Here is a 57,671-nt window from a genome sequence, read left to right on the forward strand (position 1 = left end):
CATTGCTGTCATATCCCTTGTCGGCCAGCAGGATATCTCCTTCACCCAGTTCGTCCGTCAACGCGTCGGCCTGGGTACAGTCGGCGACCTGCCCACCGGTCAGACGAAGGTTGACGGGGCGACCTTCGGCATCGACGAGCGCGTGGATTTTGCTCGTAAGTCCGCCGCGGGAACGTCCCATGCCGCCATCATCTCCATCCCCTTTTTTCCCGTGGCCGCATGCTGATGAACGCGGACACAGGTCGAGTCGATCATGACGATGTCACCATCGTAGGCGGCCGAGACTGCTTCGAGAAGCCGATCCCATACTCCGGCTTTGCGCCAGCGCATGAAGCGGTTGTAGCAGGTGGTCGGCGGGCCATAGCGCTCCGGGACTTCCGCCCAGGGCGAACCTGTCCGGAACCGCCAAAGGATACCGTTCAGCACCCGCCGGTCATCCACGCGGGGAACACCGCGGGGCTTGTTGGGCAACAACGGCGATATGATCGACCATTCATGCTCGGTAAGTTCGTAGCGGCGACGCGTCATCAAAGGCCTCCGTAGTTGGAGGCCTTGAATCAGAGCCGACCATAAACGACAAGCAATTTTATGAGTTTACGCCGTAAGAGAAGCTATCCGGCTACAACGGACGTTTCACCGCAAATTCTATCATCTGGCTACTACGCATTCGGCGCCAATCGCCTCAGATTATTCACGCATTGAATGAAGTCCTCGAATTTTTAGAAGAACACAAAGGTCTGAAAGTTTAACTTTGGAAGAGCATCGATGGCTTTTGTAGAGCTGCAGCATCTCATCCTCAAAAAGGAGTCTCCAGAGAAGAGACTGTCTAAAGCCGACGGCAGCACAGAGCGACATATGAGCGAAGCGGCGGTCATGCTCGCCTTTGCAATGCTCTATTCTCTCGCGGCGCTAAGAACGTATACGTTCGTCCAGACGGTGAGCACGGCAAGCGGTTCGAGATTCAAGCTTGGTTGATGATGCACGGCTTCACCTGGCACAAGGGCTGGGGAACGACGAGCCATGCTGGTCGGTATATGAACGGCGACCTAACTCTTGAGGTTCATGTAAGTCCTGGAAAGGGTGACGTCGTCGCGACGATCGGAGGCTGCCCAGTTATTGCAGAATGCAAGGGCGGCATCATAAACTCACGTCACGCCGGGCAGGTGTCTCGTCTGCGGAAGGGACTGCACGAGGCAGCCGGACAACTCCTTGCGAGGGCAGGAGAAGGTGAGATTAACATCGCGGTGGTCCCATACACGACTACAACGCGCAATCTCGCAAGCAAGATGGCACCACGAGCGAATCAGGCGGGTATTGCCATAGCGCTTGTCTCGGCGACCGGAGCCGTTGAATACTACGGCGCAGACCCGTTTAGTGCCGGGGTCGTGGCTCTCTGATGAAAAATGCCGACACTTCGCTCAAAAGTCGCCTGAACCAAGCTAGTAGTCATGCCACAATAGCTTGATCCTAAAGGAAAAACGTGGCGGAGAGGGTGGGATTTGAACCCACGATACCCTTGCAGGTATGCCGCATTTCGAGTGCGGTGCATTCGACCACTCTGCCACCTCTCCGGTTATGCTGGTCGGCGCGTTTTTCAGCGCGGGCTGTCTCATAGCGACAGAAGAGGAGGATGGCAAGGGCGAATATGAAAGCTTTTCATCCTTTCGCCTTGACAGATCAGGGGCGCTTATATATCCCGTGCGACGCAATAGGTGTGGATAAGTCCGCACCTTGCCCACCCTGCTTCGCGCAGGGTTTCACCGGCAGAATTTTTTGAGGGCTCAAGCCTTTGGAATCCCTGCTAAGTTTCGACTGATAAAAAGACGGCCGCTCGTCCTCTGGTCGAGAGAGCCGGAACGAACATGAAAGGATAAAAAATGTTCGCAGTCATCAAGACCGGCGGTAAGCAGTACCGTGTGGCAGCCAACGACGTGCTGACCATCGAGAAGCTCGAAGTCACGGCCGGCGACACCGTAGAATTCACCGAAGTCCTCGTTATCGGCGAAGGCGCCGACGCTGCGATTGGTGCTCCCTTCGTCAAGGGCGCTTCCGTCAAGGCCGAAGTGGTCGAGCACAACCGCGGCAAGAAGGTTATCGCCTTCAAGAAGCGCCGTCGTCAGAACTCGAAGCGTTCGCGCGGCCATCGCCAGCATCACACGGTTGTCCGCATCACGGACATCGTGGCTGCCAAGTAAGTAACGGGATCAAGGTTTAAAGGAGAACTCCAATGGCACACAAAAAAGCTGGCGGTTCCTCGCGCAACGGTCGCGATTCCGAATCCAAGCGCCTTGGCGTGAAGAAGTTCGGCGGCGAAGCCGTCATCGCAGGTAACATTATCGTGCGTCAGCGCGGTACGCAGTGGCATCCGGGCGCCAATGTCGGCCTCGGCAAGGATCACACGATTTTTGCGCTTACGGCGGGTAACGTGAATTACCGTACGAAGGCCAATGGCCGCGTGTACGTGTCTGTAATGCCGAAAGCGGAAGCAGCGGAATAAGCCGGTAGCGCTCTAAAACAGCCGGCGTCTCATCGACCCGGCTGACCGCATCAGGTTCAGTCCAGAAAACAGGGGAGATGGGGCGCCATCTCCCCTTTTTCTTTACCCTCAACCAAGGAGGACTGAACCATGCAAGGCGAATTGTTAAGGGAAGGCCAATCGAGGTCTCCCGAAGAACGGCTGAGGCCGGATAGGTTAAGGACCGATTGCCCTGTCTTACTGTCGGAAAGGCTCGTTCTGCGCGCGCCCCACGAAGAAGACATCGACGCCCTTGCCCATCTCGCCAACAACGCCAATGTCGCCACAATGGTATCGCGTATGCCGCACCCGTATACGAACGCCGATGCCGCCGATTTCGTGCGACGCACGAAGCTTGGCGAGATTGGCAAGTGCGTCTATGCCATTACCAAAGCCGACAACGGCGCCTTTCTCGGTTGCTGCGGGGTCGAGCCCACTGGCGATCCGAACACGGTCGAGATCGGTTACTGGTTGGGCGAGCCCTACTGGAACCAGGGCTACACCACGGAAGCGGCCCATGCCCTCATCGACATGGTCTTCCGCACGCGTGAGAACGTCGCGCAGATCGATGCCCGTTGCCGGGTGACGAACGTCGCCTCCAGGCGCGTCGTGCAGAAGTGCGGCTTCCAGTTCCAGGGATCCGGCCTTGCCGCATCGCTGGCGCTCGGCAGCACCGTGCCGGTCGAATGGTACCGGCTCGACCGCAAGACCTGGATCTCGCTGCGCAGCTGGGGAGGCATGAGATGAACGCTCTCGCCCTCACCCGCCGCGATGCCCGGACCCTGATGCCCGGGCCGACGCCGGTCATCCAGACCGGCCGACTGACGCTGCGCCCGCACCGGCTCAGCGATGCCGATATGATTGCGGAATCGCTTTCGGATTTCGCCGTCACCCGCATGCTGGCCCGCGTTCCCGCGCCCTATGACCGGCAGGATGCGCTCGACTGGCTGATCGAGCACACCTCCGGCCTCGGTGTCGATTGGCAGCTCGCCATCTCCGAGCGGGATGATGCCCATATCGGCTGTGTCGGCATCGAGCTTCGCCACGGCCGCTGGCACCTCGGTTACTGGCTGAACCGCTTCTACTGGCGGCAAGGTATCATGACCGAAGCAGTCAAGGCTTCGCTCGAACGTTTTGCCCGCCGCATGCCCGAAGTCGCCGTTCATTCCGGCGTCTTCGCCGACAATCCGGCATCGCTCAAGCTGCAGCAGAAGCTCGGCTTCGAGATCACCGGTTGCTCGGAGATCTACAGCTTTGCCCGCAATACCATGGTTCCGCATATCGAAACCATGCTGAAGCCGGGCGCGCTGCGGCTCTCGCAGGCGGCCTAAGGCCCTGAGAACAGGTCATCGCCGGCTCGTCCGGCGATGGCTGTCATACCAATCATGCAGTTCCGCCTCTTTATGGCACTGGAACCGCACGATATTCTTTGACCTCAGCCCGAAGCGCCTATATCGAAGGCGACATAACGGGCAAACGGCCGCCCGATGTGTCTTTTGGATGCAGAAGGAGCGGCAGATATTGAAAAGAGCGCATAGGCTTTTGTGAATCCCATTCGATCCGAAGGGATATGCGCCGACACCGGGTGACGGACGTACGATGAAATTTCTCGATGAAGCAAAAGTCTATATTCGCTCAGGCGATGGCGGCGCGGGCAGCGTCTCCTTCCGCCGCGAGAAATTCATCGAGTTCGGCGGCCCGGATGGCGGCGATGGCGGCCGCGGCGGCGATGTCTGGGTCGAGGCCGTCAACGGCTTGAATACGTTGATCGATTTCCGCTACCAGCAGCACTTCAAAGCGAAGGTCGGCATGCACGGCATGGGCAAGAACCGCGCCGGCGCCAAGGGCGACGACGTGACGCTGAAAGTGCCGGTGGGAACGCAGATTTTCGAAGAAGACCAGGAAACGCTGATCTGCGATCTGACGGAAGAGGGCCAACGCTTCCGCCTGGCCGCCGGCGGCAATGGCGGCTTCGGCAATGCCTATTTCAAATCCTCGGTCAATCAGGCGCCGGACTGGGCCAATCCAGGCCTCCCGGGCGAAGAAAAGACCCTTTGGCTGCGGCTGAAGCTGATCGCCGATGCCGGCCTCGTCGGTCTGCCGAATGCCGGTAAATCGACCTTCCTTGCAGCCGTCAGCCGCGCGCGGCCGAAGATCGCCAACTATCCCTTCACGACGCTGCACCCTAATCTCGGCGTTGCCACCATCGACGGCCAGGAATTCATTCTAGCGGATATTCCCGGCCTGATCGAAGGCGCCCATGAGGGCGTCGGCATCGGCGACCGCTTCCTCGGCCATGTCGAGCGCACCCGCGTGCTGCTGCATCTTGTCTCCGCCCAGGAAGAAAAGGTCGGCAAGGCCTACAAGACCGTGAAGCACGAGCTGGAAGCCTATGGCAACGAGATCACGGACAAGCCGGAAATCGTCGCCCTCTCGCAGATCGACGTGCTGGACGAGGAAACGCTGAAGAAGAAGACGCGCGAGCTGGCGCGGGCCTGCGGCAAGACGCCCTTCCAGATTTCCGCCGCCACCGGACGCGGCATGACGGAAGTGTTGCGCGCGCTGCGCGACGTGATTGTCGAAGCCAATGCCGGCGAAGCGGATAAGCCCGCGAAAACGCCGAAGCTGCGGCACCGAGACATGCAGCTTTCCGACGATGCGGGCGAGGATGATCGCCGTAGTGACGACGGGGATCATCAGGGATGACTGCCCGCAAGCCGCTTGATCGCTACCGCCGCATCGTCATCAAGATCGGCTCTGCCCTTCTCGTCGATCGCAAGACCGGCTTGAAGAAATCCTGGCTCGACGGCATGTGTGCGGATATCGCCGCACTGAAAGCCAAGGGCATCGATGTGCTGGTGGTTTCCTCGGGCGCGATCGCGCTCGGCCGTTCCGTGCTCGACCTGCCCTCCGGAGCGCTGAAGCTGGAGGAGAGCCAGGCAGCGGCGGCGGTTGGGCAGATTTCGCTGGCCCGCGCGTGGTCGGAAAGCCTGTCACATGACAATATCGTCGCCGGCCAGATCCTGCTGACGCTCGGCGACACTGAAGAGCGTCGCCGTTATCTCAACGCCCGCGCCACCATCAACCAGCTCCTGAAGATCGGCGCGGTGCCGATCATCAACGAGAACGATACGGTCGCGACCAGCGAAATCCGCTATGGCGACAATGATCGCCTCGCCGCTCGCGTCGCCACCATGACCGGCGCCGACCTTTTGGTGCTGCTGTCGGATATTGACGGCCTCTACACCGCCCCACCGCATCTCGATCCCCAGGCGAAATTCCTCGATACGATCGCCGAGATCACACCCGAGATCGAGGCCATGGCCGGCGGTGCCGCCTCGGAACTTTCGCGCGGCGGCATGCGCACGAAAATCGACGCGGGCAAGATCGCAACCGGTGCCGGATGCGCCATGATCATCGCATCGGGCAAGACCGACCGGCCGCTGAACGCGATCGAAAGCGGCGCCCGCTCCTCCTGGTTCGCGCCGTCAGGCACACCCGTCACCGCTCGCAAGACCTGGATCGCCGGTCAGCTGCAGCCAGCCGGTGAATTGCATGTCGACGATGGCGCGGTGACCGCGCTTGGCGCCGGCAAGAGCCTGCTGCCCGCCGGTGTGCGCCGCGTCGTCGGCCATTTCGGCCGCGGTGATACCGTTGCCGTCATCGGGCCCTCCGGCCGCGAGATCGCCCGCGGCCTTGTCGGCTACGACGCCGAAGAGGCCCGCCAGATTACCGGCCGCAAATCGGCTGAGATCGAGGCGATCCTCGGCTATGCCGGCCGCGCCGCCATGGTGCATCGCGACGACCTCGTCATGACCGCTTCCGTCAAGACGAAGGCCGAGAAATCGAAGAAGGATGAAGCTCATGCTTGATACTGTCGCACAAAGCCCCGACATCGATGCGCTGATGAATGATATCGGCCGCAAGGCCCGGGCTGCGTCGCGACCGTTGGCCTTCGCGTCGACTGAAAGCAAGAACAAGGCCCTGAATGCCATGGCGGATGCCATTCTGGCCCGAAAGGATCATATCCTCTCTGAGAACGCCAAGGACCTGAAAGACGTCGAAGGCACCGATATGCTCGCCTCCTTCGTCGATCGCCTGACTCTGAACGACAAGCGCGTCGCCGAAATGGCCGAAGGCATCCGCGCCATTGCTGCCCTCGCCGATCCTGTCGGCGAAGTCATCGCCGCCTGGGACCGCCCCAACGGCCTGAAGATCGAGCGCGTCCGCACGCCGCTTGGCGTCATCGGCGTCATCTTCGAAAGCCGACCGAACGTGACCGCCGACGCCGGCGCACTGTGCCTGAAGGCCGGCAATGCCGTGATCCTGCGTTGCGGCAGCGACTCGCGCCGCTCCTCGCAGGCGATCCATGAGTGCCTGGTCGAAGGATTGAAGGCTGCCGGCTTGCCGGAACATGCTATCCAACTCGTGCCCGTCAGCGATCGCGCCGCCGTCGGCGCCATGTTGCGCGGCCTCGACGGCAATATCGACGTCATTGTGCCGCGCGGCGGCAAGAGCTTGGTCGGACGCGTGCAGACCGAGGCGCGCGTGCCGGTCTTTGCCCATCTTGAGGGCCTTTGCCACATCTACATCGATGCGTCGGCTGATCTCGACATGGCGAAATCCATCGTCGTCAACGCCAAGATGCGCCGCACCGGTATTTGCGGTGCCGCCGAAACGTTGCTGGTCGACAAGAAGGTTGCCTCCACCCATCTGAAGCCGCTGCTCGACGGCCTTGCCGCGGCAGGCTGCGAAATCCGCGGCTCCGCCGATGTCCTCCAGATCGTTCCCGGCCTCAAAGCGGCAACGGAAGAGGATTGGACGACGGAGTATCTCGCCGCGATCATCTCCGTCGCGCTGGTCGATGGCATTTCCGGAGCAATCGACCATATCGGCAAATATTCGTCGAACCATACCGAAGCCGTGATTGCCGAAGATCCTCGTGTTGTCGAACGCTTCTTCACCGAGATCGATTCGGCGATCCTGCTGCACAATGCCTCGACGCAATTTGCCGATGGCGGCGAATTCGGCATGGGTGCTGAAATCGGCATCGCCACCGGCAAGATGCACGCGCGCGGGCCTGTTGGCGTCGAGCAGCTCACCTCTTTCAAATATCGCGTTCGCGGCACCGGACAGATACGGCCCTGACGTGCTGAAGGAAGAGGTCGATCAACGCCATCTGCGCATGCCCCATGCCGAGCGCGGCATGGTGGTTGGTCTTTTCGGGGGATCCTTCAATCCGCCGCATGAAGGCCACGCACTCGTGGCCGAGATCGCCATCCGAAGGCTGGGCCTCGATCAGCTCTGGTGGATGGTGACGCCGGGCAACCCGCTAAAGAGCCGCAATCATCTGGCGCCGCTCGCCGAACGTATCACGCTCAGCGAACGACTTCTCCACGACCCGCGCATCAAGGTGACCGCCTTCGAGCAGACGCTGGGCATGAGCTACACGGCCAACACGTTGGCGCATGTGAAGGCACGCAACAGTCATGTCCACTTCATCTGGATCATGGGTGCCGACAGCCTGAATACGTTTCACCGCTGGCAGAAATGGCAGGAAATCGCCCGCACCTTCCCGATTGCCGTCATTGACCGGCCGGGATCGACGCTATCCTATCTTTCGGCCAAGATGGCCAAGACCTTCCATTACGCCCGCGTCGACGAGGATGACGCCCGCGTGCTCTGGAAGAAGCGGGCGCCGGCCTGGACCTTCATTCACGGACCGCGCTCGGCGCTCAGCTCGACAGCCCTGCGCGACGCACAATAATCGATCCAAATTCCTGGCCAAAATTTTTAGGAAGAGTTTAAAAATAAAAGCCCGACGCGGGAGGAGGTGCGTCGGGCTTTTGAACCTGATCAGCAACTGGGAGGAGGAGAGTTGCTAATCCATATCGAACGGCATTGGGAGGAGGAGATTGCCGTTTCGATGATTATGTTTTAGCAGATTTTACCGACAGATAAATGGCCGATTGCGCAATGCAGCAATGCAACAGACGCATGTCTCTGAAAATTTTCTGCCCAAAAAACGCTTCTTTTCCAATTTCTCAGGATTTGATTTTCAGTGTCGAACTTAATTCGGCGAAAGAATGGCACGGGACCCCACGTTTCGTAACGTTAAGTCTTGCTTCGTGAGCGTTCGCCAATCCACTGGGCAAATCCAGTCATGCATTTTTGCAATGCCCAAGATCGTTCATATGCGCTGCGCCACGGAAAATCCATAGAATTCGTAAGGTTACACGATCACATCGCGATGTATTTTTGTAAATACATCCCTAGTCAAGCCTCGCGCGTCGTTATATCTCTCGAAATATGTCGATATCTTTGGAGAGAATAAAATGGCCACCAGCCGACGCCGATGGATCAAGCTTGCAACCGCCGCCCTTTCCGCCGCGTGGCTGGGCCTCTCGAGCGCGCCTGTGCCGGCATTCGCCGCCGACAAGATCGTGGTTTTTGCCGCCGCTAGCATGAAAAACGCACTTGATGATGCCGATGCCGCCTTCACCAAGGAAACCCACAAGGAAGTCGCCGTCTCCTATGCGGCAAGTGGCCCGCTCGCCAAACAGCTTGAAAACGGCGCACCAGCCGATGTCTTCATCTCCGCCGACACAAACTGGATGGATTATGTTGCCAGCAAGAAGCTGATCAAGGACGATAGCCGCGTCAACCTGTTAGGCAACAAGCTCGTTCTCGTTGCCGCCAAGGACAAGGCGAAGCCCGTCGAAATCAAGCAGGGCTTGGACCTGGCCGGCCTGCTCGGCGACGGCCGCCTAGCGATCGGCCAGCCGGAATCGGTTCCGGCTGGCAAATACGGTAAGACGGCGCTGGAAAAACTTGGCATCTGGGCTTCCGTCGAAAAGAAGATCGCCGGCGCCGAAAGCGTGCGCGCCGCCCTCGCGCTGGTTTCGCGCGGCGAAGCGCCTTACGGCATCGTCTATCAGACCGATGTCTCGGCCGATCCGGGCGTTGCCGTCGTCGGCACCTTCCCGGCCGACAGCCACCCGCCGATCGTCTATCCGATCGCCATCACCAGCAGCAGCAAGAACGCGGATGTACAAGCCTATTTCGACTTTCTGAAATCGGCTAAGGCTGTTCCATTCTTCGAGCACGAGGGCTTCACGATCCTGAAGCAGTGAGCGTCATCACCGCAAGTCAGGCATGAAAAGTTCAAGCCATCAGGCTCGCAGGCTCGTGGCGAGCCTGAGATGTTTAAGGGGGCGGGTATTTGGAAGCGTTGGGTCTGAGCAGCGACGAATGGACGGCGATAGAGCTGAGCTTGCGGGTTTCCATCGTCGCCATGCTGGTCAGCCTGCCCTTCGGCATTGTCGCCGCACTCCTGCTCGCACGCGGTCGGTTCTGGGGCAAATCGGTCCTCAATGGCATCATCCATCTGCCGCTGATCCTGCCGCCCGTCGTTACTGGCTTCATCCTCCTCATCCTCTTCGGCCGCAAGGGGCCGATCGGATCTTTGCTTGATCAATATCTCGGTATCGTTTTCTCCTTCCGCTGGACGGGTGCCGCACTTGCCTGCGGCGTCATGGGCTTCCCGCTGATGGTCCGAAGCATCCGCCTGTCGATCGAAGCCGTCGACCGCAAGCTGGAGGAAGCCGCCGGCACATTGGGCGCCAGCCCCATATGGACCTTTCTGACGGTCACCCTGCCCTTGATCCTGCCCGGGATCATCGCCGGCATGATTCTCTCCTTCGCCAAGGCCATGGGCGAGTTCGGCGCCACCATCACCTTCGTCTCCAATATTCCCGGCGAGACGCAGACGCTATCGTCTGCCATTTATACCTTCACCCAGGTTCCGGGCGGCGATGCCGGCGCCATGCGGCTCACCATCGTCGCCATCGTCATTTCCATGGCAGCGCTGCTCGCTTCTGAATTCCTTGCCTATCTCGCCGGACGGAGGGTGGATTTCGAATGACGCTTTCGGTCGATATCCGCCACCGCCTCGGCGCCTTTTCGCTGGAGGCTGCCTTCACGTCCGATGGCGGCGTGACGGCCCTTTTTGGCCGCTCCGGCTCCGGCAAGACGTCGATCGTCCGCATCATTGCCGGCCTCACGCGCCCTGATCACGGCCATGTCAGCCTCGACGATACCGTACTTGCCGACACCAGCAGGCAGGTCTTCGTGCCGCGTCACCACCGCCGCTTCGGCTATGTCTTTCAGGAAGCACGCCTGTTTCCGCATCTTTCGGTACGACAGAACCTCAATTACGGCCGTTGGTTTGCGCCCAAAAGCGAGCGCGGTGAAAGCTTTGACGGCGTCGTCGATCTCCTTGGCATCAGTGCTCTTCTCGATCGCCGGCCAGCAAAACTTTCCGGCGGCGAGAAGCAGCGCGTCGCGATCGGCCGCGCCCTGCTTTCCTCGCCGCGCCTCCTATTGATGGACGAGCCGCTTGCCGCCCTCGACGAAGCCCGCAAGGCGGAAATCCTGCCCTATCTCGAGCGGCTGCGCGACGAGACGAAGATCCCGATCATCTATGTCAGTCACTCGATGGCCGAGGTGGCACGCCTCGCCAGCCGCGTCGTCGTCATGCGTGACGGCAAGGTCGAGACAATCGGCGCCGCCGTCGATATTTTCAGCCAGCTGTCCGGCCCGCTGGCGGCCGATCGCCGCGAAGCCGGTGTACTGCTGGAAGGCCGCGTGGAGTCGGTGGACGACCAGCATCATCTGACCGTTATTGCCCTGAAGACGGCGAAACTGGTGGTGCCGGGTCAGGCCGTCGCTATCGGCAAGACCGTGCGCGTCCATATCCCCGCCCGCGACGTCATGCTGGCGACAACGCGGCCAGAAGGTCTCAGCGCCCTCAATATCCTCGACGGCGAAGTGCTGGGGATCGGTGCGGCCGCGGACGGAACGGCGGAGATCAGGATCGATTGCGGCGGCGACGCGGTGCTTGCACGCATCACGCAATTCTCCGCCGAGCGGCTGGGATTACGCATCGGCCTACCGATCCATGCTGTTATCAAGACCGTGGCGCTCGAACATTGATCAGGATTTTTCCTGGGAAGCCTTAGCGGGGTTGCGATTGGCCTCGAGCCAGTTGAGATCGTCGGCTATTGCCACCCGCAGCGTCGTTTCCATGCCACGGAAACGCTGCAGCAACTCCTCGCCGAACGGCGTCAGGGCCGCGCCGCCGCCCTTCTGCCCACCGCGCTGCGACTCCACCACAGGCTCGCGGAACATATGGTTCAATTCGCTGATGAGCAGCCAGGCCCGGCGGTAGGACATGTCCATGGCGCGGCCGGCGGCCGAGATCGAGCCGGTCTCCTGTATATGTTCGAGAAGCTCCATCTTGCCGCGCCCGAGCCGATCCTGCCCCGAAAAACTGATCCGGAGAATAGGCTTCAAGGGCGGTTGCGGAGCATTTGTCATGGCATCTGTAACGGTTTGGTTTACCGGGAACACGATGCCGAAAACTGTAAGCGATTTTCGGATGACATCATGCTCTATCTATTTGATGCTAGCGCGGATTCAGATTTCAGGTCAATTCGAGCTGAAACGCGCAGCGGCGGTCGCCTGCCTGTATCTGCCGGCGAAAATGGACGAGCGGCGACACCGGCCTATCTGATCTCCGATATAAAAGATGCGTCCGCATGCAAACCGAGGCCCAAGCGGGATTGCGCGGGAATTCGGCTTCGCGTGGAAGGGAGACACTATGCCGGCTTATATCATCTCCGACGTCACGGCGAGGGATGCCGAAGCTTTCGAGGCCTACCGGACCCGCGCTGCCGCCTCCATAGCCCATTATGGCGGCCGCTATCTGGTCCGCGGCGGTCCGATCGAACAACTGGAGGGCAACTGGTCGCCGCGAGCCCTCGTCATCGTGGAGTTTCCCGACATCGAGCAGGCCAAAGCCTGGTATCGCTCGCCGGAATACGCAACTGCGCTCGACATCCGCGACAGGGCCCTCACCCGCAATCTCCTTCTTGTCGACGGCGTGAGCCCGGAAGCTTGATTTTGGCCCGCGGCGCGAATATTTACCCATATCTGGTGCGAAAGAGCCCTAGTCGGACACAAATCCTTGTCCTGAACGCCCTAAGATGGCCTTTGGCGTCTTGAAACCTTAATGCTTTGATGCCTATCTTTACGAGGTGATCGACTCAGATCACCTCCGTGCATGTTCTGTTACTCAAGGAAGGAAGAGCACTGACAACAGTACACGCCAAGGGAAGAACGCCTGTCGTTATCCCGAAGAGCTCGGAACGTGGCGCCGATGCCGCTGCCCGCGCCCTGCAAGCCGTCCTCGCAAGCCTCGAGGATTCCAAGGCCGAAAATATCGTCACCATCGACATTGCTGGCAAATCCGCGCTTGGAGACTACATGGTCGTCGTCTCCGGCCGATCGAACCGCCATGTCCTGGCGATTGCCGACCATCTCATGACCGATCTCAAGGACGAGGGCTTCGGCACTGCCCGCGTCGAGGGTCTTGATGGCGGCGACTGGGTGTTGATCGACACCGGCGACATCATCGTTCATGTCTTCCGACCCGAGATCCGTGAGTTCTACAACATCGAAAAGATGTGGGCAGCACCCGATCTCGACGAAGGCACGCTGCACTAACCGACCCCGGAACGCTTTCCCGGCCCCGGTTGGCAGCTTTACATCGCCGGACATGAGCTTCCGGCAGGAGTTTCGTTTTGTGCCGCCATGACGGCGGATAGGCTTGGGAGCGGGAATGCGGATAGGTCTTTTTGCGGTGGGACGGCTGAAAGCCGGCCCGGAAAAGGATCTTGCGGCTCGCTATCTCGACCGTTTCGCCAAGGCCGGACCGGCGATCGGCCTGGAATTGGCGCGCATGACCGAGGTTGCCGAAAGCCGCGCTTCCAATAGCGAGACCCGCAAGCGCGAAGAGGCGGGTCTCTTGCAAAAGGCTCATCCGGAAGGCGGCGTCCTCATTCTCCTCGACGAACGCGGCAAGGCGCTCGACAGCGAAGCCTTCGCCGCTATGCTCGGGACATACCGAGATCAGGGCAAGCGCGACCTGACGATCGCCATCGGCGGCGCCGACGGCCTCGACCCGTCCCTTTACGACAAGGCCGATCTGACCATTTGCCTCGGCAAGCTGACATGGCCGCACCAGCTGGTCCGCATCCTGATCGCCGAGCAGCTCTACCGCGCCGTCACCATCCTCTCCGGCCATCCCTACCACAGGGTGTAACCGTCCCATCCCGTTTCGAAAACAGTTTGGCTTTCGGGCTTTTTGCGTTAACGAAACGCTCACAGAGGCGTGTTTTGATTCTCGCCCTGAAAATGACGATGCTTCCTAGCTGATCGCGGCAAATCAGCCTATTTTCACGCGATCCGAAGGGACCAGGCCCGAACCGACTGGATGAGAAAAGCCCAGCCCATGCTTTCCCGTCTTCTGCTGCCACCCCTGGCGGCATGTCTCGGTGTGGGCGCCTATATGACCGCCCCTTTCCCTTTGCTGAGCGCGGCCGTGGCCCAGGAGGCCGATAGCACTGCACCCCAGGCGCCAGATGATCGCGCCACGACGACCGCATCGGTGCCGCCAGCGCAAGAAGCGCCCGACCCGGCAGCGGATCTCGCTCGCAAGCGCGACGAAACCCGCGCTCAGCTGGACGAACTGTCGAAGACGATCAATCTCTCCTCCGGCAAGACGAAAGAGCTGGAAGACAGCATCGCCTCTCTCGACAAGAGTACCGACAGCCTGCGCCAGGCGCTGATCGACAGCGCCGCCCGCCGCAAGGAACTCGACCGCAAGATCCAGCAGACCGAGAAGACGCTGACGGGCCTTGCCGTCAAGGAAGGCAAGATCCGCGCTTCCCTGCATGACCGCCGCGCCCTGCTGGCCGAAGTGCTGGGCGCTCTCGAGCGCATGGGCCGCAACCCGCCGCCAGCGTTGCTGGTGACGCCGGACGATGCGCTCGCCTCGGTGCGCAGCGCCATTCTCCTCGGCGCCGTCGTGCCCGGTATGCGCAAGGAGACGGACAAGCTCATCGCCGATCTCACGGATCTCAGCAAGCTGCATGCCGACACGGCCGCCGAAAAGGCGAGCTTCACCGCCACCATGACCAACAGTCTGGAGGAGGAGCGGCGCATGGATCTGCTGATTGCCGAAAACGACAAGCACAGCAAGGAGAATGCCGCCCAGCTCGGCGCCGAGCGCAAGCGCGCCGAGGAACTGGCGAGCCAGGCAACCAGCCTGGAAGGACTCGTCGCCTCGCTGGAAAGCCAGATCGGCTCGGTACGCGACGCTGCGGCTGCCGCGCGTGCGGAAGAGGCGCGCCGGGCGCAAATGACGGAACAGCAGCGCGAGCAGGCGAAAGCCCTGGCCGAGAACGGTGTGCCCGATAAAAACCGCATTACGCCCGCATATCCCTTCTCGGACCTTAAACAGAAGTTGGAGCTGCCCGTGGCGGGCGATACCCTCCGCCAGTTCGGCGACGACGACGGTACCGGTCATACGGCGATGGGGTTGACCATTGCGACAGGTCCGGAAGCACTCGTCACGGCTCCTGCCGATGGCACGGTTGTCTATGCCGGCGCGTTTCGCAGCTACGGTCAGATGATCATCCTGGATACGGGTGACGGTTACCACATGGTGCTGTCGGGAATGGACGCGATCAAGACGCGCCCAGGCAGATTTGTCTTCGCCGGCGAGCCGCTCGCCACGATGGGCCAAAAAAGAGTCGCGAGCGCGACCGCATTGGCGCTGGAAACGGATCGGCCAACGCTTTACATTGAATTCCGAAAAGATGGAAAACCAGTCGATTCCCGGCCCTGGTGGACCTCCAAAGACACTGGAAAGGCACGCAATGATACGTAGGGCTTCTCTTGTTCTCGTCGGCGCATTGATGGGTGCGACCGCGATGGGCGTTATCTACTCGGCGGTAGCGCCGGCGGAAGCCGCTGGCACTTCCACCTATAAGGAGTTGTCGATTTTCGGCGACGTCTTTGAGCGCGTGCGCGCGCAGTATGTGACGCCGCCGCAGGAAGACAAGCTCATCGAAGCCGCCATCAACGGCATGCTGACCTCTCTGGACCCGCATTCGAGCTATATGAATGCTAAGGATGCCGAAGACATGCGCACCCAGACCAAGGGTGAATTCGGCGGTCTCGGCATCGAAGTGACGATGGACAACGACCTCGTCAAGGTCATCACCCCGATCGACGACACGCCCGCCGCCAAGGCCGGCGTTCTTGCCGGCGACTACATCACCGCGATCGATGGCCAGTCCGTTCGCGGCCTGAAGCTGGAAGACGCCGTCGAGAAAATGCGCGGCCCGGTCAAGACGCCGATTAAGCTCACCTTGATGCGCAAGGGCGTCGACAAGCCGATCGAACTTACCGTTGTTCGTGACGTCATCGCCGTCGCCGCCGTCAAGTCGCGCGAGGAAGGCGGCGATGTGGGCTATATCCGCATCATCTCATTTACGGAAAAGACAACGCCGGATCTCGAAGCCGCGATCGCGAAGATCAAGAAGGATATTCCGGCCGACAAGCTAAAGGGCTATGTGCTCGACCTGCGTCTCAACCCGGGCGGCTTGCTCGACCAGGCGATCAATGTCGCTGACGACGTGCTCGAGCGTGGCGAGATCGTTTCCACGCGCGGCCGCAATCCGGACGAAACCCGCCGCTTCAACGCCACTCCCGGCGATCTGACCGACGGTAAGCCGATCATCGTGCTCACCAACGGCGGTTCGGCTTCCGCTTCGGAAATCGTCGCAGGCGCCTTGCAGGATCTGCGTCGCGCCACCGTCCTCGGCACGCAGTCCTTCGGCAAGGGCTCTGTCCAGACGATCATTCCGCTCGGCGACGGCAACGGCGCGCTGCGCCTGACGACGGCACTCTACTATACGCCCTCGGGCCGTTCGATCCAGGGCACCGGCATCACACCTGACATCAAGGTCGACCAGCCGCTGCCGGATGACCTCAAGGGCAAGCTGACGACGGAAGGCGAATCCAGCCTGCCGGGCCACATCAAGGGCCAGAGCGAAACCGACAAGGGCTCCGGCTCTTCGGCCTATGTGCCGCCGGACCCGAAGGACGATCTCCAGCTCAACTATGCGCTCGACCTTCTGCGCGGCGCCAAGACCGATCCGGCCTTCCCGCCGAACCCGGAAAAGGCAGTTTCCTCCAAGTAAGGAGATCGCGCCGGGCTGGAAACAGACCCGGCGCTTTCATGAAGGAGGGAGCGGCATTTGCGTTGGCCCGCTCCCCTTGGCCGGATGACATCGGCCTTGTTCAAAACAGCTTTGTTCATGTTTTGGAACTTTGAGTGTTGCGGGCATCTTGCCGCTCGGCTGCGGGGGAGAGAGTGCTCGCGCCGATACAGTTTTCCGCTTGAGGTGGATAGGAACTTTGGGAACGGATCTGCATGCACCGTTGGGACAGAATCGCCGCCCCGGCCGCCAGCGGCGTCTTCCACCCTTTGGGCGCATTCTCGGCAGCTTCTGTCTGATCGCGATTGCCTGTTTCTCCCTCTATTCCGCGCTGCAGCGCGACGAGCTTCAGAAAACCCGGCCGATCGAGGCCGCAAAGAAGGAAGAGCCAGCGCCGCAAGCCGAGACCAAGGCGACGCCGAACGGCCAATCGACCCTGACCCAGGTCGATCCGCAATCCGGCGCCAATACGACGCGCGTCGTCACCGACGACGGTTCGGTCGTCACCATGTTCAGCCCCGGCAATCGCGACGGCAGCGGCCCGGTCTTGATCAACGCCAATCAGGTGGGCCAGGATCCGCGCATGGCGGCGACGCCGAACGAAAGCCTGCTGGAGGATTCGCCCTTCGGCAAGCTGCCGATCACCGCGCCGAGCGGGCTTAGACCGATGGATCAATATGCGCGACCCTGGTCCGGTACCCGCGGCACGCGCATAGCCATCGTCGTCAGCGGCCTCGGCCTCAGCCAGACGGGCACCCAGCGCGCCATCGAAAAGCTGCCGGAGGAAATCACGCTCGCCTTTGCCGCCAGCGGCAACAGCCTGCAGCGCTGGATGCAGGAAGCAAGGCGCAGCGGCCACGAGATCCTTATCCAGGTGCCCTTCGAGCCCTTTGATTATCCCAGCAACAATCCCGGCCCGGATACGCTGCTGACCTCGCTGTCGTCGGCGAAGAATATCGACAACCTGCATAAGGCAATGGGCAAGATCACCAATTATACCGGCGTCATGAACTATCTCGGCGGCCGCTTCCTTGCCAATCCCAATGCGCTGGAACCGGTGCTGCGCGACGTCGGCAAACGCGGCCTGCTGTTCCTCGATGATGGCTCATCGGCACAATCGAAATCCGGAATGCTGTCGAAAACGCTGGAAGTGCCGCATGCCTTTGCCGATATCCAGCTCGATGGAGAGCTGCAGCAGGATGCTATCCTGAAGAAGCTCGATGAGCTGGAGCGCATTGCCCGCCGCAACGGTTCGGCGATCGGCGTTGCCTCCGCCTTCGATGAAAGCGTCGACGCCATCGGCAAATGGAGTGAGGAAGCCGCCATGCGCGGCATAGAAATCGTTGCTGTCTCGGCGCTTGCCGAAGACCCGAAACATCCCTGATCGCTGGAGAGAAAGATGAGCACGCCCCACGCGCCCGTGAGAGCTGAAGACCTGCCCTACCGCCCCTGTGTCGGCGTCATGATCCTGAACCGGGATGGTCTGGTCTGGGCCGGGCGCCGCATTCCCGACGGCAATTCCGAATACGACGGCTCGCCGCAGCTTTGGCAGATGCCGCAGGGGGGAATAGACGAGGGCGAAGATCCATTGAAAGCCGCCTATCGCGAGCTCTACGAGGAAACGGGTATGAAAACCGTGACCCTGCTGGCGGAGGCGAAAGACTGGATCAACTACGATCTGCCGCCGCAGCTGATCGGCATCGGCCTCAGGGGAAAATACCGCGGCCAGACGCAGCGCTGGTTTGCTTTCCGATTCGATGGCGACGAAAGCGAGATCGCCATCAACCCGCCGCCGGGCGGCCATGAGCCGGAATTCGATGCATGGGAGTGGAAGCCAATGGAGGCGCTACCCGAACTCATCGTCGCCTTCAAGCGATCGGTCTATGAGCGGGTCGTCTCGGAATTCAGCCATCTCGCGGGCCTGAAAGCCGAGGACTGATTACAAGAGAACCGGCCGCGAAAGCGGCCGGTTCTGCAAAGCGTCAGCTATTCTGCGGAATCGGCGGAGTCGGCGTTGAGCTGGCCATACTTGGCTTCGCCGATCTTCCCGAGGAGTTCGAGCTGGGTTTCCAGGAAATCGATATGGCCTTCCTCGTCCGCCAAGAGCTCTTCGAACAGCTTCATCGAAACATAGTCGCCGGCATCGTGACAGATGTCGCGGGATTTCTTGTAGGCCGTGCGGGCGTCGTATTCGCCAGCGAGATCGGCTTCCAGCACTTCCTTGACATTCTGGCCGATGCGCAGCGGCGCCAGCGTCTGCAGGTTGGGATGACCTTCGAGGAAGATGATGCGGGCAACGAGGCGATCGGCGTGCTGCATTTCCTCTATGGATTCTGCGCGCTCCTTTTTGGCGAGTTTGGTGTAGCCCCAGTCTTCGAGGAGTCGATAATGAACCCAATATTGATTGACTGCACCAAGCTCGAGAAACAGCGCCTCGTTAAGCCGCTCGATGACTTTTTTGTCGCCTTTCAATGTCCGCTCTCCTGTTGTCTTCATGGAATTTTTTCAGGCGGGACATGAAATCAAATATTTCCGCTTCCGTCGAGTGGCGACGGGCATGATAATCCTCGGTTGTCTGTATAATGATATCAACGACATTCGGGAAACAGCCGCAGCAACGGCCGCGCTTTTCCATAGCGTGATAAACCTTGGCGGGAACGATGAGCTGCCAACAGTCCTGATCGAGGAGTTCAGTGATGACGTCCCTGATTTCCTTGTCGGTGATGTAATTACAACTGCAAACCAGCATTCTTCGTTCAGCCCGTCAAACATGACATCCGCTGTCTTGTTATCTGCTAAAGAAGACGCCCTTTGTCAAGAAAGAAACGATTCGAATTCATCCGTCGATGAGGCCATTGACCTTTCGCCTGGGATGCGAAGGCCGGAATCTCAATGGAAATTACGACCTCGCGGCATGACTCTGGCCGTTTCGGCACCGTTGCTGCGGTCGTCCGCCGCTGTCCCGGCAGCGGTTCCACCTGGCAGCATAGGGGACTTCTCCTTTCGTCGGTGGTCCATAGTCGGCCGCAGCGCCTCATCCGCCCGATCGCTGACGCCGAAACGCCGTGCCTCGCGCTGAAGAATGCCGAGCGCCGGCGTCATATCCTCGATATGATCGACCACCACGTGGATGACGCCGCTCTCGCTCTGCAGCCGGCCACGGATCTTCACCAGCCGCGCGCCCATGACGATGGCGCGGTATTTCTCGAATTTTTTCCGCCAGACGATCGCATTGGCGACACCGGTCTCATCCTCCAAGGTCATGAAGATCACCCCCTTGGCCGAACCCGGCCGCTGGCGCACCAGCACCAGGCCCGCGATCGTCACCATCTGCCCATTCGCCACCTTTGGCAGATCCCGGCTTTGCACGATGCCCTGCCGCGCGAAATCGGCGCGCAGGAATGAAACCGGATGTGCTTTCAGCGACAGCGACAGATAGCGATAATCTTCGATGACCTGCTCGCCGGGCAGCATTTCCGGCAGCGCAACCGCCGGCTCGACCTGCAGCTCCGCATGATCGCTGAGATCGAAGAGGGGAAGCTTTTCGGCGGCACTTCCGGCATCGAGGGCCCGCACGGCCCATAGCGCCTCCCGTCGGCTCAAGCCGATCGAGCCGAACGCATCCGCATCCGCCAGACGCTCGATCTGCGCCTTTGCAAGACCGGAGCGCAGCCAGAGATCGCGCACGGACCGATAGCCATCACCACGACGCTCGACGAGCTGCTGCATCTCCTCCTCGGATAGGCCTTTGACCTGCCGGAAGCCGAGGCGGACGGCACATTGCGTCTTGATAATCCCGCGCATCGACGCATGGCGCGGCTCGACCGCATCCTGATCGAAGCGTCCCCGCTCGAGCAGGCAATCCCAGCTGGAACGATTGATATCCACCGGCCGCACCTCGACGCCATGCTCGCGTGCGTCACGCACCAACTGCGCCGGGGCATAGAAGCCCATCGGCTGGGCATTGAGGATCGCCGCACAGAAGACATCGGGATAATAGGCCTTGAGCCAGGAGGAGGCGTAGACGAGCAGAGCGAAGGAGGCCGCATGGCTTTCGGGAAAGCCATACTCGCCGAAACCTTCGATCTGGCTGAAACAGCGTTCGGCAAAGTCCTGAGGATAGCCATTCGCGACCATGCCCGAAACCAGATCCTTCTTGAATTCATCGACCCTCCCCGTTCGCTTGAACGTCGCCATGGATCGGCGCAGCCGATCGGCCTTGGCGGGCGAAAATCCGGCTGCGGTGATGGCGATCTGCATCGCCTGTTCCTGAAACAGCGGAACCCCCAAAGTTCGCTCCAGAACAGCCTTCAACTCCGGACGATGATATTCGATCGGCCGCTTGTGAAGATCGTCATCCCGCCGCTTGAGGTAAGGATGAACCATGTCTCCTTGAATGGGGCCGGGACGGACGATCGCTACCTCGATGACCAGATCATAGAACTTGCGGGGCCGAAGACGCGGCAACATGCTCATCTGTGCCCGGCTTTCGATCTGAAAGACGCCGATCGTATCGGCACGACAGATCATGTCATAGACCGGGAACCGGTCGGGGTATTCACCGCTGCCAAGGTCGGAGAGCTGCTTCTTCACGTCGTAATGCAGCAGCAGCAGGTCGAAGGCCTTGGCAAGGCAGGTCAGCATACCAAGCGCGAGCACGTCGATCTTCAAGATGTTGAGATTGTCGAGATCGTCCTTGTTCCACTCGATCATATAGCGATCGTCCATCGCCGTATGCATGATCGGCACGACCTCATCCAGCCGATCCCGGGTGATGACGAAGCCGCCGACATGCTGGGTCAGATGCCGCGGAAATCCCATTAGCGTCGAGGCATAGGAAAGGACGTTCTGCGTCGTCTTGTTTGTAAGATCGAGGCCGGCAATCTTCGCCTCACGCTCGGACAGTTCTTCCGTCGACCAGCCCCAGACACCGCTGGCAAGGGCGGACTGCACATCCTCCGACAGACCGAAGGCTTTCGCCACTTCACGGCCGGCCGAGCGCGCCCGATAGCTGGTGACCGCCGCCGTCAGCCCGGCATGCTCCTTTTTGTAATGCCTGTAGATGAACTGGATCACCTCTTCCCGCTTCTCGTGCTCGAAATCGACATCGATATCGGGCGGCTCCTCGCGCTCCGTCGAGATGAAGCGCTCAAAAAGCAAGCTTGTTATTTCCGGATTGACCTCGGTAATCCGGAGGCAATAGCAGACCGTCGAATTGGCCGCCGATCCGCGCCCCTGACACAGGATATTCGCACTGCGGGCAAACTCCATGATGCGATGCACCGTCAGGAAATAAGGCTCATATTGCCGCTCCCGGATGAGTTTGAGTTCATGTTCGATCTGCGTCGAAACCTTCGGAGGAATCCCTCCAGGAAAGCGCCATCTGGCGCCCTCCCAGGTCAGTCGCTTCAGCGTCTCCGCAACGGTTTCGCCCTTGGTGCTTTCGTCGGGATAGTTATGCTTCAGCTCATCCAATGAGAAAGACAGCCGGCTAAAAAACTTCTGCGTATTGGCGATAGCCTTCGGATAATCTCTGAAGAGTCGCGCCATCTCGGCAGCGTCCTTCATGTAGCGTTCGGCGTTCGCCGCCAGCCTGAAGCCGGCCTCGGCGATCGGTACATGCTCACGGATCGAAACGACGATATCGGCAAGCGGCTTGCGTTCGGTCGCATGATAGAGTGGCTGGTTGCTGGCGATCAGCCGCACGCCATTGCGCTGCGCCAGGATGGAAAGCGTCGCGAAGACCATGCGGTCCCGCCCGTCATAGGCTGGCGACAGGACCATGTGGAACTTCCGGCCGAAGCGCATCCAGAGCCGCTGCAGACATTGTTCCAGCCTTGCCTGCTCCTCCGGCGCCTCGACACTTTCAGCATCGGGAACGAGCGCCAGCATCATCTCGTCACCCCATTCTACGAGGTCGCTTTCATTAAGGATGCATATGCCTTTTTCGCCGCGCAGATTACCGGCGCTCAGCAATCGGCAGAGATGCGCCCAGCCCTTGCGATTTTCCGGATAGGCAAGAATGTCCGGGGTGCCGTCTGAAAACACGAGGCGGGCGCCCGGCTGGAAAGGGACCGGCTTCAGAAGCGGCTTTTCTGGCTCGCCCTTGGCTCGAAGCGTCAGATTTTTCTCAATGCCTTCCTTATATTTTTCCCAGAGAACCTTGGTATGCGCATGCGCCTTGACGACGCCGGCAACCGAATTGCGGTCGGCAATCCCAAACCCCGACAGTTTCAGGATGGCGGCCTGCACCACCATTTCCTCCGGATGCGAGGCACCTTCGAGAAAGGAGAAATTCGTTCTCACCCCGATCTCGAAGAAGGGCATGGGTTCGTGAAAGCTCGGGCGCGCATTCATGCGAAGACCCCATGCATATACCAGTCCGGCGTCGTGCTGCCTCGGCCATAGAGCCCCTTGCGGAACAGCCAGAAACGATGACCTTCTTCATCTTCGATCTGGAAGTAATCGCGGACAGGTTCTTCCTTTTCCTCAAGCCACCATTCCGCCGAAAGCCGCTCCGGCCCTTCGGCCCGGCTGACCCGATGCATGACCCGCCGCCAGCGGAACTGCCGGGGAGGGCCGTCAGGCACTTCGGCAGCAATGGTTTCGACCAGTTCCGGCATGCGAAGCAGCCGCAGCGGCCGCTCGCCGCGGAAGAAGCCGTGGCCGGCATCCTCCTGACCTGCGCGCCGCCTCGATGCGAGGATAGTCATGGCCGGCAGTGGCCGCACGGCTCGTTCGGGGATATGGCTCTGCCGCAGCTCGAATCCTTGCAGGCAGTCCGGTCCGAGCCGGGCGGCCACGCGATCGACAAAGGCGGCAAGCGACCCTTCCTGGCGGCCTTCTCCGACGAAATCACCTTGCATGGCATCGAAGGGCGCATGCTGCAGCACATTGAGGCGGATGATTTCGAAACCATAGCCGACATCGAGATCGTCATGAATGGCGCCAAAGCGCTCCGTGAACAGGCTGGCGATCCTGCTCGGTTCCCGCAGCGGCTGCGACGCGCCGGCCGCGATGCGGAAGACCGCACCATCCACACGGAAGAGCAGGAGCTCGAAGGAACGACCGCCAATGCCGCGGGCTTCCAGCCCCGACTTCAGGCTTTCGGCAAGCTGGCGGGCAAGCTGGAGAATATCGGCTTCCGCCTGCACCGGCTCGGCCAGCCGCCGCTCGGCCGATAATTGCGCGACCGGACGGCGCGGCGAGATCGGCTCCTCGACGAGGCCGACGGCCTGATCGAGCCGCAGCAGCAGCTGCGCGCCGAACCGGCGGGCAAGCGGCGCCCGCGGCGCGGCCAGAAGGTCGCCCACCTGCTTCAATCCCAGCTTCTGCAACGCGGCAATGGTCTCTTCACCGAGCCTCAGAGACGCCACAGGCAGTGGCGCCAAGGCTTCCTCCATGGCTTCCGAAGGAACGACACGGCTATCGTCGAAACGAGCAACCGCCCAGGATAGGCCGGGCGCGGAGGAAATGGCGCCGCGCACATCGAGACCGAGCCGGGAAATCCGGATCAGGATGTCCTCGAGGAGTGCCTCTTCGCCTCCAAAAAGATGGGCGCAGCCGGTAATATCGAGAAAAAGGCCATCCTTGCCATCGATCGCCACCAGCGGCGTATAGCGGTCGCACCAGTCGGCAATCGCTTCCAAAAGCTTGCGATCCGCGGCGAGGTCCTCCTCGATGACATCGAGATCGGGACAGATCGCCTTTGCCTCGGCCACACCCTGACCCTGCTTCAGGCCGATCATCTCCGCGCGCTCGTTGAGGGCGGTCAGCCGCATGGCATTGTTGAGCTTGCCGGCGCAGGCGAGCGGCGGCACTTCAAGCCTGCCTGTCGAACGCCAGGAGAGACCCCATCGCTTGCGCGCGATGCGGTCGGTCGGCAGATGCGGAAAGGTCAGCGCCAGAATGCGCTGCGTGTTCGCCGGGAAAGGCAGGGCGTTGAGTGTCGAGGATAGGGGCAAAGCGGCGGTCATGGGCATTCCACTCCAGGGTTATGGAAAGGGGCGCCGGATTTCGGCTCTTTTCCAAGGTCAGACGAAAGGCCGGATGACCGATGCTGCCGCCAAGCACCGATCCGTCCGGCAGGGGTCGCGCCAGCGCCGGCGCGGGTTCGACCGAAAAGCGGAAGAGGGCGCTACTTGCCTCCTCCTCGCCTCCCTGTCGCAACAGAAATAAGGGCCGCCCCGCCGCCTTGGCCCTCAGCGCCAGCCGCCGGCTTTCGGTTAGGCCGAAACGGGCGGGATTGCCGCGCACTTCCAGAATGACGACGGCAAAGGCCGCACTGCCAAGGGCTGCTTCCGCCACCCAGAGCGCATCATCCAGCTTGCGCGGCGACGCCTGCAGGAAAGCCTCGGGTTCCAAGCCGAAATCCCGGATGCCGATGACATAGGGCAGGCCCGCCTCCATCGTGGCGACCGTATCGCCGATCCACAGGATTGGAGACTTGGCCACGGCCGTATCCGACGTTTGCGCGTGAAGCCGCGCGGCAAGCGCAAGGGTAAAGCCGCTCGCCGCCCCCGCATCGCGCAGGCCGAGCGAACGGATTTCCGTTAGCGCATCGAGCGGCAGGCCGCCTTGCAGGCCAACATCGAGATCGTCGACGCCGGTCGCAAGAAACGGCTGAGCCGGCTTAGGCTGAGCAGACCCTGGCTGGACAGGTAGAGGTTTCGCAATACCTGCCGATTCCATGGCCGGCTTGGCCGCCAGCATCTCATGCGCCGCCGCTGCCAGTGCCGGAATCGGCCTGCCTTCCAGTCTGGCAATGGTTTCACGCAGGGCAAAAAGCGTTTCCCGCGCCACGGCGGCCTCGGCCATGACGTTCACTCCAGATCGATAATGTTCCTGTTATGTTCTTATGGATTCCAGAGCTTGCGAAAAGAGTCAACACCATTTCATGAGAAAATATTCCTCTGCCGCAATCTACACTCGTAAAAGCGGCGCAAAGCCTCTATATGACCAGCCAAGGAAGGAATATTCATGGCTCGCGTCGACCAGAGCGAAGATTGGCGGGATCGCCACTCGCCCTCCATCAGCACATTCGAATCTCTGGCAATGGAGGCTTACAGCCATCTGCCGGATGAATTCCGCTCACTCACCGGTGATCTCATCATCCTCATCGAAGATTTCCCGGATGACGAGGTATTCGAGGACATGGCGCTGGAAACACCTTTCGACCTGCTCGGTCTCTTCGAAGGCCGCGGCATTTCGGAGCGCTTCACCGCCCAGACCGGGGATATGCCCAACAAGATCCGCCTTTATCGCCGACCGATCATCGACTATTGGGCTGAAAACGACGAAACCCTCGGCGACATCATCACCCATGTCCTGATCCATGAGATCGGCCACCATTTCGGCCTGAGCGACGAGGACATGGAGCGCATCGAGGCAAGCGCTGAAGAAGCGACGGATCGCTGATACCACCCCGACCGCAAGACGGCCGGGGGAAGAACTTCAGTTATGGCTTACTGTTCGGAAAGCTTCATATCCGGATCGTAATCCTTGCCGGCCACGTCCTTGATGACGGCCTGGCCGCACTCCATCCGGCCGCTCGCGGCATTGAAGCCATAGGTCGGCGAACCGTACAGCTCCCAGCCCTTGTTCAGCGCCGCACTTACCTTGTGGCAAAAGGAAGCGTCATCGGGACCGGTGAGGAAGCGGTAGAGTTTCATCAAAGCATCTTTCTTGTATTTAGCAATCAGACGTCGCTACGGGGCGTTCCGGCAGCGCCCGAAGAGCGCTGCTCGATCAGGCGAGCTTTATGGACGAGTCTCTCCGCCTGGACAAGGTGCAGCCGCTCCACCATCCGCCCACCAAGGTTCACGACATTGAGAGCGTCAGCGCCCGGTTCGGCAAAGGCTGATATGATGGCTTCAGCCTCGGCGATGGCAGCTTCATCGGGGCCGAAATGCCGGTTGGCCGCTTCGATCTGGTTCGGATGGATCAGCATCTTGCCGGCAAAGCCCATGATGCGGCCTTGGCCGCATTCGGCCTCGAATGCCGCGTCATCCTTGAAATCGTTGAGGACGCTGTCGATGGCCTCGAGCCCATAGGCGCTGACAGCAAGCACCACCTGCATCAGCCAAGGCACGAGATAGGCGCGACCAGGCTGCGGCAGGACACCGGTTTCCTTTCTGAGATCGTTGAGGCCGACGACGAAGCAATCGAGCCGGCTGCCCGCCGTGCGTCCGGCCTCGGCGATCGAAGCGGCGTTCAGGATACCGCGCGGCGTCTCGATCATCGCCCATATACGCAAGCTTTCCGGCGCATCGGCTTCCGCGAGCCTGTCGCTGACGCCGGTCACATTCTGCGGTTCGTCCACTTTGGGCAAGAGGACCGCATCCGGCTCCAGCTCCGTGACCAGCGCCAGGTCGTCGGCCCCGAAATTGGAGGAAAGCGCATTGATGCGGATGATCCGCTCCTTGCCCGGAAGCGGCGAGGCTAAAAAGAAGGTCCGCAAATTCTCCCGCGCCTCGGCCTTCTTTTCCGGCGAGACCGAATCCTCGAGATCGAAGATGACGGCGTCGCAATCGAGGCTCGAAAGCTTGTCCAGCGCGCGCCGATTGCTGGCGGGAACGCTTAAGACCGAGCGGCGCAGGCGGGCGGGGCGGGAAGGGGAATCTTGGCTCGCGGAATGGCTCATTGTGCTGTTTTGCCGCGCTTTTGATCATCAGGCAAGTCAACAAAAAGCCACGCTCCTCTTGCAGATGACAGAGATGAGGACCACATTGCTCGGAGTAGAGAGGTCTCGACCATGCAGAATATCCGTTCCCTGTTCATCGCGCTCGCCGGTATTACCGTGTTTGCAGCCATGGCGCTGTTTACCGTTTCGGTCACGCTTGCCGTCGGCGGCATCCTGACCGTGCTCATGGCAGCCCGCGCGATTTCGCTGCGCATGAAGCCGGCGCCGGTGCACGCCAAGGCAAAGACGAACGGCCAGCGCGAAATGCGCATCTGGAACGACGGTCGCGGCACGATCATCGACCTCTGAGGTCGAAACAGGTGAGGGTAGCCTCTTGCGGGCTGCCGAACGCATTCACCCAAGCTCGGACACGTGCTCGAAGGATGGAATGCGACCCAAACGCCGCCTTTTAGAGCATTTCCAAGATTCTCCTTCATTTCGGGCCGGATTTGCTCTATTGGCAAGATAATTCGTGCTTAGACGAGAATGAAGGCAGGACCCCATGGACAAGTTCGTGAAGTTGACCGGTGTCGCAGCACCTCTCCCGGTCGTCAATGTCGATACCGACATGATCATCCCGAAGGATTATCTGAAGACCATCAAGCGCACGGGTCTCGGCAAAGGCCTCTTCGCTGAAGCCCGCTACAATGAAGACGGTTCTCCGAACCCGGATTTCGTGCTGAACAAGCCGGCCTATCAGAACGCCAAGATCCTCGTCGCCGGCGACAATTTCGGCTGCGGCTCTTCGCGAGAGCATGCTCCCTGGGCACTTCTCGACTTCGGTATCCGCTGCGTCATCTCGACCAGCTTCGCCGACATCTTCTACAACAACTGCTTCAAGAACGGCATCCTGCCGATCAAGGTCAGCCAGGAAGACCTCGACAAGCTGATGGACGACGCCTCGCGCGGCTCCAACGCCATCCTGACGGTCGATCTAGAAAACCTCGAAATCACCGGTCCGGACGGCGGCTCGCTGAAGTTCGAACTCGACGAATTCAAGCGTCACTGCCTGCTGAACGGCCTCGACGATATCGGCCTGACGCTGGAAAAATCCTCCGCGATCAACAATTTCGAAAAGACGAACGCCGCATCGCGCCCCTGGGCAGCCTGATCGGTTTTATCATTATTTCGCGTTTCGAAGCCGGGCCTTGCGCCCGGCTTTTTCATGCCGAAACGGACTCCCTGTCCCGCCTGTGGAAGGGCCATTGCATATAAAATAAAAAGCTCCCCTTTTGACGGGGAGAGGGGCGATTCCGTCAAAACCCTTCGCCCCGCCCTGAGCTTGTCGAAGGGGCGGGAGAAGGTGAACTCGAACAGTTGAGCGAAACGAACTGTGAGAGGACTGAAGAGGGGTTGATCTGTCTATATGCGATTGCTCTGGGCGAGCGGGAGAAGGGACTATCCCGCAGTTGCAGCACCTCAGGAGAGGGAAACGCAAATCCCGCGAAAACAGCTGAGACATCACCTTTCTCATCCGCTGTAATATGATCGACAAGAAGGAGGTCCATACAGGCGTGCCGAGAACCTTCGGGCATCTCTCCCACCCTTAAATTTCTCCACGCATTGGAGCCCCTCATGACCTCCCTTCCCATTGTCGGCGCCGCGATGACGCTTGACGACGTCGAAATTCATCGTAACTGGCTGCTCGAAAAGCCGCGCGACCTGGAACTGCAGAGCTTCGTCGAAGCCGAAATCCTCAACGGCGACTGGGCTCCGCTGGCCGAACGCGCCCGCAAGCTGCTCGACGGCCATCAGGGCCGCCTTGGCATCCACGGCCCGTTCTGGGGCTTCGTCATCGCTTCTCAGGATCCGGATATCCGCGCCGTCGTCTCCAGGCGCCTGTTGCAGGCCCTCGACGTCTGCGCCAATATCGGCGCCACGCAGATGGTCATCCATAGCCCCTTTACGTCGTGGTCCTACAACAACCTCGACAACAACAAGGGCGAGCGCGAAAAGATCATCGAATACACGCATCTGACGCTGAAAGAAGCCGTGAAGCGTGCCGAAGATATCGGGCTGACCATGGTCATCGAGAATATCGAGGACAAGGATCCCCATATCCGCGTCGGCCTCGCCGACAGCTTCAATTCGCCCGCCGTCGCGGTTTCGATCGACACCGGCCATGCCCATTACGCCCACGGCTACACGGGCGCTCCGCCGGTCGACTACTACGTCCACGCCGCCGGCAACCGCCTGCAGCATGTCCACCTGCAGGACGCCGACGGCTATGCCGACCGTCACTGGAGCCTCGGTGAAGGCAGCATCCATTGGCGCGCCGTCTTTGCCGCCCTTGCCAAGCTTAACAGCAATCCGCGCCTGATCATCGAGATCAAGGATAAGTCAAAGATTCCGGCATCGGCCGCCTACCTCGCTTCGCTCGGACTGGCGGAGTAAGGTTTGGATATCCCTTCTACCCTTGGGGAAAGGTGCCCGGAGGGCGCGGATGAGGGGCGGCACGAAGCTGCCGCTACCAGATTTACCTAAAATCTCCGGTAACGCCTCCTCACCCCGCGCGTTCCGCGCGCCCTCTCCCCGATGGAACGTGGGTAAGCTTTCGGTTCAATACGCCCGAAAACCGTACCGTTTCGGCCCTTTCCTCGCTTGAAAAGCCGTATTTGCAGGTCTAAAAACCCCGCAACTTTTTCTTTCGCGGAGGCTTTCCCATGACAGTGCGCAATCTTTTCCTCCTGCCGGGTGATGGCATCGGTCCCGAAGCCATGGGCGAAGTTCGCAAGATCATCGCCTATATGAACGAGGCAAAGAATGCCGGCTTTGTCACGGATGAAGGCCTTGTCGGCGGCTGCGCCTATGATGCGCATGGCTCCGCCATCTCCGAAGAAGACATGGGCAAGGCGCTTGCGGCTGACGCCGTCCTCTTCGGCGCCGTCGGCGGCCCGAAATGGGATGCTGTACCCTATGAAGTGCGTCCGGAAGCGGGCCTGCTGCGCCTGCGCAAGGATCTGCAGCTGTTCGCAAACCTACGCCCGGCTATCTGCTACCCGGCGCTGGCATCGGCCTCATCGCTGAAGCCGGAGCTGGTCGACGGCCTCGATATTCTCATCATCCGCGAACTCACCGGCGGCGTCTATTTCGGCGAGCCGAAGGAAATCATCGATCTCGGCAACGGCCAGAAGCGCGGCATCGACACACAGGTCTACGATACCTACGAGATCGAGCGTATTGCCGGCGTCGCCTTCGAACTGGCGCGCACCCGCAGCAACCGCGTCTGCTCGATGGAAAAGCGCAACGTCATGAAGTCGGGCGTGCTCTGGAACCAGGTCGTCACCGCGACGCATAAGGAAAAATATGCCGATGTGCAGCTCGAGCATATGCTCGCCGATGCCGGCGGCATGCAGCTCGTTCGCCAGCCGAAGCAGTTCGACGTCATCGTGACGGACAACCTGTTCGGCGACATGCTCTCCGACGTCGCCGCCATGCTGACTGGCTCGCTCGGCATGCTGCCGTCCGCTTCGCTCGGCGCACCGGACGCCAAGACCGGCAAGCGCAAGGCGCTCTATGAACCCGTGCATGGCTCGGCCCCCGATATCGCCGGCAAGGGCATCGCCAACCCGATCGCCATGATCGCCTCCTTCGCGATGTGCCTGCGCTATTCCTTCGGCATGGTTTCTGAAGCCGATGCGCTGGAAAAGGCGATCGCCAACGTGCTCGACAGCGGCATCCGCACTGCCGACATCATGTCGGCTGGCAGCCGTCAGGTCGGCACGACAGAAATGGGTGACGCCATCCTCGCCGAATTCAAGGCGCTTTCGGCCTAAGCCAGACAGATCGCCTGATATATTTCACGTGAAACACGAGACCCCGCTCTGCAGCGCAGCGCGGGGTTTTCATTAGAGCGTTTCCGCTTTTCCTCGCATCGGCGGACCGATCTCGGAGCTCTTAAAAATACTGTTACAGGAACCTGCTAGTCATCCGGCTGATTGGAAATCAAACGGGCAATGGTTATGCAGGCGATCTTGACGTCTCTCGACAGGCGTTGGCGGCGAAGCGATGCGGCACTGGCACCGTCTCACTGGAAAATCTGCCTTTTCCTGACAGCCAATATTGTGCTGCTCTCGGCGCTTCTGTTCGACTGGCCTGTCGGAGCCACCATCAAGAACCTTTCGCCACCCCTTCACTTCTTCGGCAAGATGCTGACGAATTTCGGGGATTCCGAGTGGATCATCATCATCAGCGCCTTTCTGCTCTTCGAAGGCTGGGCCGGTAGCCGTCTGCTGCATTCGCAGCGCTGTCGCTGCAAGGCGTTGCGTGTCTGCCAGATCGGCGGCTACCTGCTGACGACAGTCGTGCTTTCCGGCCTTCTCGCCAATCTGCTCAAGCGCGCCATCGGCCGCGCCCGTCCGACCCATTTTGCCGATTGGGGGCCGTTCGGCTTCTCGCCCTTCAACGGCCGGGCCAGCTTCGAGAGCTTCCCATCAGGCCATGCGACCACCATCGGCGCCCTCTTCGTGGCGCTTGCTTTCGTGTTCCCTCGCTACCGCTACATCTTTGCTGCCTGCGCTCTGTGGCTGGCGATCACGCGTGTCATGGTCGGTGCGCACTATCCAAGCGACGTCATCGCCGGCCTAGCGCTCGGCGGCTGGTTTTCCTTCATGACGGCAATCGTCTATTCCCGCTATGGCCTGCTTTTCCGCATCAACGCCGCCGGCTGGCCGACGCCGAAATGGCAGCTATTCAAGGGCAGCAAGTCAGGTCAAGCCAACGCTTGATCCGATCCGCATTATCGGCATCCGCAGCATCGAACCGACAGCACTCTCGATGAACCAAGGCAAAGCTTCCACCAGCGCGGTAAAAGCAGCTTTCAATAGCAACCGCGCCGCAAAGGTTGCCAAGCCCGCCGTACATTCATATATCTGACGGGCGGGTCACCGAAGGTGGTCAACCCGATTTCGTTCATTTGCGATGAAAATCATGGATGCCGGGCCGATACGTTTGAGCGAAAGGCAGATGGGATTGATCTCCCGGGCGCTTGCCGAGCCGCGACGTGTGCAGATCCTCAAGGAAATCGGCACGCGCAGCGAACCCATGCCCTGCAGCACGCTCAACGAGTGCCATGCCGTCAGCGCCGCGACGATGTCCCATCATATCAAGGAACTTGAGAATGCCGGACTCATCGAGATCCAGCGGGACGGCAAATTCGCAAACCTTGTCCTGCGTCGCGATACATTGAACGCCTATATGGCGGAACTTTCCAAGATCTGACGATTCCGACGATCTCGCCAGCATTTGCTGTCGCTGCCCTTGTATCAATTAGATGATTATCTAAATATCAAAGTGACGATGCGGATCGGTTTTCGGGTCGCATGCGCCGAATGATTTGATGATTATAAAACTGTCTTACAATTTCCGAAGGAAGATGACATGAGCAAACTGGCAGGCAAGGTCGCGATCGTGACCGGAGCATCCAAGGGAATCGGCGCGGGCATCGCCAAGGCGATGGGCGAGGCGGGTGCAGCCGTCATCGTCAATTATGCCTCGAGCCGCGAAGGTGCCGATAAGGTGGTGGCGGAAATCACGGCAAAGGGCGGTAAGGCGCTCGCCGTTCATGGCGATGTTTCCAAGGCCGACGACGTCAAGCAACTCTTTGCCGAAGCTAAACAGGCCTTCGGACGCGTCGATATCCTCGTTAACAATGCCGGCGTCTACCAATTCGCCTCGATCGAGGAATTCGCCGAGCAGGAATTTCATCGCCAGTTCAATATCAATGTGTTGGGCACATTGCTGACTACGCAGGAAGCCGTAAAGCATTTCGGCTCCGAAGGCGGCAGTGTGATTAACATCGGCTCCAACGCCGTCAGCATGAACTTGCCGACTGCCTCCGTCTATACGGCAACCAAGGCCGCTGTGGATTCCATCACCAAGATCCTCGCCAAGGAACTCGGTTCACGCAATATCCGCGTCAACAATTTGGCACCGGGCGGCGTCGAGACCGAAGGCGTCGTCGCCGCAGGTATTATCGGCAGCGATTTTGAAAAGCATCTCGTCTCCCAGACCCCTCTCGGCCGTCTCGGCCAGCCGACCGATATCGCTCCGGTCGCCGTCTTCCTCGCTTCGCAGGATGCCGCTTGGGTAACCGGCGAAACCCTCTATGTCGGTGGTGGTCTGAAGTAGTCGCTGTTCGCGATATTTCCCTCCGAGAGGAGGGCGGTTTGCCGGGCGCGACACAACCGCGCGCCCGGTCGATACTTTAGCAAACAATTGCCAAACCACCTCATTTTCCTATTTAGTAGATCCGTTCGGGTTTTCCGACCAAGCATCACAGCCGCCAGGCCGCAAAGCGGCAATATCAGGCCGTGAGATTTCAAAACGATTCTATCTTCAATGCGATCCTACGCGGCAGCGAATGCCATCGAACTCCCCTAAGATCCGCCGGCGATCGCTGTCGTGAACAACAACGGAGGACGTCTTTATGAATACCGCCAATACCAAATCGAAATTGGGTACGCGCACCAATCTCAGCGAGGAGGCAACGCGCGATATTTCCGCAGCCTTGAGCGCCCTGCTGGCGGATGTCTTTGCCCTTTATCTCAAAACCAAGAATTTTCACTGGCACATGAGCGGGCCGCATTTCCGCGACTATCATCTGCTTCTCGACGAACAGGGCGAGCAGATTTTCGATATGACCGACCCCATGGCCGAACGCGCCAGGAAGATCGGCGGAACGACCCTGCGGTCGATCGGTCAAATCGCCAAGCTGCAGCGCATTCCGGACAATGACGCCGAATATGTCGATCCGCAGGACATGCTCGCAGAACTGGCGGACGATAATCTGAAGCTCTCTGCCGAAATGCGCGCCGTCCACGACGTCTGCGACGAGTACGGCGATGTCGCTACAGCCAGCCTTCTGGAAAACTGGATCGACGAGACCGAGCGCCGTACCTGGTTCCTGTTTGAAACCACACGCAAGTCCAACCGCTGATACTGAAACGGCGCGCCTTCGAACATGGTGAAGGCCCGTTTCGGCACGCTCGATTTCCTCGCTTCCGCACCGATGGAAGCGAGGAAATCCTTGACTCCTGTGGAAAACATCTTAGAACCGGCGACGGAAAAGGAAGACTTCCATGGTTCGCTTCGAACAGCTCGATAGCTTCAGTCACCTGGCGCAATGTGCCGGGCGGGATGTCCATTTTCCGGTTTCTTCCAAAACCAAGGCCAAAACGACGACGAAAACCGTCTGACGTCTCTGGCCTGCCGCTCTCTCCCCGGCTCGGCCGGGGACAGGAACCGGTCGTTATGACCGCGGTTCCCCCCTCGCCAAAGAGGAGAGAAGAGAAAGAGAGCTTGAGAAATGGGTTTCAAAGTTGCAGTAGCGGGCGCGACCGGGAATGTCGGCCGCGAAATGCTCAATATCCTGGCCGAACGCGGCTTCCCGGCCGATGAGGTCGTGGCACTCGCATCGGCCCGTTCGCAGGGAACCGAAGTATCCTTCGGCGACCGGACCCTGAAGGTTTCCAACCTGGAGAACTACGATTTCTCCGACACCGACATCTGCCTGATGTCGGCCGGCGGCGACGTTTCGAAGAAGTTCTCGCCGAAGATCGGCGCCCAGGGCTGCGTCGTCATCGATAACTCCTCCGCATGGCGCTACGACGCCGATGTGCCGCTGATCGTTCCGGAAGTGAACCCGGATGCCGTCACGCAGTTCACCAAGCGCAACATCATCGCCAACCCGAATTGCTCGACCGCGCAGCTCGTCGTTGCGCTGAAGCCGCTGCATGACTTCGCCAAGATCAAGCGCGTCGTCGTTTCGACCTACCAGTCGGTTTCCGGCGCCGGCAAGGACGGCATGGACGAGCTGTTCAACCAGACCCGCGCCGTCTTCGTCGCCGACCCGATCGAAGCGAAGAAGTTCACCAAGCGCATCGCCTTCAACGTCATTCCGCACATCGATGTCTTCATGGAAGACGGTTACACCAAGGAAGAGTGGAAGGTGCTGGCCGAAACCAAAAAGATGCTCGATCCGAAGATCAAGGTCACCTGCACGGCTGTGCGCGTCCCCGTCTTCATCGGCCATTCCGAATCCGTCAACATCGAGTTCGAAAACGAGATCACCGCCGACCAAGCCCGCGATATCCTGCGCGAAGCTCCCGGCTGCCTCGTCATCGACAAGCAGGAAAACGGCGGCTACATCACGCCGTACGAATCCGCCGGCGAGGACGCGACTTACATTTCGCGCATCCGTGAGGACGCAACGGTCGAAAACGGCCTCAACATCTGGGTCGTCTCCGACAACCTGCGCAAGGGCGCCGCGCTCAATGCCATCCAGATTGCCGAACTGCTCGTCAACCGCGGCCTGATCAAGCCGCGCAAGCAGGCTGCGTAAGGATCCGTAAACCAATTTACGGTTTATAAATCCTTGCCGGCTAAGCAGGATCGAATGAAAGCCTCGCCATTTCGGATGAAAGGCGGGGCTTTTGCAAATGGGTTTGGGGGTCGTGTTTCACGTGAAGCGAAACATTGATCGCTAAAATGAGATAATGACAGAACGGTTGGATGCTGGCATGGTCCAGTGGCAACTAGACAGCGCATAAGCCTGGAAACTGGAGGGTTTATGCGCCTTTCAAAACGGTTACCGCGCCCGCGGCGCGGTGAGAATTCGGGGACACTGAATGCGCATCACAAAGTCTGGAATGGCAACTCTCGTGGCGGGCGGGTTGTTGCTGGCGACGCCGATTGCCGCAAATGCGGCATCCTGTGGCAACACTTCCGCCGGTTTCGAGAATTGGGTGCAGGAATTCAAACGCGAAGCGCAAGGACAAGGCGTCAGCCCCTCGGTCCTCGATAGGGCCTTCGCCAACGTTCATTACAACCAGCCCACCATCCGCGCCGATCGCGGCCAGAAGAGCTTCAAGCTTTCCTTCGAGGAATTCATGAAGAAGCGCGGCGGCCAGACCATCATCAATCGTGGCAGGAGCATGAAACAGGCCAACGCGGCACTGTTTGCCAAGATCGAGAAGCGTTTCGGCGTCCCCCCAGGCCCGATCATCGCGATCTGGGGCATGGAAACCGGCTTCGGCAGCTATATGGGTGACCAGCATACGCTCTCCGCCGTTTCGACCCTTGCCTATGATTGCCGTCGTTCGGCCTTCTTCACCGAGCAGCTCTACTCCGCCCTGAAGCTTGTCGGCGAAGGCTACCTCAGCCCGTCGGCGCGCGGCGCGGCGCATGGCGAAATCGGCCAAACGCAATTCATGCCCAAGAACGTCGTTGCCTTCGGCGTCGACGAAGATGGCGACGGCAGGGTCGACCTCGTCGGCTCGCGCGCGGATGCACTCGCTTCGACGGCCAACTTCCTGCGCGGCCATGGCTGGCAGCCCGGCGCCGGCTATCAGCCCGGCGAGCCGAATTTCTCCGCTATTGCCGGCTGGAATGACGCAAGGGTCTATCAGCAGGCGATCGCCTATATCGGTCAGCAGATCGACGGCAGGTAAGCCTGATACCATGAATTAAAAAGGCGCTGCGACCGGATGGTGCGCAGCGCCTTTTCATTTGATCTGCCGCTCGCCCCAATAAACGTCCGGCCGTTAAACGTCAGGGCGGATGAAATCGCGGGTGCTTGGGTCCATGATCCATAGCTCGCCCGTCGAAATGTCGAACCATGCACCATGCAGGTGCAACTTGCCCTCTTCTTCCCGCGCCTTGATCTCCGGGAAACTGCGCAGATTCTCCAGCGAATTGCGGATCGAAATGCGCTCAAGCGCCGTCTGGCGCTCGGCCGCTGTCATGATATCGTTGCTCTGGATCTGTTCGGCGGCCGGCTTCAGCAAGCCCATCCATCGGCCGATGAAATCGCCAGGAGACAGCGGCTCGGCATCGGGGTCGAGCGCGGCGCGGATACCGCCGCAACGGCCGTGGCCCATCACGACGATATCGGAGACCTTAAGCGACAGGACAGCGAATTCGAGTGCCGACGACGTTGCATGGAAATTGCCATCCGGCTCATAGGGCGGCACCATGTTGGCGACGTTGCGGATGACGAAGAGCTCTCCCGGGCCGGCATCGAAGATGATCTCCGGGGCCGAGCGGGAGTCACAACAGGCAATCACAAGGGTCGATGGGTTCTGGCCGAGCTCGGCCAGATTGCGATAGCGTTCGCGCTCATCGACGTAACGCCCGCTCATGAAGTTACGATAACCGTTCAGAAGGGTGTCGGGAAAGCTTTGCATGACATTGAATTACAGCGCAGTTTGGCCGATGGCAACTGTTGCGCTGTAAAAAGCGTTAACCGTCGTAAGCCGCTATTTTTTTCGCCGCTGCGCCGGATGGACCAGGTGCCGCAGCTGCACCATCGCCATCGGCGTCGACAGGCTCGCTGAATCGACGGCAAGCGTCAGCTCGTTGCTGCCGCGTTTGACGGCGCGCGCCAGCACTTCGTAGACGCTGGCCGTCGTCAGCTGCAGTGCCCTTTCCTCGTCCACGCCGGAGAGCAGGCGCGACAGGAACACGGCGGACAGGAGATCGCCAAGGCCGTTCGGCGCCCCCTCGATGCTGCGATGCTCGGCAAGCAGCGCGTTTCGGCCGCTGAGATAGAGATTACCGATGCCGCCGGCCATCATCGGCACAGCCGAGGTTACCAGCATGCGCGAAGGTCCCAGCGCAAGGGCCGCCTCCATGATGGCGTTGTTATCCTCGAGTGGCGCACCGGCCAGCCACGCAAGCTCGTAACGGTTCGGCGTGGCCAAGGAGGCTAGCGGGATCAGGAGATCGCGGATGGCTTCGGCCGTTGCCTCGGGCACGTAAAGACCGCCGGCGTCGCCGATCACAGGATCGCAGGCATAGAAAAGATCGGGATTCTTTTCCCGCAGGGCAGTCACCAGCCTGGCGACGGAGCGCGCCTGTGCGGCATTGCCGAAATAGCCCGAGAGAACCGCCTTCACCTCGGAAAGCCAGGGTGCCGCTATGAGATCGTCGATGGCGTGGTCGAAATCCGCCTCGTTGAAGGTCAGCCGCGTGGAGCGGCCATGGCCCGGATGCCAGGGCAGAACGATGGTCGGCAGCGCCCAGACAGGGTGGCCGAGCGTTTCCAGCGCGAAAACGGCCGCACGATTGCCGACGGAGCCTCTGACGACATGACTGGAAATGACGATAACGGCGCCGGCCGACATTTGCGACATGATCTTGCTTTCAGTTCAGGGCTTCGCACTGCATGGCGCCGTTGATGATCCCTTTGGCGCCACTCTGTCAACCGCGCTTCACAGAGTCATGAAAACCTCTGTTGACGTCCGTGTTTCGCCAATTTCATGCCAATGTTCATCTGCTTTGCATCCAGATCGCATATTCCAGCAAGATTTTTAAAAAAACGGAGCGAAATCGGTCCAAAAGCAACCAAATCCGCATTCTTTTTGCCAGTTTTTTCGCTAAACCTTCTGCTACTGTGGTCAGAATTCGAAAATCGGGAGGAATTTCATGGCGCCCAGAACCAATCCGAAACGGGAAAAACAGATCGACGCGGCACGCAAAATAGCCGCGGCATCGGGCAAGGCGCATCTTGATCCCGAAATCCTGTTCGGTCGCGCCAGCAATGACGATATGGAGCGGTACACTCCGGAAATGCTAGCTCTTGCCGCGAGGCACGCGGCCAGGGAACTGGCAGCCTGGAGCGGTACCTCTCCGCGCGTCAGCATCGAGCAGGTCGCCAATATCGAGCCCGATGGCACCGCCGTGTCGATCCTCTCCATCACCGACCACAACATGCCCTTCCTTTACGAATCGATCATGGGCGAGGTGACCAGCAGCTACCGCGATCTCTATATGGCGGTGCACCCTATCCTGGTCATCGAGAAGGGCAAGCAGCCGAGCCTCTATTCCGCCGATCAGCCAAGCGACCCAGCCCATCGCGTCAGCCATATCCAGCTTCATCTCTCGCCCTTGACGACAGCGCAGGCGACCGATCTGACCAAGCGGGTCCAGACCGTGCTCGATCAGACGCATCTCACCGTTTCCGACTGGAAGCCGATGCTGTCGCGCCTCGATACCGTCATTTCCGAACTTTCCACCTATGAGGCAGCTGGCCGCCGCAAGAACGATCGCGACGAGGCGCTCGCCTTCCTTGCCTGGCTACGGGATGGTAATTTCACCTTCCTCGGCATGCGCGAATATGTCTATTCCGGCAAGGGCGCCAATGCCAAGGTGGAGCGCGATCGGGGCACCGGCCTCGGCATTCTTTCCAATCCGGATGTGCGCGTTCTCCGGCAAGGCAAGGACGCCGTCACCACGACGCCGGAAATTCTCGCTTTCCTCGACGGGCCGGATTTCCTGATCGTCACCAAAGCCAACGTCAAATCGATCGTCCACCGCCGTGCCTATATGGATTATGTCGGCGTCAAGCGCTTCGATGCGGACGGCAATGTCACGGGCGAGCTGCGCATCGTCGGCCTTTTCACCTCCACAGCCTATACCAGTACGGCAACCGAAGTGCCGCTGCTGCGCTCGAAAGTACAGAAGGTCAAAGATCATTTCGGCTTCGATCCCACGAGCCATTCCGGCCGCATGCTTGAAAACACGCTGGAATCCTATCCGCGCGACGATCTCTTCCAGATCGACACCACGCTGCTCGCAAGCTTCGCCGAACAGATCAACGACCTGACAGACCGGCCGCGGGTGCGGGCGCTGCCGCGCATCGACCATTTCGACCGTTTCGTCTCGGTGATCGTCTATGTTCCGCGCGAGGAATATGATTCCGTCGTCCGCGAAAAGATCGGCAACTACCTGAAGTCAGTCTATGACGGTCGCGTCTCCGCCTATTATCCGGCCTTCCCGGAAGGCGGCGTGGCGCGCGTGCATTTCATCATCGGCCGCAGCACCGGCAAGACGCCGCATATTCCGCAAGCGAAACTCGAAGAGGCGATCCGCGCCATCACCGCCCGCTGGGACGAACGCTTCGTCATGCTGGCAGGCCCGAAGGCGCCGAGCATCTCCGTCAGCCAGGCCTTTCAGGAAGCCTTCTCGCCGGAAGACGCTGTTGCCGATCTGCCTGATATCACGGCAACCGCCGGCGCCGAACCGATCCGCATCGCCTTCTATATCCGCAAGGATGAGGCCGGCGACATTTTCTCGCTGAAGATTTTTCACGGCCAGGGCAACCTGGCGCTGTCGCGCCGCGTGCCACTCCTCGAAAATCTCGGCTTCAACGTCATGAGCGAGCGCACCTTCGATATTTATGTCACTGCCAGGGACGGCTCGACCGGCCATGTCGTCCTTCACGATATGGAGCTCGAAGCTCGCAGCGGCGCGACGATCGATCTCGCCCGCCATGGCGCGGCACTGGAGGAAGCTTTCCTCGCCGCCTTCGACGGCACGATCGACAATGATGCCTTCAACCGGCTGATCGTCTCCGCCGACCTTTCCGCTCGCGAGACCAATGTGCTCCGCGCCTATTCCCGCTATCTACGCCAGGCAGGCATCGCCTATTCGCAGGATTACATCGCCGCGACCCTGGACAAATACCCGCGCATCGCTGCCTCGCTTTTCCGCCTCTTCCATGACACGCTTGATCCGAAGCTCAGCGAGAAGAACCGCACGAAAAAGCTTGTCGACCTGCACGCGGGCATCGAAGCCCAGCTTGCCGACGTTCCAAGCCTCGACGACGACCGCATCCTGCGCCGCTACGTCAACGCCATCGATGCGACGCTGCGCACCAACTATTTCCAGAAGAACACCGACGGCACGCCAAAGGCCATGCTTGCCTTCAAGCTCGATCCGAAACTGCTGGATGGCCTGCCCGAACCGCGCCCCTTCCGCGAAATCTTCGTCTACGGCGTCGAAGTGGAGGGCGTCCACCTGCGCTTCGGCAAGGTTGCGCGCGGCGGCCTGCGCTGGTCGGATCGTGCGGAAGACTATCGCACCGAAGTGCTGGGCCTCGTAAAGGCGCAGCAGGTCAAGAACGCTGTTATCGTGCCCGTCGGCGCCAAGGGTGGCTTCTATCCGAAGAAGCTTCCGGTCGGCGGCAGCCGCGACGAAATCTTCAACGCCGGCCGCGAGGCCTATAAGACCTATATCCGCACGCTGCTGTCGATCACCGACAACATCTCCGGCGCCGATATCATTCCACCGGCCGACACCGTGCGGCTTGACGGCGACGACCCCTATTTCGTCGTCGCCGCCGACAAGGGCACCGCCACCTTCTCCGACACCGCCAATGCGCTGGCGCAGGAAGCCGGCTTCTGGCTGGACGATGCCTTTGCCTCGGGCGGCTCGGCCGGTTACGATCACAAGAAGATGGGCATCACCGCCCGCGGTGCGTGGGAAACGGTGAAGCGGCATTTCCGCGAAATGGACATCGACATCCAGACGACGCCCTTCAGCGTCGTCGGCGTCGGCGACATGTCCGGCGACGTCTTCGGCAACGGCATGCTGCTGTCGCCGAAAATCCGCCTGCTTGCCGCCTTCGACCATCGCGACATCTTCATCGATCCCGATCCGGACATGGACAAGACGCTCGCCGAACGGCAACGCCTCTTCAACCTGCCGCGTTCGAGCTGGCAGGACTTCGACAAGTCGGTCCTGTCGAAGGGCGCCATGATCATCTCGCGCTCGGCCAAATCGGTCACGCTGACGCCGGAAGCGGTCGCTGCCATCGGCATCGAGAAGTCGGTCGCAACCCCCTTCGAGATCATGACGGCGATCCTCAAGGCGCCGGTGGACCTGCTATGGTTCGGCGGCATCGGCACTTACGTCAAGGCAACCGCTGAAACGGACTCGGACGTCGGTGATCGCGCCAACGATCCAATCCGCATCACGGCCGACGAGGTTCGCGCCAGGGTGATCGGCGAGGGCGCCAACCTCGGCGTCACTCAGAAAGGCCGCATCGCCTATGGCCTGAAGGGCGGGCGCTGCAACTCCGACGCCATCGATAACTCCGCCGGGGTCAACACCTCCGACGTCGAGGTCAACATCAAAATCGCGCTTGCGAGTGCCATGCATGACGGCCGGCTGACACGCGCCAAGCGCGACACGCTGCTCGCCTCCATGACCGACGAGGTCGCAGCGCTCGTTCTGCGCAACAATTATCTGCAATCCTTGGCAATCTCGCTGTCAGAGCGCAAGGGCACAGGCAACGCTCTCGAACTCAGCCGCTTCATGAGCGTGCTGGAAGCGGCCAAGCAGCTCAACCGCAAGGTGGAGACCCTGCCTGACGATCAGACCTTCGCCGAACGCTATGCCAACGGACGCCCGTTGACCCGCCCTGAAATCGGTGTGCTGCTCTCCTACGCCAAGATCGTTCTATTCGATGCGATCGTTGCCAGCGACCTGCCCGACGATCCCTATTTCGCCGCCACCCTCAGCCGCTATTTCCCGGCCAAGATGCAGCGCTCGAATGCCACGGATATCGAAAACCATCGTCTGCGCCGCGAGATCATCGGCACGGCGCTTGCCAACGAAGCGATCAACCGTGGTGGCCCGGGCTTTGTCGTCAGTATGATGGACGCGACGGCCGTATCGGCTGCCGAAGTCGTCAAGGCGGCCGTCATCGCGCGCGACGGTTTCGATCTCGACCGGCTCTGGAACGAGACCGACGCACTTGACGGTAAGGTCGGCGGCCAGATGCAGAACCGAGTCTATGGCGAGATCACCGAGGTCTACACCGCGCTGACGCGCCTCCTCCTGAAGACCGGAGCGACCAAGGGCGATATCGACGAAACCGTTAGCCGGCTTGGTGCTGCCCTGAAGAAGCTGCGGCCAGTCTTCCTGACTCATATCCCAGCGGATTTTGCAGCCGAAATCGCCGCTCGCGAAGCGGAATACCAGGCCGCCGGCCTGCCGCAGAAGCTCGCTTCGGAGATCGCCACGATCTACGCGCTCGTCCTCGTGCCTGAGATCATGCAGATCGCCGAGCGCACCGGCGATACGCTGAACCGGGCCGCAGAAAGCTACTTCACCGTCTCGCAGACCTTCCGCGTCGGCCGCTTGTTGCTCGCCGGCAGCCGGATCGTGACAGGCGATCATTATGAGAGCCTCGCTTTGGCGCGCAGCCTCGACCAGATCGCCGGCGCCCGCCGCGATATCGTCATTTCCGCATTGTCCAACCATCCGAAGGACAAGCAGCCGGTTCAGGCATGGCATGCGGAAGACCGTATCCGCATCAATCGCATCGCCGAAGAGCTCGGCGGCCTCAGCGAAAGCGGCGATCCTAATCTTGCCCGCATCACCGTTGCCGCCGGTCTGCTCACCGATCTTGCGAACGGCCGGGCAAGATGACACAGTCCGCCCGACCCCGTCATGCGGGGTGAGGGAATGAGGGCAGAATCTGGTGGCGACCGAAATTGTTGACGATGACGTGCCGGCAAAGGTGCCGGCACGCGGCATCTGGGGCTGGATGTTCTTCGACTGGGCGGCCCAACCCTTCTTCACCGTCGTCACCACTTTCATCTTCGGCCCCTATTTTGTCGCGCGGCTGACGGCCGATCCCGTCTCCGCCCAGACGACATGGAGCAATATGGCGACGATCTCCTCGGTGATCATTGCCATTCTCTCCCCGGTCCTTGGCTCGATCGCCGATCAATCCGGCGCCCGCAAACCATGGATCGCTTTCTTCGCCGTCATCAAGATTGCAAGCCTTTTCTGCCTCTGGGGCGCAGCCCCCGGATCGCCCGTCATCTATCCGGTGATCTTTATGATCCTGGCTTCGATCTCGGCCGAATTCTCGATCGTCTTCAACGATTCCATGATGCCGCGGCTGGTCGGTAAGGACGATGTCGGCAGGCTGTCGAACGCCGCCTGGGGGCTTGGCTATCTCGGCGGCATGATCGTGCTGATCACTGTCGTGACCCTGCTTGCCGGCAATCCGCAGACCGGCAAGACCGTTCTCGGCTTCAGCCCGCTCTTCGGCCTCGACGCCACGCTGGGCGAGGATGCGCGTATCACCGGGCCGATCTCGGCCGTGTGGTATTTCATCTTCATTCTGCCGATGTTCCTCTTCACGCCGGATGCCGCACGCGGCCTGCCGCTTCGCGCCGCAGTCCGCTCCGGCCTACAGGAACTCTCCACGACCCTGGTCGAGCTCAGGCGCCGGCGCGGCATCAGCCTCTTTCTTGTCGCCCGCATGATCTATCAGGATGGCGTCAACGGGCTCTTGATCCTTGGGGGCACCTTCGCGGCCGGCATGTTTGGCTGGGCGACGATCGAAATCGGCATCTACGGCATCATTCTCAACGTCATCGCCATCTTCGGCTGCTTTGCCGCCGGCTATGTCGATCGCTGGCTGGGATCGAAGACAACAGTCGTCATCAGCCTGACTTTGCTGCTCGTGGCCACCTTCGGCATCATATCGACCGGACCGGGCTTTACGCTCTTCGGCCTCGTGCCGCTTTCGACCCTCGATGCCGGCGGCCTGTTCGGCACGGCAGCGGAAAAAGCTTATATCGGCTATGGACTGCTGATTGGCATCGCTTTCGGTCCCGTCCAGGCCTCCTCGCGCTCCTATCTTGCTCGCAGCGTCAGTCTCTCGGAGGCCGGCCGTTACTTCGGCATCTATGCGCTCTCGGGCCGCGCCACCAGCTTCATGGCGACCCTGTTCTTCTCGCTGGTGACCTATTGGAGCGGCTCTGCCCGCTTCGGCATGGCGACGCTCGTCATCTTTCTCGCCGGTGGCCTGCTGCTTCTGTTGCCGACACCCTATCCAGCCGACAAGGCGAAGTAGGCAAAGAAAATCCCGGCTGGCAAACCAACCGGGATATACGCTTTACAAATCCGGTATATCCGCCGCTCAGTGGCGGAAGTGGCGAACGCCCGTGAAGACCATTGCGACGTTATGCTCGTTGGCCGCGTCGATCACTTCCTGGTCGCGCATCGAACCGCCGGGCTGGATGACGGCCGTGGCGCCCGCGGCAATCGCCGAGAGCAACCCGTCGGCAAACGGCAGGAAGGCTTCGGAAGCAACAGCGGAACCGCGCGTCAGCGGCTCGGCAAGCCCCATGGCCTTGGCGGCTTCCTCGGCCTTTATAGCGGCGATCCGGGCAGAATCGACGCGGCTCATCTGTCCGGCGCCGATGCCGGCCGTCTGGCCATCCTTGGCGTAAACGACAGCGTTCGACTTCACATGCTTCGCGACGCGGAAGGCGAACTTCATGTCTTCCAGCTCCTGCGCCGTCGGCGCGCGCTTGGTCACGACCTTGAGCTCCATATCCTCGACCAAAGCATTGTCGCGGTTCTGAACCAGCAGCCCGCCGGAGACGGTCTTTGCGGTCAGGCCAGCTGCACGCGGGTCGGGTAGGGCGCCGACCGCGAGCAGGCGGAGATTAGGCTTGCGGGCAATGATCGCCTTGGCTTCCTCGCTCACTTCAGGCGCGATGATGACCTCGGTGAAGAGCTTGACGATCTCTTCGGCCGTTTCTGCGTCAAGCAGGCTGTTCAGCGCGATGATGCCGCCGAAGGCGGAGGTGGAATCGCACGCAAGCGCCCGCTTATAGGCTTCCGCCAGGCTTGGGCCGGTGGCAACGCCGCAGGGATTGGCGTGCTTAATGATCGCGCAGGCTGGCCCCTTTTCCGGCAGGAATTCGGCAACGAGCTCATAGGCCGCGTCGGTGTCGTTGATGTTGTTGTAGGACAGCTGCTTGCCCTGGATGAGCGTCGCCGTCGAGACGCCGGGCCGGTTTTCGCCGGTCAGGTAGAAAGCCGCCTTCTGGTGCGGGTTCTCGCCGTAGCGCATCTCCTCGCGAAGAACGCCGCCGATGACACGGTGGCGCGGCGTGGCGATATCGAGCGCTTCGGCAAACCAGTTGGAGATCATCGCGTCGTAAGCAGCGGTGCGGGCAAAGGCCTTGGCGGCCATGCGCTTGCGGAAATCATAGGTCGTCTGGCCGGCGTCGGCGGAAAGCTGCGCCAGCAGTTCGGCGTAATCGGCGGGATCGGTCAGCGTCGTTACATATGCATGGTTCTTGGCCGAAGCGCGGATCATCGCCGGGCCGCCGATGTCGATATTCTCCACCGTCGTCGGATAGTCGCCACCGGCCTTGCGCACGTCCTCGAAGGGATAGAGGTTGATAACGGCAAGATCGATGCCTTCGATGCCGTGCTCCTTCATCGCAGCCTGATGCTCGGCATCATCACGGATGGCCAGCAGGCCGCCATGCACCTTCGGATGCAGCGTCTTGACACGGCCGTCCATGATCTCCGGAAAATTCGTCACTTCCGACACGTCGGTCACCGCAAGCCCTGCTGCAGCAATCGCCTTGTGCGTGCCACCGGTCGACAGCAGGCGCACGCCCTGTTCGCTAAGCGCACGCGCCAGCTCGACGATGCCGGTCTTGTCGAAGACGGACAGAAGCGCGGTTTTCACCTTCACCTTGTCGGGAGCGGGAATTTTCTTGGAAATGACGGCCATTGGCTTTCTCCGGTCTAGCATAGGGAGATGACGCGTCCGGCGGGAAGGCGCGGGACGGATAATGCCGCCCCGTTAGCATAGCTCACGCGCTTAGCCTATGGCCGATGCGATAAAAACCAGCGGATTTCCGGCTTTTCCGTGATCCGGAAGACGATCTCGAGCTGATCGGAGGAACGTATGCCCGAGGGATCGGCAAAGAAGATATCCTCCGCCACAAGCACTTCATTGCCGGGCGAGGAGAAGACCCAGGTCTCGCCATCCGGCGCGATCAGCAGCGCGGCATCCGTCTCGGTCTGCAGCAGGCTGATGGAGGGGTGAATGTGAAAGCGGGCCGAAGCGATGCCCTCACCCTTCGGCTGATGCTTCTTGCCTTCCGGCGCGAAGAACCGGTCGCGGCCGGCGACGATCGTGCCGCTGGCATTCAGACTGATCTCGCGCTCATGAACATAGCCGAAGGCGGAGAGATAGCCGTCATGCGCGGCGCGGACATAGTCTCGCCCGTCTTCCGTCTCGGCGCGCTCGACGATGACCTTCTTGACGCCGCTGACCATGATCGGCCCAAGCGATTTCGATTTGGAGAACTGACAGGACGAGGTGTCGTTGAGCGTGACGGTCGAATGCGCCGCGGTCGCCCGCGCGGTTTGCGCAAAGCGATCGCCCGCAAACTCCGGCGAACCGGAATTAATGATGAAGCGCGTCTTGCCCGACGACATTTCGAAGGAAAGACAGCCGGCATGGGCCGTGCGGCTGAGATCGGCCGAAGCCGCGGTTCCCACGTCGACGATGACGACGGCCGGACCGGCCGCTAACCGATGATATTTGGTATGCGGCAGCGCCTTGAAGGCCTGCCCTGCTGTTTCGTCATAGCGCAGCACCGACATCAGCTCGTTGGCGAGCGTCGAGGTCGCACCGTTGAACAGCGCCAGATCGCCATCCTGATGGCGGAAGAAGCGCAGTGCCGGATACATGCGGTCGATGCCGGGAATGAGCCGGATCGGCACGTCATGGCCGAGATTGACATAGGTCTGGCGGAGCGGCAGCAGATCGAGCAGGAGCTCGAGCGATGCCCGCGGATTGCGCGAGATATGGCCGCCATCCTGCAGGATTTGCCGGTCGATCTCCCGGTCGAGTGCCTGCCCCGCTCGCTTCAGTGTAAGGGAACTGCTCGGCATGGCGACCGAGGCCATGGCAAGCGCGATACGCACGCGGAACCTTGTGATCCCATCAGGCGATGACGCAACGATCCGCCGCAGAAAGCGCACATGGAAGACGAGCATGCGCATGAAGCGGCGGTAGAAAGCACTATCCGTGCCCTGCAGGAGTACGGGCGAATGCGATAGAAGCGCGATCAGCCGCTGCGCCGCTATATCGGGCGACCAGGCAAGGCCATGCAGCCGGCGGCCGTGGACGGCAATCCAGTCGGTGAGGATCAACCGCGCCGCGGCTGAGGCCTGATCACTCTTTTCCGCCCGTAAATGCCGCAGCCAGCGAAAATTATGCAGCCGGGCGGCAAAGGCCAGCGATGGCAGCTCCAGCGAAAAGGGCGATGCGCCCTGCGTTTCCAGGACGCGCCCGGCGAGCAGAATGCGGCCGTTCAAAAGCTCTTCGACGAAAAAGGGATCGATGCTACGCAGGTCGGTCGGTGCCACGATCAAGCGCTCCGGCACACGCATCGTGTGGCGGGTGAGACGCAATCGCGTCAACGCCGCGCGGCGCGACATCCGCCGCCATGCTTCCCGCATGTATGAACTCACAAAACCCTGCCGCAGATCTGCATATTTGCTTCTGCTTACTCTCACTACCCGTGGTTAAAAAGAGGTTACAAATATACCAATTAAAGACATGTTCACCGGTTTTTTAACCATCCGGTAAAAGCGATCTGAGCTGGGGAACTAACGCGTGCGGCGAAGCACGACGGCAAAGAAGCCGTCGAGACCGGAAGCAAAGCCATCGGCAAGCGGCAGCATGTCCGGCGTGGTGCGGAACGCTCCAAGCGGCGAGATCGCCGTTTCGAGACCTGGCCAATTGCTCGCAGCGATCGGTATGCGCTCGACATTGTCGGTATCGGAGAGGAGGCGCGCGACCAGATCTTCGCCCTCCTCGGGATCGAGCGAGCAATTGGAGAAGACCACCACACCGCCCGGCTTGACCAATGTCAGGGCATGGCGCAGCAGGCGCTCCTGCAGGGCGGCCAGCTTGGCGATATCCTCCGGTCCCTTGGTCCACAGCACGTCCGGATGGCGGCGTGTCGTTCCAGTCGAGGAGCAGGGGGCATCGAGAAGAGCCGCGTCGAAGAGTTCGTCAGGGCGATATTTGCTCATATCGGCAACGACGGTTTCTGCCTCGAAGCTCAGGCGTGCCAGATTACCGGACAGCCGCTTCAGCCGATTGGCGGATTGATCGAGGGCCGTGACCTTAGCGCCGGCGAGAATGAGTTGCGCCGTCTTGCCGCCAGGTGCTGCGCAGAGATCCACCACCCGCTTGCCGGTCAGCGAGCCGAAAAGCTTTGCGGGAATGCTGGCGGCGGCATCCTGAACCCACCACTCACCCTCATTGAAGCCTTCCAGCGAGGGAATGGACCCTTCGAAAGCGGCAAGCCGCACGCCGCCGGTCGGCAGCACTACGCCGTTCAACCGCTTCGCCCAGCCTTCGGGATCGGATTTGACCGTGAGGTCGATCGCGGCAGGCTCGAGCTGCGTGTCAGAAATCTTTAGCGCGGCGGGGGCGCCATAGGCCGCTTCCAGGCGGGACAGGAACCAGGCCGGCATGGCCGGCACGTTCGCAACCCGCTCGAGGATTTCCTGCTTTTCGCGGCCGATGCGGCGGAGAATGGCGTTGACCAGCTTAGCGAAACGGCGATTGCGCGGATCGCGATTGGCTTGCTCGACAGCAAGATCGACGGCGGAATGATCCGGCACGTCAAGATAGAGGATCTGCGTAGCACCAACGACGAGCACATGATGCAGGGCATGGGCGCCTTCCGGCAGCGGCGAATCCAGCAACGACGATATCGCCGCCTCGATGCGCGGCAGGTGCCGCAACGCGCTGTTCAGGATGGCCCGTACCAGTGCCCGGTCGCTGTCGCTGAGCGTGGTATAGGCGGCACTGCCACCTTCGGCATCGAGCATGCCGTCGAGCGGCGTCTTGCGGTCGAGCACGGCTCCCAGAATCTTTGACGCCGCCGCGCGGGCCTCAAGCCCGGGCTTGGGCGGAGACGAATCAAGCGGCCGCGATTGCTGCGGCCGCTTGCCCGATCGTTTTCCGTCTCTATTGGAAGCTTTGGTTTTCGTGTCAGAACTCAAGACCAGGGACCCTTCGGCGGTTGCGAACCACCGCGACCCGTATTCGGCACGGAACGCGATTTGCGCCCCGGATTATCAGTGAAGGACGGCCCCGTCGAGCCAAAGCCGGAAGATGGGGCAGAAGAGGATGTCATAGGCGAGCCGCCGCCGCCACCGAAACGAGCCATGTCATGCAGCGCGGCGATGCGGTTTTCCGTATTCGGATGGGTGGAAAACAGATTGTCCATGCGTTCGCCGGAGAGCGGATTGATGATGAACATATGCGCGGTCGCCGGATGGCCTTCGGCCTCTTCGTTCGGAATATGCGCTGCACCGCGAGCGATCTTGCCGAGCGCGGAGGCGAGCCAAAGCGGATTGCCGCAGATTTCCGCGCCACGGCGGTCGGCAGAATATTCGCGCGTCCGGCTGATCGCCATCTGCACCAGCATGGCAGCCAGGGGGGCGACGATCATCGCCACGAGAACGCCGACCATGCCGAGCGGATTGTTGTTGTCGCGGCGGCCGCCGAAGAAAAAAGCGAAATTGCCGAGCATGGAGATGGCACCGGCAAGCGTCGCCGTGATCGTCATGGTCAGCGTGTCGCGGTTCTGCACGTGCGCAAGCTCGTGTGCCATCACGCCGGCTACTTCCTCCGGCGTCAGCGCGTGCAGCAGGCCGGTGGAGGCTGCAACAGCGGCGTTTTCCGGATTGCGGCCCGTTGCAAAGGCGTTCGGCTGCGGGCTGTCATAGAGATAAACCTTAGGCATCGGCAGGCCGGCGTTGCGGGCGAGATCGCGGACGATGCGGTAGAATTCCGGCGCGCTACGCTCATCCACCTCCTGAGCACCATAGGTTGACAGCACCATGCGGTCGGAATTCCAGTAGGAAAAGAAATTCATGCCCGCGGCGGCGACCAATGCGATCAGCATGCCCGATTGACCGCCGATCAGATAGCCGACGCCCATGAACAAAGCGGTCATGAAGGCAAGCAGCATGGCAGTACGCATGAGATTCATCGAGAGGTCTCCAACACATCTGTCGTCCAAACCTTTCTCTTTGCGGCCGGACGCACTATGATTTGGCTATTCCTCCCTCCATTTCAATATTTCGGAGGTCGCGCGAGACCATGCAAACCGCAGATAACGACAATAAACTCGACACCGAAGCCGGCGATATCACCCGCAAGCCACTCTCGCCCGCCGCCAAGCGCGCGCTTGCCGAAGCCGAGGAGCGCCGTAAGGCGCAGGAAGCTCAAGCGCAGGCCGAACTTCCCCCCGAAATCGGCGGCCGCGGCGGTGCCGACCCCGCGCGCTTCGGCGACTGGGAAATCAACGGCCGCGCGATTGATTTTTGATTCTCGACGAAGTTCGAGTGCATTCGCTACGTTGATATGAACTGTACTTCCCCTATCGGAACCAGGCGCGCATTATTGGAGAGACAATGGGTTCAATTTCCGAACCCTACTACCAAGTTGGCGACATAATGCTGCATGCGCGATTAATGGCCCTTATTGACGAAGGAAAGCTCATTGCTGAGGGCGATCCGTGGAATATCCAGACTTGCCAATCTGGCTTTTGCAATGAGCTCTCGAAATCAGTGAAGGTTTCACGTGAAAAAAAATTGGCGAGAGACAAGCCCTCGCCAACGCAAATTTCCTGATTTTACGATATGAGTGGGAGCGGCGCTCCCACTTGCATCAAGCCGCATCCGCCTTGTTCTGCCTATTGGCGATCAGATCATCGACAACAGCAGGATCAGCGAGCGTCGAGGTATCGCCGAGAGCGCCGAAATCGTCCTCGGCGATCTTGCGCAGGATACGGCGCATGATCTTGCCCGAGCGGGTTTTCGGCAGGCCGGGTGTGAACTGGATCTTGTCGGGCGAGGCGATCGGGCCGATTTCGGCGCGGACATGCTTTACCAATTCCTGCCGTAGCGCTTCGGTGCCTTCCATCCCGACCATCAGCGTCACGTAGCAATAGATGCCCTGGCCCTTGATCGAATGCGGATAGCCGACGACGGCGGCTTCCGAGACGTGCTTGTGGGAGACGAGCGCCGATTCCACCTCCGCCGTACCGAGACGATGGCCCGAGACGTTGAGTACGTCGTCGACGCGGCCGGTGATCCAGTAGTAGCCGTCCTCATCGCGGCGGCAGCCGTCGCCGGTGAAGTACTTGCCCTTGTAGGTGGAAAAGTAGGTCTGGATGAAGCGCTCATGGTCGCCATAGACAGTGCGCATCTGGCCGGGCCAGCTGTCGGTGATGACGAGATTGCCGTCGGCCGCCCCTTCCAGCACATTGCCTTCATTGTCGACCAGCTGCGGCTGCACGCCGAAGAAGGGCAGGGTGGCCGAACCGGCCTTGAGATCGGTCGCGCCCGGAAGCGGCGTGATCATGTGACCGCCGGTTTCTGTCTGCCACCAGGTATCGACGATCGGGCAGCGGCTGTCGCCGACCACCTTGTAATACCATTCCCAGGCTTCCGGATTGATCGGCTCGCCGACCGTGCCGAGAATGCGCAGGCTGGAGCGCGAAGCGCGCTTGACGAACTGATCGCCGGCGCCCATCAGCGAACGGATCGCCGTCGGCGCAGTATAGAAGATATTGACCTTGTGCTTGTCGATCACATCCCAGAAACGGCCCTGATCCGGGTAGTTCGGCACGCCTTCGAACATCAGCGAGGTCGCGGCATTCGCGAGCGGCCCGTAGACGATATAGGAATGGCCGGTGACCCAGCCGACATCGGCCGTGCACCAATAGATATCGCCGGGGTGATAGTCGAACGTATATTCATGCGTCATCGCCGCATAGACGAGATAACCGGCCGTCGTGTGCAGCACGCCCTTCGGCTTGCCCGTGGAACCGGAGGTATAGAGGATGAAGAGCGGGTCTTCCGCCTTCATCTTCGCCGGCGGGCAATCCGCCTTCACCTTGGCGGTTTCCTCGTGATACCAGACATCACGGCCGGGCTCCCAGGCAACCTTGCCGCCGGTGCGGCGCACGGCGATCACGGTCTTGACCGCGACCTTCTGCTTGGCGGCGATCTGGATCGCCGTATCGGTATTTTCCTTCAGCGGAATGGACTTGCCGCCGCGGACACCTTCATCGCAGGTGATGACGACGGTCGAGGCGCAATCGACGATGCGGCCGGCAAGCGCTTCCGGCGAGAAGCCGCCGAAGACGACCGAATGCACCGCGCCGATGCGGGCGCAGGCCAGCATCGCATAGGCGGCTTCCGGGATCATCGGCATGTAGATGGTGACGCGGTCGCCCTTCTTGACGCCGTGCTTCTTCAGCACATTCGCGAGCCGGCAGACCTGCTCATAGAGCTCACTATAAGTGATCTTCTTGTCGATATAGGGATTGTCGCCTTCCCAGATGAAGGCGACGCGATCGCCATGTTTCTTCAGATGCCGGTCGATGCAATTGTAGGAGACGTTGGTGACGCCATCCTCGAACCACTTGATCGACACCTTGCCGGTAAAGGACGTGTTCTTGACCTTCGTGTAGAGCTTGAACCAGTCGATGCGCTTGCCGTGCTTGCCCCAGAACTTGTCGGGATCCTCGACGCTCTGCTCATACCATTTCTGGTACTTCGCCTTGTCGATCAGGGCGCGTGCCTTAACCGGTTTCGTCACGGGATGGATCTTCTCCGACATTGTTTCCTCCTCAAATCCCTAGCACTCCGATTTGTAACCGCGAGCACTCTTTCCGCGCAATAAATAGCAGGTCAAACTACGACAGCAATTGGACAAAGTGCATTTCATCCGCAAAGAATTGCAATTCCGCGACACTGTCGCTATATAGGGCCGTATTTCCCGGACAATGTGGTGTTACACCCCGGACCGCGACACCGGCGCGGACTGACAGAAGGACTATATCCATGGCTCAACAATTGCTCATGCCGAAGGCAACCGCCATCTGGCTTGTCGACAATACGGCCTTGTCATTCGACCAGATCGCGCAGTTCTGCAGGCTGCACCCGCTCGAAGTGAAGGCCATTGCCGACGGTGAAGCCGCACAGGGCATCAAGGGCCTCGACCCGATCTCGACCGGCCAGCTGACGCGTGACGAAATCGCCCGCGCCGAAGCCAATCCGAACCACAAGCTGAAACTTTCCGAGCCGAAGGTCCGCGTGCCGGAATCCAAGCGCCGCGGCCCGCGTTACACGCCAGTCTCCAAGCGGCAGGATCGCCCGAACGCCATCCTGTGGCTGGTGCGCAACCATCCGGAACTGAAGGATGCGCAGATTTCCCGCCTCGTCGGCACCACCAAGTCGACCATCGAACAGATCCGCGACCGCACGCACTGGAACGCAGCCAACCTGACGCCGATGGATCCGGTCACGCTCGGCCTCTGCAGCCAGATAGACCTTGACATGGAAGTCGAAAAGGCCTCCAAGGGCCGTCCGCTGCCGACCGCCGCCGAACTCGGCGCGACCCTGCAGCCGGCTCAGGAAACCGAAAAGCTCGGCTTCAGCTATGATCGCGATGACGAGAAGGAAAAGGAAATCGACGCCGACGCCGTTTTCGCCAAGCTGAAGTCGCTGAAGTCGACCAGCCGCGACGACGAGGACGACGACCAGTTCTAAGATCCGGTTTCATCGCAGATTTACGAAGCCCCGGTTTTCACAGCCGGGGTTTTTTGTCGGGAGACACGGCCAACTCGTCCTTTGACGGGCTCAGGGTGAGGATGGAAGCGCTCTGCGGTGTAAGGCCCAGCTCCTGTAGCTGAGGCACAGTTTAACGTACCGTCTTGCGCAGGAAACTAGCCCTCGTGGTGAGGTGCGTAGGCCGTGAGGCCGGAGCCTCGAACCACGAGGCGGTAGCCGTGGCTTTTATTTTCGACCGAATTTATCGCGCCCCGAAGATCGCAGAACCGACCCGGACGCTTGTCGCGCCGAAGGCGACGGCAATTTCGTAGTCGCTAGACATGCCCATGGAGAGCTTTTCGACGCCGGCCCGCTTGGCGAGCTTTGCCAGGAGGGCAAAATGCGGCCCCGGATTTTCCTCCGCGGGCGGAATGCACATCAGGCCTTCGACCGGAAGTCCGAGTTCTTTGCGGCAGAAATCGACGAAAGCGACTGTGTCATCAGGGGCGATCCCGGCCTTTTGCGGCTCCAGCCCGGTATTGACCTGCACATAAAGCCGCAAAATCTTGCCCTGCACCTTCATTTCATCGGCGATGGCGCGGGCGATCTTTTCCCGGTCGATCGTCTCGATGACGTCGAACAGCGCCACGGCATCGGCCGCCTTGTTCGATTGCAGCGGGCCGATCAGGTGCAGCTCGATCCCGGGCGTTTCGGCCTTCAGCTCCGGCCATTTTGCCTGGCTTTCCTGCACACGGTTTTCGCCGAACACACGCTGGCCGGCCGAAATCGCCGGGCGGATCTGGTCGGCATCGAAAGTCTTCGAAACGGCAACGAGCTGCACGGAACCCGCCGGCCGGCCGGCCTGACGCTCGGCCGCAGCGATATGGGAACGGACTTCGTTCAGGCGCTCTTGAAGTTCCATCTTTTCGCCTCGATATGTTCGCTTGCTTTTTCAACCCTTGCAGTAATGAGGCGGGCAGGCTTTGCCAAGGGCGAATACGGCCGAATCCGGCTTTGCTTTGCAAGATAAGGCACTTGCCGCAACCGCTAAACTTGACGCTTGGGTAGTTTCGTGGTGAAGGTCACCCCCTAACTCCCCATGATTTTCCGGAATACAAGATCAGATGACGACCGAACGTTATAATCCGCGCGATGCCGAGCCCCGCTGGCAGGAAAAATGGAACGAAGAAAAGGTCTTCGTGACAGACAATGCCGATCCGCGTGAGAAATACTACGTTCTAGAGATGTTTCCCTATCCGTCGGGCCGCATCCACATGGGCCATGTGCGCAACTACGCCATGGGCGATGTCGTTGCCCGCTACAAGCGCGCCCGCGGCTACAACGTGCTGCATCCGATGGGTTGGGACGCCTTCGGCATGCCGGCAGAAAACGCAGCGCGCGACAACAAGGTGCATCCCAAGGAATGGACCTACCAGAACATCGCCTCGATGCGCACCCAGCTGAAGGCCATGGGCCTGTCGCTGGACTGGAGCCGCGAATTCGCGACCTGCGATGTGGACTATTATCATCGCCAGCAGATGCTCTTCATCGACATGATGGAGAAAGGTCTGGTCTACCGCAAGAAATCGAAGGTCAACTGGGATCCGGTCGATAACACCGTTCTCGCCAACGAGCAGGTCATCGACGGCCGCGGCTGGCGTTCCGGCGCGCTTGTGGAACAGCGCGAGCTGACGCAGTGGTTCTTCAAGATCACCGAGTTCAGCCAGGATCTGCTGGATGCCCTGGACACACTCGATCATTGGCCGGAAAAAGTGCGGCTGATGCAGAAGAACTGGATCGGCCGGTCGGAAGGCCTGACCGTCCGCTGGGAAATCGTGGCCGAAACCGCTCCCAATAGCGATCGCGAGATCACAGTCTACACGACCCGCCCCGATACGTTGTTCGGCGCCTCCTTCCTGGCGATCTCTGCCGACCATCCGCTGGCCAAGGAAGCGGCTGCCAAGGATCCGGCGATCGAGGCTTTCTGCGAGGAATGCCGTCGTGCCGGCACCTCGCTGGCCGCGCTGGAAACCGCGGAAAAGAAAGGCATGGACACCGGTATCCGCGTCCGTCACCCCTTCGATCCGTCCTGGGAACTGCCAGTCTACATCGCCAATTTCGTGCTGATGGACTATGGTACGGGCGCCATCTTCGGCTGCCCGTCCGGCGACCAGCGCGACCTGGACTTCGCCCGCAAGTACGGCCTGCCCGTCGTTCCCGTCGTCATGCCCGCTGATGGCGATGCTGCGAGCTTTACCGTCGGCGACACTGCCTATGATGGTGATGGCGTCATGATCAACTCGCGCTTCCTCGACGGCATGAGCACCGAGGAAGCCTTCGAGACGGTGGCAACGAAGCTTTCGGAAACGAGTCTTGGCAACGCGCCGCAGGCCGAGCGCAAGGTGAATTTCCGTCTGCGCGACTGGGGCATTTCCCGGCAGCGCTATTGGGGCTGCCCGATCCCGGTCATCCATTGCGACGATTGCGGCGTGCTGCCGGTGCCGAAGCAGGATCTGCCGGTCCGGTTGCCCGACGACGTCACCTTCGACCAGCCAGGCAACCCGCTCGACCGGCACGCCACCTGGCGGCATGTCGCTTGTCCGCAGTGCGGCAAGGATGCGCGGCGGGAAACCGATACGATGGACACCTTCGTCGATTCGAGCTGGTATTTCGCCCGCTTCACTGCTCCCTGGGAAAACCAGCCGACGGATCAAAAGGCGGCTAACCACTGGCTGCCGGTCGATCAGTATATCGGCGGCATCGAGCACGCGATCCTGCACCTGCTCTATTCGCGCTTCTTCACGCGCGCGATGCGCGAAACCGGCCATCTTGACGTGAAGGAGCCTTTCAAGGGCCTGTTCACGCAAGGGATGGTCGTGCACGAGACCTATAGCCGCGGCAATGGCCTGACGCGCGAATGGGTTTCGCCGGCGGATATCAAGATCGAGGAAGTGGACGGCCAGCGGCGCGCCACGCTGCTGTCGACCGGCGAGGACATCGCCATCGGCTCGATCGAAAAAATGTCGAAGTCGAAGAAGAACGTCGTCGATCCGGATGACATCATCGCCTCCTACGGCGCCGATACGGCTCGCTTCTTCGTGCTCTCCGATTCGCCGCCCGATCGCGACGTCATCTGGTC

At 60.5% G+C, this 57,671-nt stretch carries 51 protein-coding genes, 1 tRNA gene and 2 pseudogenes (1 of these 54 running past the window's edge); 36 read left to right on the forward strand and 18 right to left on the reverse strand.

Annotated features, from left to right (window positions below):
• Positions 1–528, reverse strand: a pseudogene (locus tag PH552_RS25550) (IS5 family transposase); the annotation flags it as partial.
• 237 nt (positions 529–765) lie between these two features.
• Between PH552_RS25550 and PH552_RS25555 the strand changes: the two are divergent.
• Entirely contained in the window at positions 766–975 is a 210-nt protein-coding gene (locus PH552_RS25555) for a hypothetical protein (RefSeq protein ID WP_183765298.1), read from the forward strand.
• A gap of 506 nt (positions 976–1,481) precedes the next feature.
• Here the strand turns inward: PH552_RS25555 and PH552_RS25560 are convergent.
• Positions 1,482–1,571, reverse strand: a tRNA-Ser gene (locus PH552_RS25560).
• Between the two features lie 306 nt (positions 1,572–1,877).
• Between PH552_RS25560 and rplU the strand changes: the two genes are divergently transcribed.
• The 11 genes from rplU (at position 1,878) to modC (ending at position 11,509) form a co-directional block, all read left to right on the forward strand.
• Positions 1,878–2,195 (forward strand): 50S ribosomal protein L21, encoded by a 318-nt coding sequence (gene rplU / locus PH552_RS25565; RefSeq protein ID WP_028753733.1) that lies wholly within the window; start codon positions 1,878–1,880, stop codon positions 2,193–2,195.
• A gap of 32 nt (positions 2,196–2,227) precedes the next feature.
• Positions 2,228–2,497, forward strand: coding sequence for a 50S ribosomal protein L27 (rpmA, locus tag PH552_RS25570; RefSeq protein WP_112339827.1), 270 nt, complete (start codon positions 2,228–2,230; stop codon positions 2,495–2,497).
• 129 nt (positions 2,498–2,626) lie between these two features.
• The gene (locus PH552_RS25575; RefSeq protein ID WP_112339828.1) at positions 2,627–3,262 is read left to right on the forward strand and encodes a GNAT family N-acetyltransferase; all 636 of its coding nucleotides are present in this window, start codon (positions 2,627–2,629) and stop codon (positions 3,260–3,262) included.
• On the forward strand, positions 3,259–3,846 hold the full coding sequence (locus PH552_RS25580) for a GNAT family N-acetyltransferase (RefSeq protein ID WP_183765295.1): 588 nt from the start codon (positions 3,259–3,261) through the stop codon (positions 3,844–3,846). Before PH552_RS25575 ends, PH552_RS25580 begins: the two co-directional genes overlap by 4 nt.
• A gap of 268 nt (positions 3,847–4,114) precedes the next feature.
• Complete coding sequence (gene obgE / locus PH552_RS25585; RefSeq protein ID WP_285166341.1) at positions 4,115–5,221, forward strand: GTPase ObgE; 1,107 nt, start codon at positions 4,115–4,117, stop codon at positions 5,219–5,221.
• The gene (gene proB / locus PH552_RS25590; protein WP_112339831.1) at positions 5,218–6,387 is read left to right on the forward strand and encodes a glutamate 5-kinase; all 1,170 of its coding nucleotides are present in this window, start codon (positions 5,218–5,220) and stop codon (positions 6,385–6,387) included. Before obgE ends, proB begins: the two co-directional genes overlap by 4 nt.
• Positions 6,380–7,663 carry a glutamate-5-semialdehyde dehydrogenase gene (locus tag PH552_RS25595; RefSeq protein ID WP_285166342.1) on the forward strand — a complete coding sequence of 428 codons (1,284 nt, stop codon included), beginning with the start codon at positions 6,380–6,382 and terminating at the stop codon, positions 7,661–7,663. Before proB ends, PH552_RS25595 begins: the two co-directional genes overlap by 8 nt.
• 37 nt (positions 7,664–7,700) lie before the next feature.
• Positions 7,701–8,282: a nicotinate-nucleotide adenylyltransferase gene (locus PH552_RS25600; RefSeq protein ID WP_245430224.1), complete on the forward strand. Its 582-nt coding sequence runs from the start codon at positions 7,701–7,703 to the stop codon at positions 8,280–8,282.
• Between the two features lie 568 nt (positions 8,283–8,850).
• Positions 8,851–9,648 carry a molybdate ABC transporter substrate-binding protein gene (gene modA, locus PH552_RS25605; RefSeq protein WP_285166343.1) on the forward strand — a complete coding sequence of 266 codons (798 nt, stop codon included), beginning with the start codon at positions 8,851–8,853 and terminating at the stop codon, positions 9,646–9,648.
• Positions 9,649–9,737: 89 nt separating this feature from the next.
• Positions 9,738–10,439, forward strand: coding sequence for a molybdate ABC transporter permease subunit (modB, locus tag PH552_RS25610; protein ID WP_112339834.1), 702 nt, complete (start codon positions 9,738–9,740; stop codon positions 10,437–10,439).
• Positions 10,436–11,509 carry a molybdenum ABC transporter ATP-binding protein gene (modC, locus tag PH552_RS25615; RefSeq protein ID WP_112339835.1) on the forward strand — a complete coding sequence of 358 codons (1,074 nt, stop codon included), beginning with the start codon at positions 10,436–10,438 and terminating at the stop codon, positions 11,507–11,509. Before modB ends, modC begins: the two co-directional genes overlap by 4 nt.
• On the opposite strand, the gene PH552_RS25620 is transcribed toward modC, so the two are convergent.
• Positions 11,510–11,893: a winged helix-turn-helix domain-containing protein gene (locus tag PH552_RS25620; RefSeq protein WP_285166344.1), complete on the reverse strand. Its 384-nt coding sequence runs from the start codon at positions 11,891–11,893 to the stop codon at positions 11,510–11,512.
• A 283-nt stretch (positions 11,894–12,176) separates the two neighbouring features.
• Here PH552_RS25620 and PH552_RS25625 point away from each other — a divergent pair, with 283 nt between their 5' ends.
• From PH552_RS25625 to PH552_RS25655, 7 genes and pseudogenes are all read left to right on the forward strand, one after another.
• Positions 12,177–12,476, forward strand: a complete 300-nt coding sequence (locus PH552_RS25625; protein ID WP_112339838.1) for a DUF1330 domain-containing protein — start codon at positions 12,177–12,179, stop codon at positions 12,474–12,476.
• A gap of 162 nt (positions 12,477–12,638) precedes the next feature.
• Positions 12,639–13,081: pseudogene (rsfS, locus tag PH552_RS25630) on the forward strand (ribosome silencing factor).
• A gap of 115 nt (positions 13,082–13,196) precedes the next feature.
• Positions 13,197–13,679, forward strand: a complete 483-nt coding sequence (gene rlmH / locus PH552_RS25635) for a 23S rRNA (pseudouridine(1915)-N(3))-methyltransferase RlmH (protein ID WP_112339840.1) — start codon at positions 13,197–13,199, stop codon at positions 13,677–13,679.
• Positions 13,680–13,868: 189 nt separating this feature from the next.
• A complete protein-coding gene (locus PH552_RS25640) occupies positions 13,869–15,308 on the forward strand; it encodes a murein hydrolase activator EnvC family protein (RefSeq protein WP_483315506.1) in 1,440 nt (479 codons plus the stop codon).
• Positions 15,298–16,626: a S41 family peptidase gene (locus PH552_RS25645; protein ID WP_112339842.1), complete on the forward strand. Its 1,329-nt coding sequence runs from the start codon at positions 15,298–15,300 to the stop codon at positions 16,624–16,626. Before PH552_RS25640 ends, PH552_RS25645 begins: the two co-directional genes overlap by 11 nt.
• A gap of 217 nt (positions 16,627–16,843) precedes the next feature.
• Positions 16,844–18,028, forward strand: coding sequence for a divergent polysaccharide deacetylase family protein (locus PH552_RS25650; RefSeq protein WP_183765283.1), 1,185 nt, complete (start codon positions 16,844–16,846; stop codon positions 18,026–18,028).
• Positions 18,029–18,043: 15 nt separating this feature from the next.
• Positions 18,044–18,583: an RNA pyrophosphohydrolase gene (locus PH552_RS25655; RefSeq protein ID WP_112339844.1), complete on the forward strand. Its 540-nt coding sequence runs from the start codon at positions 18,044–18,046 to the stop codon at positions 18,581–18,583.
• A 47-nt stretch (positions 18,584–18,630) separates the two neighbouring features.
• On the opposite strand, the gene bfr is transcribed toward PH552_RS25655, so the two are convergent.
• The 5 genes from bfr to PH552_RS25680 form a co-directional block, all read right to left on the reverse strand.
• Complete coding sequence (bfr, locus tag PH552_RS25660) at positions 18,631–19,116, reverse strand: bacterioferritin (RefSeq protein ID WP_069611399.1); 486 nt, start codon at positions 19,114–19,116, stop codon at positions 18,631–18,633.
• Positions 19,082–19,393, reverse strand: coding sequence for a (2Fe-2S)-binding protein (locus PH552_RS25665; RefSeq protein ID WP_112339845.1), 312 nt, complete (start codon positions 19,391–19,393; stop codon positions 19,082–19,084). The genes bfr and PH552_RS25665 overlap by 35 nt, the downstream gene beginning before the upstream one ends.
• A gap of 140 nt (positions 19,394–19,533) precedes the next feature.
• Complete coding sequence (locus tag PH552_RS25670; protein WP_285166345.1) at positions 19,534–23,001, reverse strand: error-prone DNA polymerase; 3,468 nt, start codon at positions 22,999–23,001, stop codon at positions 19,534–19,536.
• Complete coding sequence (locus PH552_RS25675) at positions 22,998–24,425, reverse strand: Y-family DNA polymerase (protein ID WP_285166365.1); 1,428 nt, start codon at positions 24,423–24,425, stop codon at positions 22,998–23,000. Before PH552_RS25675 ends, PH552_RS25670 begins: the two co-directional genes overlap by 4 nt.
• Before the next feature lie 40 nt (positions 24,426–24,465).
• A complete protein-coding gene (locus PH552_RS25680; protein ID WP_246698651.1) occupies positions 24,466–25,461 on the reverse strand; it encodes an ImuA family protein in 996 nt (331 codons plus the stop codon).
• A 162-nt stretch (positions 25,462–25,623) separates the two neighbouring features.
• Here PH552_RS25680 and PH552_RS25685 point away from each other — a divergent pair, with 162 nt between their 5' ends.
• Positions 25,624–26,061 (forward strand): metallopeptidase family protein, encoded by a 438-nt coding sequence (locus PH552_RS25685; RefSeq protein WP_112339847.1) that lies wholly within the window; start codon positions 25,624–25,626, stop codon positions 26,059–26,061.
• A gap of 47 nt (positions 26,062–26,108) precedes the next feature.
• On the opposite strand, the gene PH552_RS25690 is transcribed toward PH552_RS25685, so the two are convergent.
• Positions 26,109–26,315, reverse strand: a complete 207-nt coding sequence (locus PH552_RS25690) for a DUF1737 domain-containing protein (protein ID WP_112339848.1) — start codon at positions 26,313–26,315, stop codon at positions 26,109–26,111.
• Between the two features lie 26 nt (positions 26,316–26,341).
• A complete protein-coding gene (locus tag PH552_RS25695) occupies positions 26,342–27,286 on the reverse strand; it encodes an HpcH/HpaI aldolase/citrate lyase family protein (RefSeq protein WP_112339849.1) in 945 nt (314 codons plus the stop codon).
• 111 nt (positions 27,287–27,397) lie between these two features.
• Between PH552_RS25695 and PH552_RS25700 the strand changes: the two genes are divergently transcribed.
• From PH552_RS25700 to PH552_RS25745, 10 genes are all read left to right on the forward strand, one after another.
• The gene (locus tag PH552_RS25700) at positions 27,398–27,634 is read left to right on the forward strand and encodes a hypothetical protein (protein ID WP_112339850.1); all 237 of its coding nucleotides are present in this window, start codon (positions 27,398–27,400) and stop codon (positions 27,632–27,634) included.
• A gap of 193 nt (positions 27,635–27,827) precedes the next feature.
• Positions 27,828–28,436 (forward strand): 3-isopropylmalate dehydratase small subunit, encoded by a 609-nt coding sequence (gene leuD / locus PH552_RS25705; protein ID WP_113250824.1) that lies wholly within the window; start codon positions 27,828–27,830, stop codon positions 28,434–28,436.
• 464 nt (positions 28,437–28,900) lie between these two features.
• Positions 28,901–29,719 (forward strand): sugar phosphate isomerase/epimerase family protein, encoded by an 819-nt coding sequence (locus tag PH552_RS25710; protein ID WP_183765271.1) that lies wholly within the window; start codon positions 28,901–28,903, stop codon positions 29,717–29,719.
• Between the two features lie 269 nt (positions 29,720–29,988).
• Positions 29,989–31,101 carry a 3-isopropylmalate dehydrogenase gene (gene leuB, locus PH552_RS25715; RefSeq protein ID WP_112339853.1) on the forward strand — a complete coding sequence of 371 codons (1,113 nt, stop codon included), beginning with the start codon at positions 29,989–29,991 and terminating at the stop codon, positions 31,099–31,101.
• Between the two features lie 186 nt (positions 31,102–31,287).
• Entirely contained in the window at positions 31,288–32,052 is a 765-nt protein-coding gene (lpxE, locus tag PH552_RS25720) for a lipid A 1-phosphatase LpxE (protein WP_285166346.1), read from the forward strand.
• Positions 32,053–32,290: 238 nt separating this feature from the next.
• Positions 32,291–32,545 carry an ArsR/SmtB family transcription factor gene (locus PH552_RS25725; RefSeq protein WP_112339939.1) on the forward strand — a complete coding sequence of 85 codons (255 nt, stop codon included), beginning with the start codon at positions 32,291–32,293 and terminating at the stop codon, positions 32,543–32,545.
• A 159-nt stretch (positions 32,546–32,704) separates the two neighbouring features.
• Positions 32,705–33,454 carry an SDR family NAD(P)-dependent oxidoreductase gene (locus PH552_RS25730; RefSeq protein WP_112339854.1) on the forward strand — a complete coding sequence of 250 codons (750 nt, stop codon included), beginning with the start codon at positions 32,705–32,707 and terminating at the stop codon, positions 33,452–33,454.
• Positions 33,455–33,752: 298 nt separating this feature from the next.
• Positions 33,753–34,262 (forward strand): Dps family protein, encoded by a 510-nt coding sequence (locus tag PH552_RS25735; protein WP_112339855.1) that lies wholly within the window; start codon positions 33,753–33,755, stop codon positions 34,260–34,262.
• A 369-nt stretch (positions 34,263–34,631) separates the two neighbouring features.
• Positions 34,632–35,666, forward strand: coding sequence for an aspartate-semialdehyde dehydrogenase (locus PH552_RS25740; protein WP_112339856.1), 1,035 nt, complete (start codon positions 34,632–34,634; stop codon positions 35,664–35,666).
• Between the two features lie 286 nt (positions 35,667–35,952).
• Positions 35,953–36,774 (forward strand): lytic murein transglycosylase, encoded by an 822-nt coding sequence (locus PH552_RS25745; RefSeq protein ID WP_183765267.1) that lies wholly within the window; start codon positions 35,953–35,955, stop codon positions 36,772–36,774.
• 93 nt (positions 36,775–36,867) lie between these two features.
• Here the strand turns inward: PH552_RS25745 and PH552_RS25750 are convergent, their stop codons facing one another.
• Together PH552_RS25750 and pdxY are read right to left on the reverse strand one after the other, a co-directional pair.
• Positions 36,868–37,509, reverse strand: coding sequence for a carbonic anhydrase (locus tag PH552_RS25750; RefSeq protein WP_113250820.1), 642 nt, complete (start codon positions 37,507–37,509; stop codon positions 36,868–36,870).
• A gap of 72 nt (positions 37,510–37,581) precedes the next feature.
• The gene (pdxY, locus tag PH552_RS25755) at positions 37,582–38,457 is read right to left on the reverse strand and encodes a pyridoxal kinase PdxY (RefSeq protein WP_113250819.1); all 876 of its coding nucleotides are present in this window, start codon (positions 38,455–38,457) and stop codon (positions 37,582–37,584) included.
• A gap of 292 nt (positions 38,458–38,749) precedes the next feature.
• Here pdxY and PH552_RS25760 point away from each other — a divergent pair, with 292 nt between their 5' ends.
• Positions 38,750–43,540: an NAD-glutamate dehydrogenase gene (locus PH552_RS25760; RefSeq protein ID WP_113250818.1), complete on the forward strand. Its 4,791-nt coding sequence runs from the start codon at positions 38,750–38,752 to the stop codon at positions 43,538–43,540.
• A gap of 49 nt (positions 43,541–43,589) precedes the next feature.
• A complete protein-coding gene (locus tag PH552_RS25765) occupies positions 43,590–44,981 on the forward strand; it encodes an MFS transporter (protein ID WP_483315507.1) in 1,392 nt (463 codons plus the stop codon).
• 66 nt (positions 44,982–45,047) lie between these two features.
• On the opposite strand, the gene purH is transcribed toward PH552_RS25765, so the two are convergent.
• The 4 genes from purH to htpX all read right to left on the reverse strand — a co-directional run bounded on the left by purH (position 45,048) and on the right by htpX (position 50,961).
• Positions 45,048–46,664: a bifunctional phosphoribosylaminoimidazolecarboxamide formyltransferase/IMP cyclohydrolase gene (gene purH, locus PH552_RS25770; RefSeq protein WP_285166347.1), complete on the reverse strand. Its 1,617-nt coding sequence runs from the start codon at positions 46,662–46,664 to the stop codon at positions 45,048–45,050.
• 95 nt (positions 46,665–46,759) lie between these two features.
• Positions 46,760–48,406 carry a heparinase II/III family protein gene (locus PH552_RS25775; protein WP_113250815.1) on the reverse strand — a complete coding sequence of 549 codons (1,647 nt, stop codon included), beginning with the start codon at positions 48,404–48,406 and terminating at the stop codon, positions 46,760–46,762.
• A gap of 150 nt (positions 48,407–48,556) precedes the next feature.
• Positions 48,557–49,966: an RsmB/NOP family class I SAM-dependent RNA methyltransferase gene (locus PH552_RS25780; RefSeq protein WP_285166348.1), complete on the reverse strand. Its 1,410-nt coding sequence runs from the start codon at positions 49,964–49,966 to the stop codon at positions 48,557–48,559.
• On the reverse strand, positions 49,963–50,961 hold the full coding sequence (gene htpX / locus PH552_RS25785) for a zinc metalloprotease HtpX (RefSeq protein ID WP_113250813.1): 999 nt from the start codon (positions 50,959–50,961) through the stop codon (positions 49,963–49,965). Before htpX ends, PH552_RS25780 begins: the two co-directional genes overlap by 4 nt.
• Before the next feature lie 110 nt (positions 50,962–51,071).
• On the opposite strand from htpX, the gene PH552_RS25790 reads away from it, so the two are divergent.
• Together PH552_RS25790 and PH552_RS25795 are read left to right on the forward strand one after the other, a co-directional pair.
• Entirely contained in the window at positions 51,072–51,299 is a 228-nt protein-coding gene (locus PH552_RS25790; RefSeq protein WP_112339865.1) for a DUF1674 domain-containing protein, read from the forward strand.
• A gap of 41 nt (positions 51,300–51,340) precedes the next feature.
• Positions 51,341–51,604, forward strand: coding sequence for a DUF3658 domain-containing protein (locus tag PH552_RS25795; RefSeq protein ID WP_285166367.1), 264 nt, complete (start codon positions 51,341–51,343; stop codon positions 51,602–51,604).
• 37 nt (positions 51,605–51,641) lie between these two features.
• Here PH552_RS25795 and acs read toward each other — a convergent pair whose 3' ends face one another.
• Positions 51,642–53,600: an acetate--CoA ligase gene (gene acs / locus PH552_RS25800; protein ID WP_285166349.1), complete on the reverse strand. Its 1,959-nt coding sequence runs from the start codon at positions 53,598–53,600 to the stop codon at positions 51,642–51,644.
• Positions 53,601–53,824: 224 nt separating this feature from the next.
• On the opposite strand from acs, the gene PH552_RS25805 reads away from it, so the two are divergent.
• The gene (locus tag PH552_RS25805; RefSeq protein ID WP_112339868.1) at positions 53,825–54,532 is read left to right on the forward strand and encodes a DUF1013 domain-containing protein; all 708 of its coding nucleotides are present in this window, start codon (positions 53,825–53,827) and stop codon (positions 54,530–54,532) included.
• A 262-nt stretch (positions 54,533–54,794) separates the two neighbouring features.
• On the opposite strand, the gene PH552_RS25810 is transcribed toward PH552_RS25805, so the two are convergent.
• Positions 54,795–55,454 (reverse strand): YggS family pyridoxal phosphate-dependent enzyme, encoded by a 660-nt coding sequence (locus tag PH552_RS25810; RefSeq protein ID WP_112339869.1) that lies wholly within the window; start codon positions 55,452–55,454, stop codon positions 54,795–54,797.
• Positions 55,455–55,656: 202 nt separating this feature from the next.
• Here PH552_RS25810 and leuS point away from each other — a divergent pair, with 202 nt between their 5' ends.
• Positions 55,657–57,671: the 5' portion of a leucine--tRNA ligase gene (leuS, locus tag PH552_RS25815; RefSeq protein ID WP_112339870.1), read on the forward strand. 616 nt of this gene lie beyond the right edge of the window; only the first 2,015 of its 2,631 coding nucleotides appear in the window; it begins with the start codon at positions 55,657–55,659; its stop codon lies off the right edge, out of view.

This window comes from Rhizobium aureum (assembly GCF_030182495.1).
Taxonomy (GTDB): domain Bacteria; phylum Pseudomonadota; class Alphaproteobacteria; order Rhizobiales; family Rhizobiaceae; genus Rhizobium; species Rhizobium tropici_C.

Bases quoted from the DNA above. Each gene is read 5' to 3' on its own strand.
- lpxE (WP_285166346.1), top strand. From the start codon at position 31,288: ATGCAGGCGATCTTGACGTCTCTCGACAGGCGTTGGCGGCGAAGCGAT.
- PH552_RS25775 (WP_113250815.1), bottom strand. From the start codon at position 48,406: ATGCGGGAAGCATGGCGGCGGATGTCGCGCCGCGCGGCGTTGACGCGA.
- PH552_RS25735 (WP_112339855.1), top strand. From the start codon at position 33,753: ATGAATACCGCCAATACCAAATCGAAATTGGGTACGCGCACCAATCTC.
- PH552_RS25675 (WP_285166365.1), bottom strand. From the start codon at position 24,425: ATGCGGCTGACCGCCCTCAACGAGCGCGCGGAGATGATCGGCCTGAAG.
- PH552_RS25670 (WP_285166345.1), bottom strand. From the start codon at position 23,001: ATGAATGCGCGCCCGAGCTTTCACGAACCCATGCCCTTCTTCGAGATC.
- PH552_RS25620 (WP_285166344.1), bottom strand. From the start codon at position 11,893: ATGACAAATGCTCCGCAACCGCCCTTGAAGCCTATTCTCCGGATCAGT.
- modC (WP_112339835.1), top strand. From the start codon at position 10,436: ATGACGCTTTCGGTCGATATCCGCCACCGCCTCGGCGCCTTTTCGCTG.
- PH552_RS25805 (WP_112339868.1), top strand. From the start codon at position 53,825: ATGGCTCAACAATTGCTCATGCCGAAGGCAACCGCCATCTGGCTTGTC.
- PH552_RS25725 (WP_112339939.1), top strand. From the start codon at position 32,291: ATGGGATTGATCTCCCGGGCGCTTGCCGAGCCGCGACGTGTGCAGATC.
- PH552_RS25810 (WP_112339869.1), bottom strand. From the start codon at position 55,454: ATGGAACTTCAAGAGCGCCTGAACGAAGTCCGTTCCCATATCGCTGCG.
- PH552_RS25575 (WP_112339828.1), top strand. From the start codon at position 2,627: ATGCAAGGCGAATTGTTAAGGGAAGGCCAATCGAGGTCTCCCGAAGAA.
- PH552_RS25680 (WP_246698651.1), bottom strand. From the start codon at position 25,461: ATGGCCGAGGCCGCCGTGGCGCGGGAAACGCTTTTTGCCCTGCGTGAA.
- modA (WP_285166343.1), top strand. From the start codon at position 8,851: ATGGCCACCAGCCGACGCCGATGGATCAAGCTTGCAACCGCCGCCCTT.
- PH552_RS25710 (WP_183765271.1), top strand. From the start codon at position 28,901: ATGACCTCCCTTCCCATTGTCGGCGCCGCGATGACGCTTGACGACGTC.
- PH552_RS25740 (WP_112339856.1), top strand. From the start codon at position 34,632: ATGGGTTTCAAAGTTGCAGTAGCGGGCGCGACCGGGAATGTCGGCCGC.
- rplU (WP_028753733.1), top strand. From the start codon at position 1,878: ATGTTCGCAGTCATCAAGACCGGCGGTAAGCAGTACCGTGTGGCAGCC.
- PH552_RS25685 (WP_112339847.1), top strand. From the start codon at position 25,624: ATGGCTCGCGTCGACCAGAGCGAAGATTGGCGGGATCGCCACTCGCCC.
- acs (WP_285166349.1), bottom strand. From the start codon at position 53,600: ATGTCGGAGAAGATCCATCCCGTGACGAAACCGGTTAAGGCACGCGCC.
- leuD (WP_113250824.1), top strand. From the start codon at position 27,828: ATGGACAAGTTCGTGAAGTTGACCGGTGTCGCAGCACCTCTCCCGGTC.
- PH552_RS25695 (WP_112339849.1), bottom strand. From the start codon at position 27,286: ATGAGCCATTCCGCGAGCCAAGATTCCCCTTCCCGCCCCGCCCGCCTG.
- obgE (WP_285166341.1), top strand. From the start codon at position 4,115: ATGAAATTTCTCGATGAAGCAAAAGTCTATATTCGCTCAGGCGATGGC.
- rpmA (WP_112339827.1), top strand. From the start codon at position 2,228: ATGGCACACAAAAAAGCTGGCGGTTCCTCGCGCAACGGTCGCGATTCC.
- PH552_RS25700 (WP_112339850.1), top strand. From the start codon at position 27,398: ATGCAGAATATCCGTTCCCTGTTCATCGCGCTCGCCGGTATTACCGTG.
- PH552_RS25655 (WP_112339844.1), top strand. From the start codon at position 18,044: ATGAGCACGCCCCACGCGCCCGTGAGAGCTGAAGACCTGCCCTACCGC.
- PH552_RS25640 (WP_483315506.1), top strand. From the start codon at position 13,869: ATGCTTTCCCGTCTTCTGCTGCCACCCCTGGCGGCATGTCTCGGTGTG.
- PH552_RS25745 (WP_183765267.1), top strand. From the start codon at position 35,953: ATGCGCATCACAAAGTCTGGAATGGCAACTCTCGTGGCGGGCGGGTTG.
- PH552_RS25580 (WP_183765295.1), top strand. From the start codon at position 3,259: ATGAACGCTCTCGCCCTCACCCGCCGCGATGCCCGGACCCTGATGCCC.
- rlmH (WP_112339840.1), top strand. From the start codon at position 13,197: ATGCGGATAGGTCTTTTTGCGGTGGGACGGCTGAAAGCCGGCCCGGAA.
- PH552_RS25555 (WP_183765298.1), top strand. From the start codon at position 766: ATGGCTTTTGTAGAGCTGCAGCATCTCATCCTCAAAAAGGAGTCTCCA.
- PH552_RS25645 (WP_112339842.1), top strand. From the start codon at position 15,298: ATGATACGTAGGGCTTCTCTTGTTCTCGTCGGCGCATTGATGGGTGCG.
- PH552_RS25665 (WP_112339845.1), bottom strand. From the start codon at position 19,393: ATGCTGGTTTGCAGTTGTAATTACATCACCGACAAGGAAATCAGGGAC.
- leuB (WP_112339853.1), top strand. From the start codon at position 29,989: ATGACAGTGCGCAATCTTTTCCTCCTGCCGGGTGATGGCATCGGTCCC.
- purH (WP_285166347.1), bottom strand. From the start codon at position 46,664: ATGGCCGTCATTTCCAAGAAAATTCCCGCTCCCGACAAGGTGAAGGTG.
- PH552_RS25790 (WP_112339865.1), top strand. From the start codon at position 51,072: ATGCAAACCGCAGATAACGACAATAAACTCGACACCGAAGCCGGCGAT.
- proB (WP_112339831.1), top strand. From the start codon at position 5,218: ATGACTGCCCGCAAGCCGCTTGATCGCTACCGCCGCATCGTCATCAAG.
- PH552_RS25730 (WP_112339854.1), top strand. From the start codon at position 32,705: ATGAGCAAACTGGCAGGCAAGGTCGCGATCGTGACCGGAGCATCCAAG.
- pdxY (WP_113250819.1), bottom strand. From the start codon at position 38,457: ATGTCGCAAATGTCGGCCGGCGCCGTTATCGTCATTTCCAGTCATGTC.
- PH552_RS25760 (WP_113250818.1), top strand. From the start codon at position 38,750: ATGGCGCCCAGAACCAATCCGAAACGGGAAAAACAGATCGACGCGGCA.
- PH552_RS25595 (WP_285166342.1), top strand. From the start codon at position 6,380: ATGCTTGATACTGTCGCACAAAGCCCCGACATCGATGCGCTGATGAAT.
- htpX (WP_113250813.1), bottom strand. From the start codon at position 50,961: ATGAATCTCATGCGTACTGCCATGCTGCTTGCCTTCATGACCGCTTTG.
- PH552_RS25625 (WP_112339838.1), top strand. From the start codon at position 12,177: ATGCCGGCTTATATCATCTCCGACGTCACGGCGAGGGATGCCGAAGCT.
- PH552_RS25600 (WP_245430224.1), top strand. From the start codon at position 7,701: ATGCCCCATGCCGAGCGCGGCATGGTGGTTGGTCTTTTCGGGGGATCC.
- PH552_RS25750 (WP_113250820.1), bottom strand. From the start codon at position 37,509: ATGCAAAGCTTTCCCGACACCCTTCTGAACGGTTATCGTAACTTCATG.
- PH552_RS25690 (WP_112339848.1), bottom strand. From the start codon at position 26,315: ATGAAACTCTACCGCTTCCTCACCGGTCCCGATGACGCTTCCTTTTGC.